Annotated in this window: 59 protein-coding genes and 3 tRNA genes (2 of these 62 running past the window's edge); 31 read left to right on the plus strand and 31 right to left on the minus strand. The window is 44.9% G+C overall.

The genetic code is table 11. The features are described 5' to 3' along the window. Positions 1-436, plus strand: partial view of a sensor histidine kinase gene (locus tag AC9UC2_RS00905; RefSeq protein ID WP_509524155.1) — the final stretch only. Its footprint begins 1,016 nt before the window's first position; the window shows 436 of its 1,452 coding nt (coding positions 1,017-1,452); its start codon lies off the left edge, out of view; the stop codon is at positions 434-436. A gap of 11 nt (positions 437-447) precedes the next feature. On the opposite strand, the gene AC9UC2_RS00910 is transcribed toward AC9UC2_RS00905, so the two are convergent. From AC9UC2_RS00910 to AC9UC2_RS00955, 10 genes are all read right to left on the minus strand, one after another. After that, complete coding sequence (locus tag AC9UC2_RS00910; protein WP_509524157.1) at positions 448-1,338, minus strand: M48 family metallopeptidase; 891 nt, start codon at positions 1,336-1,338, stop codon at positions 448-450. Positions 1,339-1,347: 9 nt separating this feature from the next. Next, entirely contained in the window at positions 1,348-1,902 is a 555-nt protein-coding gene (locus AC9UC2_RS00915) for a LemA family protein (protein WP_509524159.1), read from the minus strand. A gap of 42 nt (positions 1,903-1,944) precedes the next feature. After that, on the minus strand, positions 1,945-2,523 hold the full coding sequence (gene dcd / locus AC9UC2_RS00920) for a dCTP deaminase (RefSeq protein ID WP_509524161.1): 579 nt from the start codon (positions 2,521-2,523) through the stop codon (positions 1,945-1,947). A 26-nt stretch (positions 2,524-2,549) separates the two neighbouring features. Next, positions 2,550-4,133 carry a metallophosphoesterase gene (locus AC9UC2_RS00925; RefSeq protein ID WP_509524164.1) on the minus strand — a complete coding sequence of 528 codons (1,584 nt, stop codon included), beginning with the start codon at positions 4,131-4,133 and terminating at the stop codon, positions 2,550-2,552. Beyond that, entirely contained in the window at positions 4,126-5,166 is a 1,041-nt protein-coding gene (locus tag AC9UC2_RS00930) for an ABC transporter ATP-binding protein (RefSeq protein ID WP_509524166.1), read from the minus strand. The genes AC9UC2_RS00925 and AC9UC2_RS00930 overlap by 8 nt, the downstream gene beginning before the upstream one ends. Then, positions 5,166-5,933 carry an ABC transporter permease subunit gene (locus tag AC9UC2_RS00935; RefSeq protein WP_509524168.1) on the minus strand — a complete coding sequence of 256 codons (768 nt, stop codon included), beginning with the start codon at positions 5,931-5,933 and terminating at the stop codon, positions 5,166-5,168. The genes AC9UC2_RS00930 and AC9UC2_RS00935 overlap by 1 nt, the downstream gene beginning before the upstream one ends. Further along, the gene (locus tag AC9UC2_RS00940) at positions 5,930-6,676 is read right to left on the minus strand and encodes an ABC transporter permease (protein ID WP_509524170.1); all 747 of its coding nucleotides are present in this window, start codon (positions 6,674-6,676) and stop codon (positions 5,930-5,932) included. Before AC9UC2_RS00940 ends, AC9UC2_RS00935 begins: the two co-directional genes overlap by 4 nt. Before the next feature lie 162 nt (positions 6,677-6,838). Next, complete coding sequence (locus tag AC9UC2_RS00945) at positions 6,839-8,044, minus strand: ABC transporter substrate-binding protein (protein ID WP_509524172.1); 1,206 nt, start codon at positions 8,042-8,044, stop codon at positions 6,839-6,841. A 117-nt stretch (positions 8,045-8,161) separates the two neighbouring features. Further along, entirely contained in the window at positions 8,162-8,827 is a 666-nt protein-coding gene (locus tag AC9UC2_RS00950) for an HAD-IA family hydrolase (RefSeq protein WP_509524175.1), read from the minus strand. Next, positions 8,827-9,939, minus strand: a complete 1,113-nt coding sequence (locus AC9UC2_RS00955) for a TIGR03364 family FAD-dependent oxidoreductase (RefSeq protein ID WP_509524177.1) — start codon at positions 9,937-9,939, stop codon at positions 8,827-8,829. Before AC9UC2_RS00955 ends, AC9UC2_RS00950 begins: the two co-directional genes overlap by 1 nt. A gap of 111 nt (positions 9,940-10,050) precedes the next feature. Here AC9UC2_RS00955 and AC9UC2_RS00960 point away from each other — a divergent pair, with 111 nt between their 5' ends. Then, on the plus strand, positions 10,051-11,874 hold the full coding sequence (locus AC9UC2_RS00960) for an acyl-CoA dehydrogenase (protein ID WP_509524179.1): 1,824 nt from the start codon (positions 10,051-10,053) through the stop codon (positions 11,872-11,874). 41 nt (positions 11,875-11,915) lie between these two features. Then, positions 11,916-12,836 carry a DMT family transporter gene (locus AC9UC2_RS00965; RefSeq protein WP_509524182.1) on the plus strand — a complete coding sequence of 307 codons (921 nt, stop codon included), beginning with the start codon at positions 11,916-11,918 and terminating at the stop codon, positions 12,834-12,836. Here AC9UC2_RS00965 and dnaB read toward each other — a convergent pair. From dnaB to AC9UC2_RS01005, 8 genes are all read right to left on the minus strand, one after another. Continuing rightward, the gene (gene dnaB, locus AC9UC2_RS00970) at positions 12,833-14,281 is read right to left on the minus strand and encodes a replicative DNA helicase (protein ID WP_509524185.1); all 1,449 of its coding nucleotides are present in this window, start codon (positions 14,279-14,281) and stop codon (positions 12,833-12,835) included. The genes AC9UC2_RS00965 and dnaB overlap by 4 nt on opposite strands. A 336-nt stretch (positions 14,282-14,617) precedes the next feature. Next, positions 14,618-15,067, minus strand: a complete 450-nt coding sequence (gene rplI / locus AC9UC2_RS00975; RefSeq protein WP_509524187.1) for a 50S ribosomal protein L9 — start codon at positions 15,065-15,067, stop codon at positions 14,618-14,620. A gap of 13 nt (positions 15,068-15,080) precedes the next feature. After that, positions 15,081-15,368 (minus strand): 30S ribosomal protein S18, encoded by a 288-nt coding sequence (gene rpsR / locus AC9UC2_RS00980; protein ID WP_509524189.1) that lies wholly within the window; start codon positions 15,366-15,368, stop codon positions 15,081-15,083. A gap of 83 nt (positions 15,369-15,451) precedes the next feature. After that, a complete protein-coding gene (locus tag AC9UC2_RS00985) occupies positions 15,452-15,958 on the minus strand; it encodes a single-stranded DNA-binding protein (protein ID WP_509524192.1) in 507 nt (168 codons plus the stop codon). Positions 15,959-16,025: 67 nt separating this feature from the next. Then, a complete protein-coding gene (rpsF, locus tag AC9UC2_RS00990; protein ID WP_509524194.1) occupies positions 16,026-16,313 on the minus strand; it encodes a 30S ribosomal protein S6 in 288 nt (95 codons plus the stop codon). 101 nt (positions 16,314-16,414) lie between these two features. Further along, positions 16,415-17,602: a glycosyltransferase family 87 protein gene (locus AC9UC2_RS00995; RefSeq protein ID WP_509524196.1), complete on the minus strand. Its 1,188-nt coding sequence runs from the start codon at positions 17,600-17,602 to the stop codon at positions 16,415-16,417. Then, entirely contained in the window at positions 17,602-19,503 is a 1,902-nt protein-coding gene (locus tag AC9UC2_RS01000; protein WP_509524199.1) for a transglycosylase domain-containing protein, read from the minus strand. Before AC9UC2_RS01000 ends, AC9UC2_RS00995 begins: the two co-directional genes overlap by 1 nt. A 9-nt stretch (positions 19,504-19,512) precedes the next feature. Then, positions 19,513-19,926, minus strand: coding sequence for a DUF5318 family protein (locus AC9UC2_RS01005; RefSeq protein ID WP_509524202.1), 414 nt, complete (start codon positions 19,924-19,926; stop codon positions 19,513-19,515). Positions 19,927-19,969: 43 nt separating this feature from the next. Here AC9UC2_RS01005 and AC9UC2_RS01010 point away from each other — a divergent pair, with 43 nt between their 5' ends. Beyond that, positions 19,970-21,241, plus strand: coding sequence for an MFS transporter (locus tag AC9UC2_RS01010; RefSeq protein WP_509524204.1), 1,272 nt, complete (start codon positions 19,970-19,972; stop codon positions 21,239-21,241). Here the strand turns inward: AC9UC2_RS01010 and AC9UC2_RS01015 are convergent. Beyond that, complete coding sequence (locus tag AC9UC2_RS01015) at positions 21,231-22,661, minus strand: CCA tRNA nucleotidyltransferase (RefSeq protein WP_509524207.1); 1,431 nt, start codon at positions 22,659-22,661, stop codon at positions 21,231-21,233. The two genes, AC9UC2_RS01010 and AC9UC2_RS01015, sit on opposite strands and share 11 nt — an antisense overlap. Positions 22,662-22,693: 32 nt before the next feature. Here AC9UC2_RS01015 and AC9UC2_RS01020 point away from each other — a divergent pair, with 32 nt between their 5' ends. From AC9UC2_RS01020 to AC9UC2_RS01050, 7 genes are read left to right on the plus strand one after another with little or no spacing between them, the layout of a single operon-like run. Continuing rightward, the gene (locus tag AC9UC2_RS01020; protein ID WP_509524209.1) at positions 22,694-23,257 is read left to right on the plus strand and encodes an NUDIX hydrolase; all 564 of its coding nucleotides are present in this window, start codon (positions 22,694-22,696) and stop codon (positions 23,255-23,257) included. After that, complete coding sequence (locus AC9UC2_RS01025) at positions 23,254-24,360, plus strand: DUF6049 family protein (RefSeq protein WP_509524211.1); 1,107 nt, start codon at positions 23,254-23,256, stop codon at positions 24,358-24,360. The genes AC9UC2_RS01020 and AC9UC2_RS01025 overlap by 4 nt, the downstream gene beginning before the upstream one ends. Further along, a complete protein-coding gene (gene murJ, locus AC9UC2_RS01030; RefSeq protein ID WP_509524213.1) occupies positions 24,357-26,003 on the plus strand; it encodes a murein biosynthesis integral membrane protein MurJ in 1,647 nt (548 codons plus the stop codon). The genes AC9UC2_RS01025 and murJ overlap by 4 nt, the downstream gene beginning before the upstream one ends. A gap of 23 nt (positions 26,004-26,026) precedes the next feature. Beyond that, the gene (gene trxB / locus AC9UC2_RS01035; protein ID WP_509524216.1) at positions 26,027-26,953 is read left to right on the plus strand and encodes a thioredoxin-disulfide reductase; all 927 of its coding nucleotides are present in this window, start codon (positions 26,027-26,029) and stop codon (positions 26,951-26,953) included. 47 nt (positions 26,954-27,000) lie between these two features. Beyond that, positions 27,001-27,324, plus strand: a complete 324-nt coding sequence (trxA, locus tag AC9UC2_RS01040; RefSeq protein ID WP_509524218.1) for a thioredoxin — start codon at positions 27,001-27,003, stop codon at positions 27,322-27,324. Between the two features lie 4 nt (positions 27,325-27,328). After that, positions 27,329-28,321 (plus strand): N-acetylmuramoyl-L-alanine amidase, encoded by a 993-nt coding sequence (locus AC9UC2_RS01045; protein WP_509524220.1) that lies wholly within the window; start codon positions 27,329-27,331, stop codon positions 28,319-28,321. A gap of 41 nt (positions 28,322-28,362) precedes the next feature. Beyond that, on the plus strand, positions 28,363-29,628 hold the full coding sequence (locus AC9UC2_RS01050; protein ID WP_509524223.1) for an aminotransferase-like domain-containing protein: 1,266 nt from the start codon (positions 28,363-28,365) through the stop codon (positions 29,626-29,628). On the opposite strand, the gene AC9UC2_RS01055 is transcribed toward AC9UC2_RS01050, so the two are convergent. The 8 genes from AC9UC2_RS01055 to rpmH are packed head-to-tail and all read right to left on the minus strand — an operon-like array spanning position 29,625 to position 34,226. Beyond that, positions 29,625-30,488, minus strand: coding sequence for a ParB/RepB/Spo0J family partition protein (locus AC9UC2_RS01055; RefSeq protein ID WP_509524225.1), 864 nt, complete (start codon positions 30,486-30,488; stop codon positions 29,625-29,627). The genes AC9UC2_RS01050 and AC9UC2_RS01055 overlap by 4 nt on opposite strands. After that, positions 30,488-31,396, minus strand: coding sequence for a ParA family protein (locus AC9UC2_RS01060; RefSeq protein ID WP_509524227.1), 909 nt, complete (start codon positions 31,394-31,396; stop codon positions 30,488-30,490). Before AC9UC2_RS01060 ends, AC9UC2_RS01055 begins: the two co-directional genes overlap by 1 nt. A gap of 8 nt (positions 31,397-31,404) precedes the next feature. Then, on the minus strand, positions 31,405-31,983 hold the full coding sequence (gene rsmG, locus AC9UC2_RS01065) for a 16S rRNA (guanine(527)-N(7))-methyltransferase RsmG (protein WP_509524229.1): 579 nt from the start codon (positions 31,981-31,983) through the stop codon (positions 31,405-31,407). A gap of 4 nt (positions 31,984-31,987) precedes the next feature. Then, positions 31,988-32,530, minus strand: coding sequence for a Jag family protein (locus AC9UC2_RS01070; RefSeq protein WP_509524232.1), 543 nt, complete (start codon positions 32,528-32,530; stop codon positions 31,988-31,990). Positions 32,531-32,590: 60 nt separating this feature from the next. Continuing rightward, positions 32,591-33,493, minus strand: a complete 903-nt coding sequence (gene yidC / locus AC9UC2_RS01075; protein WP_509524235.1) for a membrane protein insertase YidC — start codon at positions 33,491-33,493, stop codon at positions 32,591-32,593. Continuing rightward, a complete protein-coding gene (gene yidD, locus AC9UC2_RS01080) occupies positions 33,486-33,719 on the minus strand; it encodes a membrane protein insertion efficiency factor YidD (RefSeq protein ID WP_509524237.1) in 234 nt (77 codons plus the stop codon). The genes yidC and yidD overlap by 8 nt, the downstream gene beginning before the upstream one ends. Then, positions 33,716-34,069 carry a ribonuclease P protein component gene (rnpA, locus tag AC9UC2_RS01085; RefSeq protein ID WP_509524240.1) on the minus strand — a complete coding sequence of 118 codons (354 nt, stop codon included), beginning with the start codon at positions 34,067-34,069 and terminating at the stop codon, positions 33,716-33,718. The genes yidD and rnpA overlap by 4 nt, the downstream gene beginning before the upstream one ends. 19 nt (positions 34,070-34,088) lie before the next feature. Further along, the gene (gene rpmH, locus AC9UC2_RS01090) at positions 34,089-34,226 is read right to left on the minus strand and encodes a 50S ribosomal protein L34 (protein ID WP_445821280.1); all 138 of its coding nucleotides are present in this window, start codon (positions 34,224-34,226) and stop codon (positions 34,089-34,091) included. Between the two features lie 296 nt (positions 34,227-34,522). Here rpmH and dnaA point away from each other — a divergent pair, with 296 nt between their 5' ends. The 8 genes from dnaA (at position 34,523) to AC9UC2_RS01130 (ending at position 43,901) form a co-directional block, all read left to right on the plus strand. Further along, positions 34,523-35,923, plus strand: coding sequence for a chromosomal replication initiator protein DnaA (dnaA, locus tag AC9UC2_RS01095; protein WP_509524716.1), 1,401 nt, complete (start codon positions 34,523-34,525; stop codon positions 35,921-35,923). 357 nt (positions 35,924-36,280) lie between these two features. Further along, positions 36,281-37,411 carry a DNA polymerase III subunit beta gene (gene dnaN, locus AC9UC2_RS01100; protein ID WP_509524243.1) on the plus strand — a complete coding sequence of 377 codons (1,131 nt, stop codon included), beginning with the start codon at positions 36,281-36,283 and terminating at the stop codon, positions 37,409-37,411. A gap of 31 nt (positions 37,412-37,442) precedes the next feature. After that, on the plus strand, positions 37,443-38,537 hold the full coding sequence (gene recF / locus AC9UC2_RS01105) for a DNA replication/repair protein RecF (protein ID WP_509524246.1): 1,095 nt from the start codon (positions 37,443-37,445) through the stop codon (positions 38,535-38,537). Beyond that, positions 38,537-38,995 (plus strand): DciA family protein, encoded by a 459-nt coding sequence (locus AC9UC2_RS01110; RefSeq protein ID WP_509524249.1) that lies wholly within the window; start codon positions 38,537-38,539, stop codon positions 38,993-38,995. Before recF ends, AC9UC2_RS01110 begins: the two co-directional genes overlap by 1 nt. A 177-nt stretch (positions 38,996-39,172) precedes the next feature. Further along, positions 39,173-41,128: a DNA topoisomerase (ATP-hydrolyzing) subunit B gene (gyrB, locus tag AC9UC2_RS01115; protein ID WP_509524252.1), complete on the plus strand. Its 1,956-nt coding sequence runs from the start codon at positions 39,173-39,175 to the stop codon at positions 41,126-41,128. Further along, positions 41,128-43,623, plus strand: a complete 2,496-nt coding sequence (gyrA, locus tag AC9UC2_RS01120; RefSeq protein WP_509524254.1) for a DNA gyrase subunit A — start codon at positions 41,128-41,130, stop codon at positions 43,621-43,623. Before gyrB ends, gyrA begins: the two co-directional genes overlap by 1 nt. 117 nt (positions 43,624-43,740) lie before the next feature. Further along, a tRNA-Ile gene (locus tag AC9UC2_RS01125) sits at positions 43,741-43,815 on the plus strand. Positions 43,816-43,828: 13 nt separating this feature from the next. Continuing rightward, a tRNA-Ala gene (locus AC9UC2_RS01130) sits at positions 43,829-43,901 on the plus strand. 24 nt (positions 43,902-43,925) lie between these two features. On the opposite strand, the gene AC9UC2_RS01135 is transcribed toward AC9UC2_RS01130, so the two are convergent. Next, on the minus strand, positions 43,926-44,894 hold the full coding sequence (locus tag AC9UC2_RS01135; protein WP_509524257.1) for a sodium-dependent bicarbonate transport family permease: 969 nt from the start codon (positions 44,892-44,894) through the stop codon (positions 43,926-43,928). 56 nt (positions 44,895-44,950) lie between these two features. Between AC9UC2_RS01135 and AC9UC2_RS01140 the strand changes: the two genes are divergently transcribed. The 4 genes from AC9UC2_RS01140 to AC9UC2_RS01155 are packed head-to-tail and all read left to right on the plus strand — an operon-like array spanning position 44,951 to position 47,166. Further along, positions 44,951-45,238, plus strand: coding sequence for a helix-turn-helix transcriptional regulator (locus AC9UC2_RS01140; RefSeq protein ID WP_509524260.1), 288 nt, complete (start codon positions 44,951-44,953; stop codon positions 45,236-45,238). Further along, entirely contained in the window at positions 45,235-46,080 is an 846-nt protein-coding gene (locus tag AC9UC2_RS01145) for a DUF6671 family protein (RefSeq protein WP_509524262.1), read from the plus strand. Before AC9UC2_RS01140 ends, AC9UC2_RS01145 begins: the two co-directional genes overlap by 4 nt. 32 nt (positions 46,081-46,112) lie before the next feature. Beyond that, positions 46,113-46,625: a peptidylprolyl isomerase gene (locus AC9UC2_RS01150; RefSeq protein ID WP_509524265.1), complete on the plus strand. Its 513-nt coding sequence runs from the start codon at positions 46,113-46,115 to the stop codon at positions 46,623-46,625. Beyond that, complete coding sequence (locus AC9UC2_RS01155) at positions 46,618-47,166, plus strand: rhomboid family intramembrane serine protease (protein ID WP_509524268.1); 549 nt, start codon at positions 46,618-46,620, stop codon at positions 47,164-47,166. The genes AC9UC2_RS01150 and AC9UC2_RS01155 overlap by 8 nt, the downstream gene beginning before the upstream one ends. A gap of 49 nt (positions 47,167-47,215) precedes the next feature. On the opposite strand, the gene AC9UC2_RS01160 is transcribed toward AC9UC2_RS01155, so the two are convergent. After that, the gene (locus AC9UC2_RS01160; protein WP_509524271.1) at positions 47,216-47,500 is read right to left on the minus strand and encodes a cell division protein CrgA; all 285 of its coding nucleotides are present in this window, start codon (positions 47,498-47,500) and stop codon (positions 47,216-47,218) included. Here AC9UC2_RS01160 and AC9UC2_RS01165 point away from each other — a divergent pair. After that, on the plus strand, positions 47,499-48,143 hold the full coding sequence (locus AC9UC2_RS01165) for an aminodeoxychorismate/anthranilate synthase component II (RefSeq protein WP_509524274.1): 645 nt from the start codon (positions 47,499-47,501) through the stop codon (positions 48,141-48,143). The two genes, AC9UC2_RS01160 and AC9UC2_RS01165, sit on opposite strands and share 2 nt — an antisense overlap. Before the next feature lies 1 nt (position 48,144). On the opposite strand, the gene AC9UC2_RS01170 is transcribed toward AC9UC2_RS01165, so the two are convergent. Continuing rightward, positions 48,145-49,695: a protein kinase domain-containing protein gene (locus AC9UC2_RS01170; RefSeq protein ID WP_509524277.1), complete on the minus strand. Its 1,551-nt coding sequence runs from the start codon at positions 49,693-49,695 to the stop codon at positions 48,145-48,147. After that, positions 49,688-50,464 (minus strand): PP2C family protein-serine/threonine phosphatase, encoded by a 777-nt coding sequence (locus tag AC9UC2_RS01175; protein ID WP_509524280.1) that lies wholly within the window; start codon positions 50,462-50,464, stop codon positions 49,688-49,690. The genes AC9UC2_RS01170 and AC9UC2_RS01175 overlap by 8 nt, the downstream gene beginning before the upstream one ends. A gap of 31 nt (positions 50,465-50,495) precedes the next feature. Between AC9UC2_RS01175 and AC9UC2_RS01180 the strand changes: the two genes are divergently transcribed. The 7 genes from AC9UC2_RS01180 to AC9UC2_RS01210 form a co-directional block, all read left to right on the plus strand. Then, a complete protein-coding gene (locus AC9UC2_RS01180) occupies positions 50,496-51,173 on the plus strand; it encodes a glycerophosphodiester phosphodiesterase (protein ID WP_509524283.1) in 678 nt (225 codons plus the stop codon). Between the two features lie 3 nt (positions 51,174-51,176). Further along, a complete protein-coding gene (gene pheA / locus AC9UC2_RS01185) occupies positions 51,177-52,007 on the plus strand; it encodes a prephenate dehydratase (protein ID WP_509524285.1) in 831 nt (276 codons plus the stop codon). Beyond that, positions 52,004-53,263, plus strand: a complete 1,260-nt coding sequence (gene serS / locus AC9UC2_RS01190) for a serine--tRNA ligase (RefSeq protein ID WP_509524288.1) — start codon at positions 52,004-52,006, stop codon at positions 53,261-53,263. Before pheA ends, serS begins: the two co-directional genes overlap by 4 nt. After that, positions 53,260-54,072, plus strand: coding sequence for an HAD-IIB family hydrolase (locus AC9UC2_RS01195; RefSeq protein ID WP_509524290.1), 813 nt, complete (start codon positions 53,260-53,262; stop codon positions 54,070-54,072). Before serS ends, AC9UC2_RS01195 begins: the two co-directional genes overlap by 4 nt. 49 nt (positions 54,073-54,121) lie before the next feature. Then, positions 54,122-54,207, plus strand: a tRNA-Ser gene (locus AC9UC2_RS01200). A 148-nt stretch (positions 54,208-54,355) separates the two neighbouring features. After that, entirely contained in the window at positions 54,356-55,162 is an 807-nt protein-coding gene (gene sdhC / locus AC9UC2_RS01205; RefSeq protein WP_509524292.1) for a succinate dehydrogenase subunit SdhC, read from the plus strand. 14 nt (positions 55,163-55,176) lie between these two features. Continuing rightward, positions 55,177-56,855: the 5' portion of a fumarate reductase/succinate dehydrogenase flavoprotein subunit gene (locus AC9UC2_RS01210; protein ID WP_509524295.1), read on the plus strand. The gene runs 202 nt beyond the window's last position; the window shows 1,679 of its 1,881 coding nt (coding positions 1-1,679); the start codon lies at positions 55,177-55,179; its stop codon lies off the right edge, out of view.

Genomic DNA, 56,855 nt, shown 5'->3' on the forward strand with positions numbered 1-56,855 from the left:
TTTGAGCGAATTAGTGCAAGAGGCGGTCACATCGGCGCAAGCTGCAGGACCTGACCACGTAATTACAACAAGTATTGCAAGTGGTGTTGTGACTAAGGGTGATGCCGACAAGATTTATCAGGTAGTTACAAACCTTTTAGCTAACGCACGTGCACATACACCTGCAGGTACAGCGATTAACGTTTCGGTTTCAAAAGCTGGTGTTGATTCACTTGTCACTATTGCTGATAACGGTCCTGGGTTATCTGCCCAAGATCAAGCTCGCATCTTTGAACGTTTTTACCGTGTTGATGCTTCACGCCAACGCAACAGTAAAGATGGAAGCGGTTTAGGGCTTTCGATTGTTGATGCAGTTATGCGGGCCCACGGCGGCGAAGTAACTGTGGCTTCAGAGCTTGGAAAAGGCGCAGCTTTTACGCTGCATTTCAAAAACTAACGCAGAACTAATCAGCCCAGCGATTCCATAGATTTTAGAACGGCGATACGTTCTTGAATTGGTGGGTGCGTAGAAAACATCTTGGATACTGATTTTGAATCCAGCGGTGATTCAATCCAAATGTGTGCAACTGCAGTAGATCGTTGTCGCACAACAGTTGAATCTGCCGCCAATACCTCTAGCGCAGAACGCAAGCCTGCAGGGTTTCTCGTAAAGGAAACCGCGGTTGCATCAGCTAGTGATTCACGCTTACGCGAGATTGCAGATTTGAGCAAAACTGCGGCAAGTGGCGCCATAATCAAAATAACCAGTGACAGGACCAAGGCAATTGGGTTGGCGTTGTTGTTATCTCGGCGGCCACCAAAAAACATCATTCGTGCCAACACATCAGAAACAATGGCAATGGCTCCGGCTGTTGTTGCAGCAACCGCGCTTACCAAGGTGTCGCGGTTAGCAACATGTGCAAGCTCGTGGGCGATAACGCCCTGCAATTGATCGCGATCCATGACATCTAAAATTCCGGTAGTAAATGCAATCAACGCATGGTCTGGGTCGCGTCCAGTGGCAAATGCATTGGGTGCATCATCAATAACGATGGCAACCTTTGGCATTGGTAAACCCGAAGCAATGATTACTTCATGGATTAAATCAAATAACTTTGGATTATCTGATTCTTGAATCAACTTAGCACCAGTCATTGTTAACACTAATTTGTCAGAGCCATAGTAAGAGCCCCACACTGAAATTAATGAAATACCCACTGCAATAGGAACAATGCCCGCACCTGTTCCGCCAAAGTATGAAAGCGCGGCGTAGACAACACACCACATCAATACGCCCATACCCATGAGCAGACCAATTGTTTTGCGGCGGTTAGCCGCTTGCATTGTTCTAAAGTTCATTTGGTTGGCTTAGTTGAAAGAAACGTTTGGAACGTTACGATCTTGTGGATCTTCAACTTCATAGAATTCGCGCTCTGAAACCTTGGCAAAGCCAGCAAAGAAGCTGCTCGGGATGGTTTTAACCGCAGTGTTAAGCGAGCGCACATTGTCATTGTAGAACTGACGAGAAAATGCAACTTTGTTTTCAGTTGTTGCAAGCTCTTCTTGTAATGACAAAAAGTTTGTTGATGCCTTTAGATCTGGGTATGCCTCGGCAACTGCCAACAAACCACGCAATGCTTGCGTCAACATTCCATCAGCGGCTGCAGTGTCTGCAACGGTGGTTGCAGTTGTTGCCTTTGCGCGCGCAGTTACGACTGCGTCAAAAGTTGATTGTTCATGTGCTGCATATCCCTTAACGGTTTCAACCAAGTTAGGGATTAAGTCAGCACGACGCTTTAGTTGGACTTCAATCTGTGCCCATGCCTCATCAACTGTGATGTTTAAAGTAATCAGGCGGTTGTATTGCGAGATAAAAAAGACAGCGATAAGAGCAATAACTGCTAAACCAATGATGAGTTCCATACCTAATTAAACCGCGCTTTCTGCGGGTTCATTCCCGCGGGATTAGTTTATTTTCGAACGGTGGAAGTTTAAGAATGAACGGCTTGGTGTTGGTCCGCGCTGTCCTTGGTAGCGTGAACCATATTTCTCGCTGCCGTAAGGATGCTCAGCGGGAGATGAGAGTTTGATGAGACACAACTGACCGATCTTCATGCCAGCAAACAATTTGACCGGCAAGTTTGCAACATTTGAAAGCTCAAGGGTGATGTGTCCGCTAAAGCCTGGGTCAATAAAACCGGCGGTGCTGTGTGTTAGCAAACCTAGGCGGCCCAAAGAAGACTTTCCTTCTAGGCGTCCTGCGATGTCATCGGGCAAAGTGATTACTTCGTAGGTGCTTGCTAAAACAAATTCACCTGGGTGCAAGATAAATGGTTCGTCTCCGTCAGCAACAACTTCGCGGGTTAGCTCTGGTTGTTCAATGGACGGATCGATCACGCTGTACTTGTGGTTTTCAAAAACACGGAAGTACTTGTCCAGGCGCACATCAACCGATGATGGCTGGATCATCGCCTCATGGAATGGCTCGCAGCCAACTCGGCCAGCTGCTATTTCTGCGCGGATATCGCGATCGCTAAGTAACACGCCCGTGAGCCTATAGGAATCTGCGCTTATTTCAGGGGATCGTTGGCCCAGAGCCAGATGTTTCGATCCTCTGGTTGACCCTCCATTAATTCAAGGGCATAAGGTCCACCGTTTTGCCGCTGCCAATCATTGGCCGCCAAAAGGCGAGAGAGCCCCGCAAGTGCCACAGGATCTGCCAACTCATCTGCGGTTCCATTAAACACAACTGGGCCCGCGTGATCAAAGACAACTGTTCCGATTGCAATTTTACCGTTGTTAGATTTAACGATTTCGATTGTTCGAGATTGTTGCGGCCAATCAATATGCGAACCAGTGCGGATCTCCCAAAATGCATGAGACCCGTCACTGTTTCGACTTTGTGTGATTTTGTGATCATGTACGTGTCCCGAGAACCACAAAACAACATTAGGGTGCTTGGCTAGAAGTCTGCGAACTTCTTCTTCTAGTGCTGGTGCACTTACTTCTTCTGGAACATATCCATTAAACAAATTCTCTAATGAATGGTGCGAAGTCAAAACTACATACTTATCCTTTGATTCATCCAATAAATGCGACAGCCATTCAAACTGTTCACGATGAATGCATCCCTGCCAACCACCGAAGCGATTAACTGTATCTAAGGCAATCAAGCGAAGTTGACTTCCAATATTTCGATACCAATAAGAAGTTTCTGGTTGCTCTGCATCTAAACCATGGTCATGTCCACAGTTTGTGTGAACGTCAACCCAATCCTGCATCTTCACTAAAGCACGTCGAGGATCTGCGGTTACTTCATTTGTGTCCATGTGATCTAACCCAGGATAGACAGCGGGTCCAACTTCACCAAAGCCTTGAAAGAGATCTGCAAGATCTGCCATGTTTTTTAAAGCTGCCAATTTTTCAGGACCTTGTGCCAGTGCATCTAGTTCAGGAGTTGGTACCGCAGTACCTTGCAAAAGGGCGTCATGATTTCCGTGTACTGCAAGCCAATTATGAGTTAAACCTTTTGCAATAAACTGATGTTCAGATGCTGCAAGTGCGCCTTTGAAGTGCGGAAAGTCGTGCAATACATGTGGGCGATCTGCCGGCATTCCGGTTGGCGGCCCATCTGGGTGGTAATAATGAGGATCGTAGAGATCGGCATTTGAGGAATGTGAGCCCTCGGAACGCTGTGAATCACCGCTCTTTGGGGTTACAACACCACCATCTAAAATTTTCTTGTACCAATCCAATTCATTGCTTTGAGCGTTATCCGTGACGTCACCCGTAATCACAACTGCATCTATTGGAGCACCTGTCAGTGGTGCGCGCTTAATGTCATTTGCTGCTGTGACCATAGCTTCAAGAACTTGTGTTGTTAAGAATTCTTGTGCTCGATAGGTGCCGATATATGGAACTAATTGCGACAAAGGATTATCAGGATCTGCAATGCGATCTAAGAATTCAAGTCGGGCCGGCGATGCTGCATCACAGATGTGAATATCACTTAGATGAATGAAGGTTGCTATAACTTGTGCATTAAGTGGTTCTTCGCCAATAACATTTTCACCCTTATCAAGCAGAAGTTCACGCCAATTTGATTCAGGAGAAACTTTCGACCGAACAATACGATTTCCGGTAGTGCTATGCATTAGTGACCAAAACTTCTTTGCTTAAGAGTTGCAATTGGACCTCTGAACCTGGATGCAGATCACCTGTTGATGTACTTGTCATTAATGATTGAACAATCGTGCCGTCCGAAGTCTGGCAAATAATATTTGATGATGCACCCATGAATGATCGCGTTAAAACCTTTGCATTCGACTGCCCAGATTGTGCAACAACTGCGATTGATTCTGGCCGGATTAATGCATGCACTTTTCCAGTTTCATTGCCACGCTTGAGCGCAACAACTTTGCTGCCAAAGATTTCCACCATTCCATCTGTGATGTGTGCTGGGATTCTGTTCATTGTGCCAACGAAGCTAGCAACAAAGGATGAGGCAGGTTTGTTATAAAGCGCATCAGGTGTATCGATCTGCTCTAGAACACCATTATTCATAACTCCAACACGGTCAGAAATTGCCATGGCTTCTTCTTGATCATGCGTAACAAACAAAGTTGTTGTGCCTAATGACAGTTGCAGGCGGCGAATTTCTTCACGCAGATTTACGCGCACTTGCGCATCAAGGGCTGATAAAGGTTCATCTAGCAAGAGAATTTCTGGCTCAAATGCCAAGGCTCTAGCCAATGCCACACGCTGCTGCTGGCCACCTGAAAGCTGGTGGGTGTATCGCTTACTTTGTGAATCCAGGCCCACTAAGTCCAAGAGTTCGTGCGCTTTCTTTAGACGTAGGTGCTTACTGACTTTTCTCATTTGCAAACCAAAAGCTACATTTTCTTCAACAGTTAGGTTTGGAAATAGTGAATAAGCCTGAAAAACCATTCCCATATTGCGCTTATGAGCTGGTGTTTGGGAAATATCTCGATCGCCAACTAACACCGATCCGGCGTCTTGATGTTCTAGACCAGCAACAACTCGAAGTGCGGTCGTCTTTCCGCATCCAGATGGTCCCAGTAGCGCAACGAGCTCGCCTACGCCGACTTCTAGGTCAAAGTTATCTAGTGCAACAACATTTCCAAATCGCTTGGAAACACTTCGTAGGATTAGATTTTTACTAGACATTACTTTCTCCCTTGCGTAGAACGTTCTGGCGAAACAAGTGTGACCGCGGTTAAAACTAAGAATGGGATAACTAGCGACATCATGGAAATCGCAATTGCTCCCAAAATATTTTCTTGAGCAACGAAGGTGACCCACGTTGGGAAGGTGTCCCAGTGCAATAAGACTGTCAATGTGTACTCACCTAGCGAAAGTGCAAATGTTATTGCTACGGTTCCTACAACTGCGCTCTTGATTACAGGAATGATCACCGTAATAATGGTGCGCCACCAATTTGCTCCGGCACTTCGTGCAGCCTCAGTTAATGTCTTTAATGGAATTGAATTCAAACCAATATCTAAAGTCCGATACGCGTATGGCAATGCTAAGACAAAATACAAGAACGGAAGTTCGAGCACAGTGTTTTGAACAAATTCAGGAAATGAAATTTGTGCACCAACTGCAAAAGCAACGACCGGGATAACAAGGGGCAAAAGCGAAATACCGTCAACAAAAGGTCTGATGCTGGATTTTGATAGATGAAGCCAAGTCATGGTCGGAACAAGCACAAACAAGGTGATTACAACGGTTAATGCAGCTAGCCAGCCGGACCGGATTATGTAATAGAAGAAATCTTCTTCTCGAATGGCCCAGAGATACTGGTCCCAACCATAGCCACCCTTTCCTGGGGTTCTAAGCGAAAACTCGAAAGCTGAAATCATCGGGATGAAAACAAATAGCGAAAGAAGTATTAGCGTAATTGTTAGTGGAAGATTTAGTTTTCTCTTCATCGCTTTTGCCACCTTGCGCTGCGTCGTTGAATCGCTAAGTACGGAATTACTGCAAATGCAGAGATCACAATCATGACAACGCCTAGTGCCTTACCAAGATTTATTTGCGAGGCTGAGACGTTGCCATCTAGCAACCCACCAATCTGCAGTGGGGTTAAAGCGATGTCTCCGATTGTTAGCGCGTTAGCGGTTGCATACGCTGAAAACCCGCTCGCAAATAGCAATAGAAATGAGGCAATAAAGCTTGGGAACAAAAGTGGGAAACCGATTTTGACCCAGTAGTTGAACTGGTTTGCACCTAGATTGCGAGCTGCCTCAGCCCATTCCCGCCTTAAGGCAACAATTGCGGGGGAAAAGACAATGATCATGAGTGGCAGCTGGAAATACAAGTAGACAATTAACAATCCTAAAAATGTTCCAAGTGAGAACCGGCCGGCATAAATGTCCCAGCCAAAAAATTTAAGTACCTTTGTAAGTTGACCCTGAATTCCAAGGGCTGCATAGAACATAAATGCCAGTGGTACACCACCAGTGTTAGCTAACACGCCACTCATTACAGAAATTGTTCTACGTAATTTTACTGGGCCTCTAGATTCAATGAAATATGCGGCAATTGCACCAGGTACAGCGGCTATCGCGGCAGAGTAGAGTCCGATTTTTATCGAATTAATGAAACCTGATCGATAAGGCTCTTGCATTGTGGTTCGGAAATTGTCCAAGGTAAATGTATTTTCATTGGACATGAAAGAAACGTAAATCAAGCGAGCAATTGGAAATAAAAAGAAGAAACCGATGATTGCCAAGAGTGGCAATGCAGGGGCAACATTTTTTAAAAAAGAAGTAAGGGAGGCGCGTCCCCTTGAAGGCGCGCCTCCCTCTATGACATTGGGTGTCATATTTCCTTATTACAAACTAGCCCATTGAGAAATGATTTGCTCACGAGCAGTTAGTACGTCTGCAATAGTTGCAGGTCCAATGATCTTTGCAGTTGAAGGAACCTTGAAATCAAGCAGTGATGGGACAAGAAGCTTCTTCTTAGCCATCGCGATTGACATGATTGGGTCAGCACCTGACTGCTGGAAGTAGTTCTGTCCACCTTGCATCAATGCGAACAACTTAGAACCAGGAAGCTTTAGATCTGCTGCAGTTAATTCTGCAGCTGTCTTTCCCTTGTTCTGTGAGTAAACAAACTCTTGCCACAAACGAGCGTTTGCACAGTTTGGTGACTTAACGTTGATTGCGTTGATGTATGGAGGTGCTTGTAGAACGAAGTCTGATGGGTATACAAACTTAAGATCTAGTCCAGCAGCCTTAGCTGCAGGAATAACTCCTAGTGCATTGAAGTCCCACATGAAACCAAGCTTTGCTGCGCCTGTAGCAAGGTTAGTTCCGTTAACGCTTACTAGTGGTGCTTGCGCCTTAACAGCCTTGTATAGCTCTAGTCCCTTAGACACATCTGAAAGGTTCTTTTGTCCACCGTTACCGATGCTTGCTGCCAAAACTGACATGAAAGCTTGGTTAGATGAAGTTGGGTTTCCTGTGATTCCTACAAAGCCCTTGTATGCAGGGTTTGAGAAATCTGAAGCCTTAGTTGGTGCTGGTGAAAGTGTTGTGTTGTAAACAATCGCAAGCTTTCCACCGTAGTTTCCGTACCAAAGACCTGATGGATCCTTAGCTGCGTTTGGAATGTCCTTCCAGTTGATAACTTGGTAAGGAGATGAAAGTGGCTTTGATCCTGGAGGAGTCAACTGTGCAACTACTAGAGGTCCAATATCAATTGAATCTGGTTGCTTTGACTTAGGAGCTGTCTTCATTGTGTCGATTTCGTACTGTGATGATCCTTCTGGATTATCAACAGTTACCTTGACACCAAAAGCCTTCTCGTATGCATCGTGAATCGCACCGTAGTTTGCCCAGTTACGTGGGGTTGTAATGAGAGCAAGCTTGCCCTCTTTCTTCGCTAGCTTGATTAGGTTATCTAATCCGCCTGCTTCTTTAACATTCTTTGCCTGGCAGATATTTACTGCTGCTTTAGCTGGAGTTGCGACTGCAACGATTCCAACTGCAAGCGCTGCAGCGGTTGCTGCAGCTAATAAACGCTTTGCGCGCATGAGTGTGATCCCTTCCTAAGGATTGTGAATGCACTCTTTACCCAGAAAGGAAACAGTCGGTGTTAGAAATATGTCGAGACCAAGTCATGAGGGTGAACTCTCATGAAAAATTCAGTGTTAAATAAGTGACTTTAAATCGGCTACAGAGTTAATAACAGATGTCGCGCCGGCATCACGCAAGGTGTGTTCATCATGGGCTCCAGATAAAACACCGATGGTTTGACTTGCACCAAAGGAAACTGCAGCTTGCATGTCCGCTGCAGTGTCTCCGCAAACAATCACATGTGACGGTTTAGTAATACCTAAGACTTCTACAGACATGTTTAACATATCTGGATGTGGGCGACCCCGGCCGGCTTCACTTGGAGTAACAGATAGATCAATGAGATCTTTCCAGCCCAGTTGATTTAACAAAGTATCTAAAGTTCTGCGACTAAACCCGGTGGTAAGTGTTACTGCAATCCCTTTAGCGCGAAGATACTTAAATAAATCTTCGGCACCTTCGATTGGTACTGCGCCAACTGCTGCAATTTCATTTAAGTAGGCTTCTTCGAATGCAACATTTGCCTTTTGTGCTTTTTCAGAATCACCTAGCAACTCGGTAAAAACATGAATCTTTGATTGGCCCATGGTGTCGATTGCGTATTGTGTCCATTGCTCACCGTGTGTGGGCCACAAGTCAGGCTGCGTTGCTTCGAAAGCTTTCTTAAACGCTGAAATAACAAGCCCATCATCATTTAGAACAGTTCCTGCAACATCAAAAGCAACCATCTCTACCTGCATTACAGCCCCTTAATAGTCTCTTCAGCAATTGCCGGAGCCAAAGTATTTCCTCGGCCTCCGGGTCCCGTAACAGAAATTATGTTGTGCGCAATCCGTCGACGATCGCAAACAGCGCCATCGGTGCGCTGGCTATAGACGCCATCCCAACGCTGTGCAATTGGCGGCAGTTTCTTGCCTAACAAATTGCTCGCAACTTCATGCAGGTATGTATATGGGTCTTCATCTAATTTAAATTGAAATGGTTCGGCGTATTCATGAGTATCACCAATAGTCAGGCTGCCATCTGCCCGCTGCACCATAAGTAGCTGCATGTGATTTGTTGATGCAATGTGGTGTTGTGGTGGCAGATTTTCACGTGTTGGGACTTCATATCCTGGGTAGTAGCGCATCGAATCACCATCAGCAATTGATGTTGTCAAGATTTCATCGAGTGGTTCTGTGCTCATCATCTGTAATCGCACACGTCGAATTGGTGCAGAATCAAACTGTTCTTTAAACAATGATGTGTGGTCTGCGCCAGGACACACAATTACAACATCTCCTTCGAATAATTCACCATTGCGGGCAACGACAGCGGCTGTGTTTGTGTTGCTACGAACATCAACAACATCTAGATTGTTGCGCCAAATGTAATTCTCGTTGCGCAACAAATACTCTCGCATTGAATGCAAAACAGATCCTGGTTCGACCGTTGCATCCAGTGGGCACCATAGCGATGCTAAGTAACTGCCACGAAGTGCGGGATTGATCTTTTGTGTTTCATCACGATCAAGTATTTGCCACTGGCGATCCGCCGCGTCCTCTTTCTTTAAGCACTCTTCCATGACAGCAATTTCTTCTTTATTTATTGCAAGAGTCAACGATCCATTTGCGCGAAAGAGCATTTCCGGAATTGCGTTGTGTACTTCATCCCACAACTGGCGAGCGCGAACTGCCGCTTGTAGCTCAACACCACTTTTTCTACCGCTCACCCAAACCAGGCCAAAGTTTCGAACCGATGCGCTGCGGGCGACCTCATCTCGTTCAAGCTGAATAACTTGGTGGCCGCACTTGATCGCCTCAAAGGCATGGGCGGTTCCGATGATCCCGCCGCCGATGATGACAATCTTCATGCGGAGCACTCTCCTCTAAATGGCTGAACGGGGGGTTTATCCAAGAAGAAGGTTGGGCAAACCTTAGGGATAAATCTTGCGTAAGTTACTGGCGGGTAGCACAATTATGGCATGAGCCACTACAAAGCAAATCTACGTGACATTGAATTCTGCCTCTTTGACCTACTTGGTCGCGACAAAATTATGGGCCAAAGCCTATATGCCGAAGTTGATCGCGATACCGCAATGGGAATGCTTGAAGAGGTAAAGCGTTTATGTGAAAACGATTTGGCTGCATCTTTTGTTGAAGGTGATCGTGTTGGCGCGACTTTGAACAAAGAAACTGGCAATGTCACACTGCCTGAAAGTTTTAAGAAGTCATACAAGGCATATGTTGATGGCGAATGGTGGCGCGTTGATGCACCAGTTGAATTAGGCGGAATGAAGATTCCTCCATCAGTTCGTTGGGCAATCGCTGAAATGGTTTTGGGTTCAAACCCTGCAATTCACATTTACGCATCAGGGTACGCGTTTGCACAAGTTGCTTATGTTCTAGGAACAGAAGAACAAAAGAAGATTGCAAAGTTAATGGTTGATAAGCACTGGGGTGCAACGATGCAACTAACTGAACCTGATGCAGGTTCAGATGTTGGTGCAGGTCGTACTAAGGCTGTGCAGCAAGCTGATGGAACTTGGCACATCACCGGAACAAAGCGTTACATCACATCAGGTGATGCTGATTTCTACGACAACGTTGTTCACTTTGTGCTTGCTCGCCGCGAAGGTGGCGGACCAGGAACTAAGGGTCTTTCACTGTTCTTAATTCCTAAGTTCATGTTTGATTTTGAAACTGGCGAAATGGGTAAGCGCAACGGAGTATTTGTAACTCAACTTGAAGACAAGATGGGTCTTAACGTCTCTGCAACCTGCGAAGTTAATTTGGGAGAAAAAGAGCCTGCGGTTGGTTACTTGCTAGGTGATGTGCACGAAGGTATTGCACAAATGTTTAAGGTCATCGAATTTGCTCGCATGATGGTTGGAACCAAAGCTATTGCAACACTTTCTGCTGGTTACATGCAGGCATTGGCTTATGCCAAAGAGCGTGTACAAGGCGGCGACATGAAGGTAATGAATGACAAGGCATCGCCTCGTGTAACCATTATCAAGCACCCAGATGTGCGTCGTTCGCTGATGGTTCAGAAGTCTTACAGCGAGGGTATGCGTGCACTTGTTCTCTACACCGCATCGATTCAAGATGAGATTGAACTTGCAATCAAGGCTGGCGATAAAGAGCGCGCCGAAGATATGGAAAAGCTCAATGATCTATTGCTTCCTGTAGTTAAGGGTTACGGATCAGAAAAGTCTTGGACACTTCTTGGCACTGAATCACTACAAACATTTGGTGGCGCAGGATTTACCCGTGACTGGCCAATCGAACAGTATGTACGCGATGCAAAGATTGATACTTTGTATGAAGGTACAACTGCGATTCAGGGTCTTGATTTCTTCTTCCGTAAGATTGTTAAAGATGGTGGACGCGCAATTGGTCTACTAGGAAAAGAAATTGCAGCATTTGCTGAAACCGGTGGCGTACACGCAGCTGAAAAGCAGGCGTTACTTAAGGCACTTGGTGACTTGAATGGAATCATCGCTGTTCTCGTTGGACATGCAATGGAATCACAAACCGATCCAGTAAAGATTTACACAGTGGGTTTGAACACATCACGCTGTTTGATGGCTGTTGGCGACATCATCACATCATGGTTGTTGCTACGCCAAGCTGATATCGCAGTTGAAAAACTGCCTAACGCTGGCAAAGACACAGATTTCTACACTGGCAAGATTGCAGCAGCTAAATTCTTCGTTCATAACTATCTGCCACATATCACTGCAGATCGTAAGATCGTAGAAGCAACTGACGGCGCAATTATGGAGCTCCCTGAATCAGCGTTTTAGGCCTGAATCTGCCTTCTAAATTTGTGAGGTAACCTTCTCGGATGCTTACAAAGCACCGCGGAGAGTTTTACCTTGTAATGGGAGGCCTTGTTTTCTCCTTTAACGGGGTTATTTCCACCGTTGTTTTAGACCACATCACGCCATTTCGTTTGGCGCAGGTGCGTTCTATTGGTGCCTTCTTTATTCTCTTAGCTATTGCATTGTTTATTGATCGCGAATCTTTGCGGGCTCCCAAGAAGCTAATTCCAAAGCTGGCTGCCTACGGAATCATTGGTTTTGCTGCGGTTCAGGCGGGTTATTTCCTAGGTATCCAGCGCGGAGTTCCGCTCAGTCTGGTTTTAATCATTGAATTCACCGCACCTATTTGGATCGCGTTGTGGATTAAATATGTTCGCAAAATATATGTCCCTGCATCGATGTGGGGCGCGATCGCTTTGTCATTGCTTGGATTAATTCTGCTTGCACAGGTCTGGAATGGTTTGAGTTTTGATTTACTTGGATTGTTAGGCGCGCTAGTGAGCGCTTTTGCATTAACGGCATACTTTTTAATTGGTAAGAGCTTTGGAACAAGTCGATCAGCGATGTCGCTGACGGTGTGGGGACTTGGAATGGCATCCCTTGCGTGGAGCTCGTCGATGCCGCTGTGGAATTTTCCTTTTGAAGTTTTCACAATCGACATGGACCTTCAAGGTGTATTTGCCGGAAACACCTTGCCAGGGTGGCTGTTGATTCTTTGGGTTATTGTGATGGGAACAATTGTTCCTTACCTGTTTGTTATCAGTGGTCTGCGTTTGCTGTCAGCATCAACAGCTAGCGTGATTGGAATGATGGAACCGGTTTTTGCTGGCATCTTTGCATGGATGTGGTTACAACAAAGTTGGAATGGAATTCAGTTAATTGGTGCTGCCATTGTGCTTATTGGAATTTATATTGCAGACCGCGCGAAATCGGTAGCGGCTTAACCTCCGAAGTTATCTTCTGGGGCGGAATTATTTGTTTCGCGTTGTTGCGTCCAGTCCTGTCCGCCACCTGGGTTTTGCGGCATATCAACAAAGCGTGCGTAGTGAAGTTGCGCTGACACCGTAATTTTTGCAGTTGGTCCGTTACGGTGCTTAGCAACAATTAGATCTGCTTCACCAGTACGGTTTTGTGAATCGTACATATCGTCGCGGTGCAACATGATTACAACGTCAGCATCTTGTTCGATAGAACCTGATTCACGAAGATCTGACAACATAGGACGCTTATCGGTACGTTGTTCTGGTCCACGGTTTAGCTGTGAAATCGCGATAACCGGAATATTAAGCTCTTTAGCCATCAATTTGAGTTGGCGTGAAAATTCGGAAACTTCCTGCTGGCGATTCTCAACTTTTTTGCCGCTAGACATCAACTGCAAGTAGTCAATAACAATAAGTTTTAGATCATGACGTTGCTTAAGGCGACGTGCCTTTGCGCGGATTTCCATCATGGAAAGGTTAGGGGAGTCATCGATAAACAATGGCGCTTCTGAAATTTCACCCATACGACGAGCAAGACGTGACCATTCGTCATCAGATAATGAACCAGAGCGAATATTGTTCAAACCAACTCGTGCTTCAGCAGACAACATACGCATTGTGATTTCACTCTTTGACATTTCAAGAGAAAAGATGACTGATGTTTGTCCGTTGTGAATTGATGCGTTGCGCGCTATATCCAAACCAAGTGTTGACTTACCCATCGCAGGTCGCGCAGCTAGAATAATCATGTTTCCTGGATGTAAGCCATGTGTTAATTGATCAAGATCTTTAAATCCTGTCATTACACCTTCGACACCAATTCCCTTAGAGATTGCTTCAATCTCATCAAGTGCTTGTGGCAACAGGGTTGATAGTTGAACATAATCTTCAGATGAACGACGTTCAGTAACTGCATACACTTCGGCTTGCGCCAAGTCGACCATTTCATCGACTTCGCCTTCGGTTGTGTAACCGTATTGAACAATCTTTGTTCCAGCTTCAACTAAACGGCGCATGATTGCGTGTTCGCGAACAATCTTTGCGTAGTAACCCGCATTCGCTGCAGTTGGTACTGATGAAATCAATGTGTGCAAATATGGTGCACCACCTGCGCGTGCAATATCTCCGCGCTTTGAAAGTTCGGCAGAAACAGTTACGGCATCAGCTGGTTCTCCGCGTCCATACAAATCAATGATTGCGTCATAAATTAATTCGTGTGCCGGACGATAGAAATCGCGATCGCGAATAATTTCAATGACATCTGCAATTGCATCTTTTGATAACAACATTCCACCGAGAACAGATTGTTCTGCGATTAAATCCTGTGGTGGTGTGCGCTCGAATTCGGCGCCAACAGAGTTGATGTTGGGGTCACGAGGGCGTTGATTGGGAAGTTCTGCGATGCTCACGCGATAAACCTCCCATAGGACACTGACAAGCCTGTGCTTGTAGATGCGTAACTTAGGCGCAAACCCCTACCGCAGGCGAAGAAGGTGTCGGCTACCTGTGCATGAAGCTGTGTATAAGTAGGTGGATAACCGCTTTTTCCTGTGTACAGCACGGTGGATGCAATGTGTATAACTGTGGGTGCTCACTCTCGAAGCCCCTATAGGTGCAGGTCAGAGGCGATATCTATGCACACAGGGGTGTGGACCAAAGTAATTTCTCAAATTTCACATAATGAGATTTCAGTTATGGCAATAAGAAAGCCCGCCACACAAGTGACGGGCTTTCTTAATTATGAATTACTTGTCAGCAACAACGCTTACTGAAACCTTTGCAACAACGTTATGACCTAGAGAGATCTTTACATCGTGGCTACCAAGCTTCTTGATGTGGCCCTTAGTTGCGATCGTGTGACGATCGATATCTAGACCAGTTGCTACCTTGATTGCTGCTGCAACATCTTTGTCAGTTACTGAACCAAAGAGTGCGCCCTTAGCGCCAACCTTTGCCTTAGCAACAACTGATGCGCCTTCAAGCTTTGCCTTGATCTCCTTGGCGTGATCGATATCGCGAACTTCACGAGCTGAACGCGCGCGACGAATGCTTTCGATCTGCTTTTCTCCACCTTGTGACCAAGCAATTGCGTTTCCGCGTGGCAACAAGTAGTTGCGAGCGAATCCATCTTTAACAGTTACAACATCTCCTGCAGTGCCTAGGCCTGCAACTTCGCGAGTAAGGATTAGTTTCATATCTCTATTCCCCTTATCGCGCTGAAGATGTGTAAGGAAGTAGTGCTACTTCACGGCTGTTCTTTACCGCAGTTGCGATTGAACGCTGGTGCTGTGTGCATGCACCTGTAACGCGGCGAGCGCGGATTTTGCCGCGATCAGAAATGTACTTGCGAAGGGTTGCAATATCTTTGTAATCGATATATGTGACCTTCTGCTGGCAGAAGCTGCAAGGCTTCTTCTTAAACTTCTTGTTTAAGGCTGCAGCTTTTGCATTCTTATTCTTCGGCTCGCGTAGAGCCTTGTTATTTCTTGCTCCCATTATGGTGCTCCTTTTCGGGCCCTAGTCCTTGCGAACTAGGAATGGATTGTCGGTTGGCCTGTGTTTATTTAATTTGTGTGTGTTTAGAACGGTGGTTCGTCGGTAGTAGATGTTCCCCATCCACCACCAGCTGGAGTTGACGATGATGCTGCTGCCCATGGATCTTCGTTAAATGAATCCGCTGCAGCTGGTGCAGAGTATCCGCCGCTCGCACCTGCAGAACGCTGGGCCTTTGTGACCTTCGCTGTTGCATTGCGTAGTGATGGACCGACTTCATCTACTTCTACCTCAAAGACGGTGCGCTTTTCGCCCTCTTTAGTTTCATATGAACGTTGCTTAAGACGACCAGAAAGGATGACGCGCATTCCTTTTGTCAGTGACTCTGCAACATTTTCAGCTGCTTGACGCCAAATCTGACACTGAAGGAAAAGGCTCTCGCCATCTTTCCATTCATTAGTTTGCTTATCTAAATAGCGTGGTGTTGATGCAACGCGAAACTTTGCAACGGCCGCACCTGATGGTGTGAAACGTAGCTCTGGATCGTCAACTAAGTTGCCGATCATTGTGATTGTTGTATCTCCTGCTGCCATTTTATTTCCTCATCTCTCTAGCTCTCTATAACTACTGGTGGAGTCCTAGCATCATGTATGCAAAAGATTATGCGTCTAGACGCATTGCCTTTGTGCGTAACACTGATTCGTTCAAATTAAGCTGGCGATCTAATTCCTTAATCGCTGCTGGTTCGCAGTTCATATCAATTACTGCGTAGATACCTTCGCCTTTTTTCGCAATCTCAAAAGACATACGGCGACGGCCCCACAAGTCGAGCTTGTTGACTGTTCCACCTGAGTCTTTGATGATCTTCAAGTATGTTTCTAGGCTTGGTGTGACTGTGCGTTCTTCTAGTTCTGGATCAAGAATGACCATAAGTTCATAATGACGCATGTGTTAACCCGACCTCCTCTGGACTAAGACGGCCACGGTATTTCCGTGACAGGAGGGTTAAATTCCTTACTACCGTAGGAAAACCTAAGGGAATAAGAGGCCTAAGGGTAGGCCTTGGAGCCCTCAAACAGTAAATCGAGCAGCCTGCTGTGCGTATTTCGAGCCTGAAGGGCCCGGCGGGCCAGGACCGCCATCAGGTAGATGGTGCCCCCGATTCGGACCAGGGTCAGGATGGCAAATGGGGTTGGTCCAAGTCCAAACTTGGCATCGGTGACTTGTGCCAGGTGTTGCCAAATGGCGATGTGATAAATCAATTCAGTTGCTTGCCAAACCCAAAATGCGTGCAGATCTTTTTTATTAGTTAACGCGATAACAGCTAGCGGAGTTAGCCACAGAACATATTGCGGTGAATACACCTTACTTGCAAGCATTACAGATGCCAGCACAAAGAAGGAAACTGATGCAAGTGAAGGTGTGTACTTGATTTCAAATAATAGGATCGCAATTGTTGTTAGTGCGATCAGCAATAACAAAATTGAAAGGTAGTTCAGATTGGTTAGGTTAATCCCTAGTTGTTGAAGGGCTAACCAGAATGATCCCCAGTCTGGTCCACGTTCCAGATTGAGTTTGTAAAAGCGCCACCAACCTGTCGGGGTTGTTACTGCAAATGGAAGATTGATTGCTAACCAAGTTCCAAAAGCAATTGCAATGTATTTAATTGCTTCTTTGATTTTATTCTCACGCCAGAAAATGAAAACAATTGGGATCAGTAAGAAGATTGGCAAAAACTTCGTAGAGATAGATAAGCCCATTAATAAAGCGCTGAAGATAAATTGTTTACGATCAAACCAATAGATCGCAAGCATCATTGTCGCAATAGCCCACAAATCCCAATTGATAAACAGTGAAGCGATCATCGCTGGTGCAACTGGCACAAGGTATGCAAACTCTGGTCGTATCTTTCTGACAATTAAGACGGTTGCGATAAACAAAAGAATCAAAAAGAAAATATTGATATTAAAGTATGAAACCGGCGAATTAGCCGCAAAGGAGGTTACATACATAACCATTGCTGTGATTACTGGGTATTCAACGCTGTTGTCATCACTTGCAAATGGCCATTGATTTGTACTTAATCCCCGTGCTTCGAACAACGCCGGGAGATCGCTATAACAGGCGTGAACATATTGATCTGGCGTTGCCCAGCCAGTGTTTGCGCAATGGCTAAATTTCGCTACAGAAAGCAGTGATGCCAGTATTGCTAAGGCAACAAAGGTGCGGACTTTCATTAATCTTTAGGCTTCTGTACTCCACCCGATGTCATAACAACAGGTTCTAATCCACCAATATTTGCTGGCGCAGGGAAATCCATAATTGGTTCGCCCTTGAGTGCGCCCTTCATAAATTGTGTCCAGATACGTGCGGGGAAAGATCCACCTGTCAGTGATGTCATTCCACCAATTCCGTTAAGGGATTGAGTTGCGTTGTCGCGGAAGAAAGAAACTGATGCTGCAATCTGCGGCGTGTAAGCGCTAAACCAGGCAGATGCATTTGATTGTGAAGTTCCAGTCTTACCAGCTACAGGTCGACCTAAAGCAAGTGCTGCCGCACCGGTTCCACCTAAAATTGTTCCTTTAAGCGCGTACGTTAAATCTGCCATGACCTCTCTGCTAAATGCTTCTTGAGTTTGAGGTGTACCTTCATACAAAACACCTTTGTTGGAACCTAATACCTGAGACACGAGGAAAGGTTTTGACTTAATACCTTGCGCTGCAAAAGTCGCATATGCGTTGGCAACATCAATAACATGCGGGCTTGATGTACCTAGAACAACAGATGGTGTTGGCATCATCGCAACACTTTCAGGAATTCCAGCACGGCGTGCAACATCTACGACCTTGTCTGGGCCAACCTTTATTCCAAGTGGAACAAAGATGGTGTTAATCGAACGCTTTGTTGCTTCCATTAAGCTAACTTGACCGAAACCATTGTTTCCATAATTTGAAACAATGTATGGCTTACCTAAATCATCAAATGTTTGTGGTGAGTCACCGTTCCACATTGAAGTAAGCGGAATTCCTTGTTCAAGCCCGGCAACTAAAGCAAAGGCTTTAAATGTTGAACCTGCTTGCGTAATTGATTGAGTTGCATCATTTAATTGACGCTCTAGATAGTCACGGCCACCGTAAAGAGCTAATACTTCGCCGGTTCCAGGGCGGATTGCAACTAGGCCAATACGCAGATCTGCTGGCGCATTTGTTGGATAAAACTTATTAACCGCATCAACGGCAGATTGTTGAGCCTTTTGATCCAAGGTGGTTTTAATTACAAGTCCACCGACTAGTAGTTGATCTTGGCTAAATCCAAGTTTTGCTAACTCTTTTTGAACAGCTTCGATGACGTGACCTTTTGGACCACTGAGCTGACCTGAAGTAGCACGCGGTGCAACCTTTGGAAGCTTCATCTTGGCGGCAGCTTTTTCATCTAGCCAGCCAGCTTCAATCATGTTGTTGATTGTGTATTCAAATCGATTAGCTAGGCGTTCGGCGTTGCCTTCTCTAAATACTGGGTCGTATAAGCCCGGCGAGCGCAAGATTGATGCGATCACTACTGCTTGTGAATCAGTTAGTTGATCAACATTGCGATTGAAGTATTGCTGTGACGCGGTCATAACACCGTATGAACCGCGACCAAAGTAAATTGTGTTTAAGTAACTTTCAAAGATTTGATCTTTTGACAGTTGGTTTTCTAATTTGATTGCAATTACTAATTCTCGGACCTTGCGCTGAATCGTTCGGCTAGGGGTAAGAAAAGCGGTCTTGGCGTATTGCTGCGTGATTGTTGATCCACCTTGCAATGAGCCACCGCGCAAATTGTTTATTACCGCGCGGGCAATTCCGGTAATTGAGAAAGCCTTGTTTGAATAAAAATTACGATCTTCTGCAGCTAGAACTGCGTAACGTACATTCAGTGGAATTTTTGCCAGTGGAACGATTTGTCGGTTCTGAGTTCCAACGCGACCAATTTCTTCACCGTTTGAGTACTGAATAATTGTGGATTGGCTATTTACATAGGCGTTGGGATCTGGAATATCAACGGTGAAATAGGCAAGTGCAAATAAAACTGAGCCGGCAACAAAACCAAAGCCGCCAAGGAATACGGCAGCTCTAATCAGTAATTTACGGGCCATTTGGCAATGCTATCCCTTGACGTAATCCTCATCCTCCAAGGTCCGCACTTTGCGCGGGGCTTTTCGCTCAACTCCATCGCCCAAAATGTACGAGGCGCACAGGTGATTCCATGAACAGTTCTTACAGACCTCGACGATGTAGACGGTGAACTCACCGAATTCGCATTCCATCTCAACTAATTCGCGGGGAGTCTTAATGCGCCCTGAGTATTGGCCTAGTTGTTCTCCAAAGGTGTAGCGAAGTTCGACCAGCTCTTCTTTTTTGCAGACTGGGCAGTTGCGATTAACGGTGTCGCCATGCCATTTGGCTGCGCGCATTAAATAAGGATCAGCATCGCAGGCATCAACGGTTCCACGAAACAGGGCTATCAAGGTAGCTCGCTTGTCGAGTGAATAATCGATGAATGATCGTTGCGATTTCATTAGGGTGAAGAATAATCCTAAATTCAGGGATACGCTCTTTCTTATGAGTTTCGCTGGGTTGCTTCGACATCCGCGGCTTTCCAGGCTCTTGGCTGTTCGTTGGACAGGGCAGATGACCGATGGCGTCTTTCAGAGCGCACTTGCATCCTTTGTTTTGTTTTCTCCAGAACGCCAAGCAAATGCCTTAAGTGCAGCAATTGGTTTTGCAGTTGTTCTATTGCCGTATTCGATAGTTGGACCTTTTGTTGGAACAATTTTAGATCGTGTTTCGCGTCAACGTGCTTTGTTTTTTGCAAACCTTGCCCGCAGTGCCAATTTATTGGTAGTTGCAGTATTTGTTTTTAGCGGCGCTACTGGTGTTGCGCTAACTGCAGTTGTACTTATTGCTTTCGGAATCAACCGTTTAATTCTTGCAGCTCTATCAGCCGGCCTACCTTTGTTAATTGATGCAAAGTCATTGATTACAGCAAATGCAATTGCAGTAACCGGTGGTTCTGTTTTAGTAGTTATTGGTGGCGGAATCGGCGTTGGTGTTCGCGCACTAGTTGATGGCGCAGCCCTTGCAGATCAAGCGGATTCTTTGCTCATCCTGATTGCCGCTGGTGGTTATCTAACCGCTGCGCTGCTTGCTGGCCGTTTAGATAAGTATGAAATCGGCCCGCTGGCACATGAAAAAGCTGCAGCTTCATTTCGGCAAGGGTTTACCGATATGCGCGAGGGAATTGAATTCCTTCGCAAAAATATTGATACCGCGCGCGGAATCTCTGCAACTGCGGTGCATCGTGGCGGGCTAACTGCTTTAACTTTGACTGCGTTGTTGCTCGAGCGCAATACCTTCAACGATCCATCACGACCAGAAGATGGCTTACAGGGTTTTGGAATCGCGTTAACTATTGCCGGAATCGGTGTTTTCTTAGGCGCCTTCTTGGCCCCTTACGGAGTTGCACGATTTGGTCGACATCGTTGGATTAAATTTGCCATGTATGCAAGTGCATTTTCACCTATCTTTTTAGCGATCTGGCAGACCGAAGTTGCGTTAGCAGTTACCGCATTCTTGACCGCATTTTGTGGCCAGAACATAAAGGTCACCAATGATGCATTGGTGCAATCCAAGATCGATGATTATTACCGTGGACGCGTTTTTGCTGTTTACGATGTTGTAGTAAATAGTGCAATTGTTAGTGGCGGTTTAATTGCAGCTTTATTGCTGCCAACTTCGGGAGTAACTGCAAAGGTTCCATTGTTTGTGATGGGTGCTTATTTGTTAGTTGCTGTCGTGGTTCTGCGACCAAGTAAGTTTAAAGCTACCTACTAGCCCACCAATTAAGCAGCGCTTTTGTGGCGGCTTCCTCACCAATTGGTCCCTGTTCAAGACGTAGCTCCATTAAGAAATCCATCGCTTGTCCAACTTCACGTGAAGGTTTTAACTTTAAGATCTGCATGACTTGCTCGCCATCTAAATCTGGGCGGATTTTTGATAACTCTTCTTGCTCCATTAAAACTTCAATTCGCGCTTCCAATGAATCATAAGTAGCAGACAAGCGAGCAGCCTTTGTCTTATTTCTTGTAGTGCAATCTGCGCGAGTTAAAACATGTAAATGTGCAATGAAATCGCCTGCATCGCGCACGTAGCGGCGGACAGCAGAATCAGTCCATTCTCCTTCTCCATAGCCGTGAAAACGAAGGTGGAGCATTGTTAATAGCTCAACGGCGTCAATGGTGTCATTATCAAAGCGCAGCGCCTGTAAACGCTTTTTTGCAAGGCGCGCACCAACTACTTCGTGGTGGTGAAAGGAAACGCCGCCGCCTTCGATAAATGCGCGAGTTTTTGGTTTTCCAATGTCATGCAAAAGCGCGGCAATGCGAATCACAAGGTTTGGCCCACCAAGTCGTTCTTCCAGTGCAATCGCTTGTTCCAGCACTGTAATTGAGTGTTCGTAAACATCTTTGTGATGGTGGTGTTCATCAACTTCTAGGCGCAGCTTTGGAATTTCAGGCAAGACAATATCTGCAAGACCGGTATCGACAAGAATTGTTATTCCGATACGAGGATTTGCCGACATCATTATTTTTGTAAATTCATCGCGCACACGTTCTGCTGAAATAATCGATATGCGATGAGCTAAATCCTTCATAGAAGCCAATACATCTGGTGCGATTTCAAACTCTAATTGACTAGCAAATCGAGCAGCGCGCATCATTCGTAAAGGATCATCATTAAATGAATCTCCTGGGCGCACCGGAGTACGCAAAACTTTTGCAGCTAAATCTTGTAAGCCGTTAAATGGATCAATGAACTCTGGTTTGTCGCCGGTTAATTCAAGTGCCATGGAATTAACAGTGAAATCGCGCCTTGATAAATCACCATGGATTGAATCGCCGTATTCAACTTCAGGTTTGCGAGATTCTGGATCGTATTGTTCGGTTCGATAGGTTGTTACTTCTACAGTTGTGTCACCGCGTTTTCCTGCAACGGTTCCAAAAGCAATTCCGGTATCCCAGATATTGTCAGCCCATGATTGCAAAATCTTTTTTGTTTCTAATGGGTGCGCATTTGTTGTGAAATCTAAATCATTTCCTAATCGACCTAAGATCGCATCACGTACAGGCCCACCAACTAATGCCAAGGTGAAACCTTGCGCCTTGAAGGCCAAGGCAAGGGAGCTGGCCAGCGGTGCCCGTTCAATCAATGAACGGATCGATAACTCTCCTGCTGCGCCTAATGCATTACTCACAATAAGTAAGGTTAAAGCACTATCCTTACTTCATGATCCCTGCACCTGGTGCGGGCAGCGAAGGCACGAAGAAAAAACGGAAACGTAAGCGTTCCGGTAACCGCGGCCCACAACCACAGACTCAAACGGCTCCCAATAAGAGTCCTCAAGCAAAGCGCCCGTATGCAAAGCGTGTTGATGAGGTCAGTGCTGGCGGTTTAGTTGTTGATACGACAGGCACTAAAGGTTTATTGATCGGTCGCTACGACACTAAGGATGCAACCGGAAAACGCATATTGTGGTCGCTACCTAAGGGCCATATTGAAGAAGGTGAGACCCCAGAGCAAGCTGCAATTCGTGAGGTAGCTGAAGAAACCGGTATTACATCCAGCATTACAAAATCTTTAGGTGTCATTGATTTCTGGTTTATGGCCGGCGGAAAAAGAATTCACAAGACTGTGCATCACTTTATGTTTGCAGAAGTTGGCGGCGTTTTAGCAGCTCAGGAAAGTGAAGTTGATGAAGTTTCTTGGTTTCCGTTAGAGGAAATTGTTGACCGACTTGCATACCCTGATGAAAAGAAATTAATCGCGCGAAGTGCCGAGATAACACAATGAAGAAAATAGTTTTGCTTATTGTCACAACTTTTCTTTTATTGATGATGCCCCAATCGGCCGCCACAAATACAGTTATTCGAATTATTGCTCCAGTAAGCCAAACATTTACCGGTGAGTTTCGTAATGATGATTTAGTGCAATCCTTGACACCATCGGGTGATTTGGGTTTGAAGGTATATCAACCCATCGCCAAGAATCGAACATGGGTTATTGACGCGGCCTTAGTTGATGAAGTTATTCTGATGAGTAATGAATACACATTGGCAAACGAGGCAGAGCCTGCAGGAAAAGAAATTGCTACGGCTTGGTTGACTCAGTTAAAACGAGTAACCGCCGGAAATGAAGTTGTTGCACTTGCATACGGGAACCCAGATATTGCACTGGCTAAAGTTTTAGCACCAAGTGAGTTGCGGTCTTACTTTATTTATGGGCAGGATCGTTTGCAGTTGGCCCTTGGCCGGATCGTTCGAAGCGAACCTGATGTTGCGTGGAGTGTAGGAAAGTCAGGGCTAAGCAATCCTCTACGCAAGAGCTATAGCGATAATCGCAAGGCATTAACTCGTTTATCACGTGTTGTCGACACCCCTGAATTGATTCAACTTCGAGCGCGCTTAGGTCAATTGTTATCACCAACTTTAGATAAAAATTCACGAGAATATTTTTCACGAAGTGCGACCAATGCAGTAAAGCAAACGGTTAATAAATTACGTATTAATAGCGGTAAGTACCAAATAACAACTTTGTCGGTAAAGCTTCCGGTCACTGTAATTAATGATTTTGATGTTGACGTCACCGTTGATATCGCGATGTTGGCAGCTAACTCACGAATAATTGTTGAAAGTTTTGATAACGTCTTAATCCCTGCTCAATCAAAAAGGCAGCTGGAAATGCAGGTGGATGTCATTGCGCCTGGTCAAACAACTGTTTCTGCACTTATTACAGGTCCCGAAGATGACGCCGAAGTTGTGCCCGCAGCGATCTTGACTTTAAATTCAACGGTTGTTGATTCAAGAGTAATTTGGTTTACTACAGGGGCAGCCATACTTCTCTTATTAGCAGCTGTTGCACAAAGTGTTCGCCGGGTCCGAAGGAGAAGCAAATGAAATCTAATGAGCTATTCCGTGCTTCTGGAATCATGGCACTTGGAACAATTATTTCTCGAATCACCGGATTTATCCGTGGAATTTTAATTGTTGCAGTTTTAGGTACCGCATTACTTGCAGATACTTACAACGTAGCAAACACAATGCCAAATATTTTGTATAACTTATTGGTTGGTGGAGCCTTAACTGCCATTTTCATTCCACAACTTGTTCGCTCCTTTGAACATGATGACGGAGGAGATGGTTTTGCTTCGCGTTTGATTACAACAATTTCGCTGATACTTCTTGCATTAGTTACCCTTGGAATGGTTTTTGCACCTGCATTAGTTCGTTTATATGCCCCGGAATTTTTCACACCGGGTTTTGAAACTGAGCAAGAGATTGCTGTTGCTTTTACTCGTTATTGTCTGCCACAAATCTTTTTCTTAGGATTGTTCACGATGTTGGGCCAGGTCGCTAATGCTCGCGGTTCTTTTGGCCCGCTTATGTGGGCCCCGATTGCAAATAACCTAGTTGGCATAGCCCTCTTTGGTGGATTTTTAATCTTTTCTCCAGGCGTGAACATTTCAAATATCACATCCTCACAGGTTCAAATTTTGGGTTGGGGAACCACTTTTAGCGTTGTTGTTCAAGCTCTAGTTCTGGTGCCGGTAATTAAGCGTTTAGGAATCACAATCAAGCCAAAGCTTGGCGTCGAGGGATTAGGTAAATCCTTTAATTTGGCGGGTTGGACCTTGGTTTATGTCCTAATTTCACAACTTGGTTACTTGGTAACTGTAAATGTTGCTACATCTGCCGCGGTTCGCAGCGCACAAGAGGGTATTACAGCTGGTGTTGGTTTTACGCCATACACATTTGCCTACTATGTAATGTTGTTACCGTATTCAATTGTCACTATTTCAATTATCACGGCGATTTTGCCACATATCTCTAAGTTAGCAGTTGATGGCAAGCGCGAAGAAGTAAAAGCGCAACTTGTGCGTGCAATTCGATTAGTTGGAGTAATTACAATTCCAAGTGCTGTTGCATTCTTACTCTTTGGCTCCTTAATTACTGAAGTAATTATTATTGGTGTTCCAATTGAAGATGCTCGCTATATTGGATATGTCTTGTCGGCGTTGAGTTTTGGTTTGGTGGCCTTTTCTATTAATTTAATTTTGATCCGTGGTTTTAACGCTTTCGAAGACACCCGAACACAAGTTATTTCCATTTTGATTATCAATATCATTTCAGTGGCGCTGTCTTACTTCTTCTTGTATTTCTTGCCAAATCAATGGGTTACGGTCGGTTTAGGTGCGGCTTTTTCTTTCAGTTACTTAGTTGGATTGCTAGTAACACTTAAGTTGTTGAAAAAACATACTGGAAAATTAGCTATTAAAGAATTTATTGCACAACATTTACGATTGTTAACCGCAGCTTTACTTGTAATGCTCCCGTTGTTTGCAATGGTCGAATACATTAATTGGGTTGGGGTTGAGTTAACACCGCCAGCTCGTGCTGGACAGTTACTGCTTGTGATGGTTGTCGCATTCTTCGGGTACATCTTTGCCGCTAAAGCGCTGCGGGTTGAGGAGATCTCGATGATTCGCCACCTGGGCAGTTCAATCTCGCGCCGTTCAACAAAACCTGAAGAAAACCATTAGATTTCGGGGTCTAGGGAGCACACATGAGTGAAGTAAGAAATGTCGTAATTGTTGGATCAGGTCCGGCTGGATACACAGCTGCGATCTATGCCGCCCGCGCGCAGTTAGATCCAATTATTTATGAGGGTTCTGTTACTGCAGGTGGTGCGCTTATGAACACAACTGAAGTTGAAAACTTTCCAGGTTTCACAGATGGAGTAATGGGTCCAGATTTAATGGACAGTATGCGCAAGCAAGCAAAGCGCTTTGGTGCTGAACTAATTACTGATGACATTGTTGAAATGGATTTAACTGGCGATATCAAAGTACTAAAGGACGGCTCTGGAAATACTGTTAAGGCAAAATCAGTGATCCTTGCAACTGGAAGCGCTTACCGTGAAATTGGTTTAGTTAATGAAAAGCGTTTGTCTGGCCATGGAGTTTCCTGGTGTGCAACATGTGATGGTTTCTTCTTCCGTGGACAAACAATTGCAGTTGTCGGTGGCGGAGATAGCGCAGTTGAAGAGGCAACCTTCCTAACTCGTTTTGCAGATAAAGTTGTGTTGATTCACCGTCGCGATTCATTGCGCGCATCAAAAATTATGGCTGATCGCGCAAAAGCTAATCCGAAGATTGAATTTATGTGGAACACCGAAGTAATTGATGTTTTGGGTGAAAGCAAGGTTGAAGCACTTAAGTTACGCAGCACTGTCGATGGTTCTGAATCAGAGCGCGCCTTTACTGGTTTGTTTGTTGCTATCGGACATATTCCACGTAGCGAGTTAATTACTGGCCAAATTGATTTAGATAATGAAGGTTATGTAATTTGCGAAGGTCGATCTACCCGCACAAACCAAAAGGGTGTTTTTGCGTGTGGCGACTTAGTTGATCACACATACCGTCAAGCAATCACCGCAGCTGGTTCTGGTTGTGCGGCTGCCCTGGATGCTGAAAAGTTTTTAGCTCACTAAGTTTTTCCCTTTACTGATTTAATACCGACAAAAAGAGGAGTACGACGATGGCAACTAGCAAAGTAACGACAGCAACCTTTGATGCAGAGGTTCTAAAGAGCAGCACCCCTGTTTTGGTTGATTTTTGGGCTGAATGGTGTGGCCCATGCCGCGCGGTTGGCCCAATCTTGGAAGAAATTTCTGATGAATACGGCTCAAAGATCAAGATCGTAAAGCTCAATACAGATGAAGAGTCTGCGATTGCAATCAAGTACGGCATTACATCGATTCCTTCAATGTATGTTTTTGTAAATGGGGAAGTTGTCACACAAATTGTTGGTGCAAAGCCAAAGCCAGCGCTACTAAAAGATCTAGAAAGCTTTCTCGCATAAAACCATGTCAGATTTAACTGAGTCGGAGATCCGCTCATTTCAACAAGCCCGTGGCCTTGATGTCACGGGTTTTGTTGATGCGGTCACTGCACGCGCGTTAGAAGAGTCGCAATGGAAACTTGGTGATCGCTCTTTATATCTTCACAATGTGGATTTAATGCGCGGGGATGACATCGCGGCCTTGCAGACTCGATTAACTGAGATGGGTTTTGATTGTGGGCGTGTAGATGGAATTTACGGTCCACGTACCGAATCAGCTGTGAAAGAGTTTCAAAAATCTGTAGGGGCAACCATTGATGGAAAGTGTGGCCCAGCAACAATCATTGCTTTGCTTCGCTTAACTAAGATTGTTTCAGGTGGAGTCCCATCTACTTTGCGACAAAATGCAACACAACAAAGTCGTGGCCCAGCATTAGCAAACAAGGTAATTGTTTTAAATCCTGATTCAGATAATCAGATTGCTTACGATGTTGCGGTTCGAACTGAAGGTCGTTTACTTGCTTTAGGTGCTTCAGTTTTCCTTACACGTGGTATTTCAAACAATCCTTCCGAACAGGATCGAATTCAATTTAGTAACAAAAGTAATGCAGATTTAATGATCTCGCTAAACCTTGATTCATATGAGAATGAAAAAGCCCATGGCGCTGCTACTTATTTTTATGGAAGCGATACACATGGTGTTCATTCAATTGTTGGTGAACGATTTGCTTCATTGGTACAACGTGAAATTTGCGCGCGAACAGATTTAGCTAATTGCAGAATTCATGCAAAAACATGGGATTTACTGCGTCTTACAACTGCGCCAACGGTAAGAATTGATTTGGGGTACACCAGTAATCCGGGGGATATGTCGCGTCTAACTCGACCAGACTTTCGTGATGTAATTGCAGAAGCCTTGGTGATTGCAATCCAACGCCTGTATTTGGCTGCAGAAGATGATGCAAAAACGGGAACATTACGAATTTCAGATCTTCGTAAAGCTGGCATTCGCCGCTAAATAGCGCTCAAGCCAACGCTTGGGTATGGCAGACTTACTACATGTCCGATATCACGCAACGCTACTCAACAGGTGCTCCGCAAAATCTAGAACAAAGATTTGCATCTCGAGCCGCGCACATGAAGCCAAGTGAGATTCGCTCACTGTTTGCGGTGGCATCTAGACCAGAGATTGTTTCACTAGCTGGTGGAATGCCAAATCTTTCCGCTCTTCCAATGGGAATGATGGCTGATGTTGTAAATAATTTAGTTCGAAATAACGGGCAAGAAGCGTTGCAGTATGGAAATGGTCAAGGCCATCCAAAGCTGCGTGAACAAATTTGTGAAGTAATGGCCCTTGAAGGAATTCGCGCAAACCCAGATGATGTTTTAATTACAACAGGGTCACAACAAGCACTTGACCTTATTTCACGCATCTTTTTAGATCCGCAAGATGTTGTTTTGTGTGAAGCGCCTTCATATGTTGGAGCGTTGGGTACTTTCCATCAATATGAAGCTTCGGTTGTGCATGTTGAAACCGACGACAATGGTTTAGTTCCTACAGCTTTGGCAGAGGCAATCAAGAGTGTGCGGGCAGCGGGGCGAAAGATCAAGTTCCTGTACACAATTCCGAATTACCAAAACCCAAGTGGTGTTTTGTTGCCAGCTAACCGACGTACGGAAATTCTGAAAATTTGTCGCGAAGCCGGCATTTTTGTTGTTGAAGACAATCCATATGGTTTGTTGGGCTTTGATAAGCCATCACCAAATGCGATGCGTGCAGAAGATTCTGAAAATGTGATCTATTTGGGGTCGTTTTCAAAGACAATCGCACCTGGATTGCGTGTGGGTTGGGCGCTAGTTCCGCCATCTTTGAAAGAGAAGTTAGTTATTGCTAGCGAATCATCAATTTTGTGCCCATCTAACTTCACGCAGTTAACTATCTCTAGTTACTTGGCAGATCAGCCATGGCGCGACCAAATCGCATCTTTTTGCGAGCTATACAAGGTGCGTCGTGATGCGATGTTGGAATCACTTGATGAGTATTTTCCTGCAACTGCGCAATGGACAAAGCCTGGTGGTGGTTTTTATGTGTGGGTTACTTTGCCGCCAGAAATTGATACCACCGCTTTAATGCCAAAGGCGATTGTTGCAAAGGTTGCCTACGTTCCTGGAACCGCTTTTTATGCCGATGGTTTTGGATCGTGGTCGTTGCGTTTGTCATATTGCTACCCGACACCAGAGCGTATCCGTGAAGGTGTTAAGGCATTAGGTGGAGTAATTAAACAAGAGATGGCTAGCCGAAAAGGTTTTGAACTTAAAGGTTAGTTTTGAATTGCCTTGGTAATTCGCTGTAAATCTTGTGCTCCAGCAAATTCGATAACAATCGTTCCTTTTTTCGCACTGCCTTGAATAGTCACGCGAGTATCTAGGACATCACCAATTTGCTCAGCGATCTCTTGTAATTCAGGACTGGCAGATTTTGCACCTTTTGGCTTCTTGGTTGATTGACCCTTTGGCGCACCTGAAGAAATAATTTCCTCTGTTGCGCGGACCGATAATCCTTCGCTAATAATTCGTGCCGCTAATTTTTCAATTGAACCAGCATCACTTAAACCAAGCAGGGCGCGTGCATGACCGGCTGATAGAACACCAGAAGCCAATTTTTGTTGAACCGATGGTGGCAAATTCATTAAACGAATTGTGTTAGAAATCAATGGACGTGAACGTCCCAGCTTTAAAGCTAACTCATCATGTGTGCAGTTAAAGTCTGTTAGCAGTTGTGAATACGCAGCAGCTTCTTCTAGTGCGTTTAGTTGACTGCGGTGAATGTTTTCGATCAACGCTTCGCGAAGTAATTCATTATCTGCAGTTTGGCGAATAATGACAGGAATACTTGTTAAGCCAGCAGCTTTTGCCGCGCGAAAACGGCGCTCTCCCATGATTAATTCATACATACCAGGCTTTGTTTGTCGAACTACTGGTGGTTGCAAAATACCAATCTCTTTGATTGATGCAATTAATTCCTCTAGTGCAACTGGGTCAAAATATGTGCGTGGTTGACGTGGGTTAGGAGAAATTGATGAGATAGGGACTTCATTTTGTTGACCAACCTCTTTGTCTCCAACTGTTAATGATGTTGGAATCAAAGCGTCAAGGTTTGTACCTAAACCGCCGCGACGTGCCATTAAGCGATCTCACCTTCACGTTTGTAATTAATTGAAACAACATTTGAATCAAATGGTTTTCCGCGTTCTGCTAGTTCGCGTGCAACAGACATGTATGCAACTGCTCCAGGAGAAACTGGGTCGTATGTCATCACTGTTTGTTTAAATCCAGGAGCTTCTGAAACACGTACTGTGCGGGGGATAGGTATATCAATTAATTCATTGGGATAATGTTTTCTAATTTCATTAGCGACATCATTTGCAAGATTTGTATTGTTAAACATTGTTAAAACAAGTGTTGATAATTTCAATGTTGGATTCAAACGCTTCTTTACTAATTCAAAAGTTTTTAACAATTGTGATAAACCTTCAAGTGAGTAGTACTCGCATTGAATTGGAATCAAAACTTCTTTTGCCGCAGTAAATGCGTTGATTGTTAACAGACCAAGTGATGGTGGGCAGTCAATAAAAATGTAATCAATTGTTTCACCGGTTGCAGCGCGTTCTGTAACTAACTCTTCAATCGCTTCTTTCAAACGCATTTCGCGCGCAACCATCGGAACTAATTCAATTTCTGCTTGCGCTAATGATGTGTTTGATGAAACGCATTCAAGTGACGGAAAGCCTGCAACTTTTTGAATTACTTGCGACATTGTTGATTCACCCATCAACACTTCGTAAATTCCTGCATTATCAAGATGTTCAACACCGAGTGCGGTTGATGCGTTTCCCTGTGGATCAAGATCAATGACAACAACCTTCAAGCCACCCATAGATAGGGCTGCTGCCAGGTTAACTGTGGTGGTCGTTTTGCCGACCCCGCCTTTTTGGTTGGCCACGGTCAGGATTCGAAGGGAGGCTGGTTTTGGCATCGCCTCTTTCAGGCGACGGGTGCCTACGACCTTCTTTGTTTCACGTGAATCATCCACGTGGGTAGTTAAGCACCTTTTTTGACCTCGACTATGCGGCCGAGCTCGATTCCCTCCAGATTTACTTCATGAAGTATCGCTTTTGGCACAGAAAGCATCTCTTCTTGGGCTTTCTCGCCCTTCATGGCCAACAAAGAGCCATTGGTCTTCAAAAGGTGCCAGCTAATCTTCTTCAACTTCTCCAAAGGAGCCACTGCTCGAGCGGTTACATAATGAGCAGTTTGCTTTACATCCTGGGATCGGCCGCGGATAACCTGGATATCAAGACCTTCGACCGCTTCCTGCAAAAACTCCACGCGACGTTCAAGGGGTTCAATCAGGGTAACCTTCAGATCGGGGCGAGCTAGAGCGATCACTATTCCTGGCAGTCCTGCCCCTGAGCCAATATCAAAGACGGTTGCCCCTTCTGTAAACAGGGTTGTAACGGGTAGGCAGTTGAGGATATGACGCTCCCAAATGCGGTCAGCCTCCCGTGGGCCGATTAATCCACGCTCAATTCCAGCTGTTTCTAGGAATTTGGCGTAGGCGTGAACCCGCTCAACATCTGGAAAATGCCTCGCGATGAGGGTTTCACGTGAAACCTGCATGCTTTTACGCTGGATAGATAACTACGAAACGGTTTGGATCTTCTCCATCGGATTCTGAGCTCAAACCAAGATCTTGGATTGTGTCGTGGATGATCTTGCGCTCAAAAGCGTTCATTGGCTTCAAATTGATTGAGTTGCCAGTGGTTTTTGCCTCTTCAGCCATATCCTCAGCAAGCTTCTTGAGCTCCTTTTTACGGCCTGCGCGGAAGTTATCAATGTCCAGCATTAGTCGGCTGCGGTCACCTGTAGAGGTTTGAACCGCTAGGCGGGTTAGCTCCTGGATTGCGTCCAGAACTTCACCATCGCGGCCAACTAGGTGGCTCAACTTGCCCCCCACAATCGCTAGGGATGCGCGGTCATTTTCTACATCAATATCAATATCGCCATCTAGGTCAGCGATATCTAGTAGCGCCTCTAGGTAGTCAGCGGCGATGTCGCCCTCTTCTTCCAGCTTGGCTACGCCTTTTGGAGCCTTTGTAGCTTTTGTGCTGGTTTCCTCTGTTGCCTCAACAACTGCTTCTACCGTCTCTGCTTTAGCCTTTGCCATGATGCCCCCTTTGTCGGGATTGTAGTGAATTAAACATTTTTGGGTAGATATGTCCGTTTATTACTTCTTCTTTTTCTTCTTTTTTGGCTGTTGGCGCTGACCTTTTTCCATGGTCGTACCTTCAGAACTATTTGTCTCTTCTGTTTCAACTACGCCGTTTTTCTTATTGCGTTTACGTTGAAGCTCTTCATATGCCGGTGATCCTGGTGTTGGGTTTCGCTTAATCACGTAGTACTGCTGACCCCATGTCCACAAGTTTGTTGTTGACCAGTAAATCAAAACACCAACTGGAAAGTTAACACCTGTAATTGCAAAAATAATTGGGAATGCGTACAACATAATTTTTTGTTGTTGCAACATCATGTTGTTGGAAGAATCCATCTTTGGCATTCCCTTTGTCATTAATTGACGTTGGGTTGTAAATGTCGTTAGTGACATAAATGCAATAAGGAAAATTGTTACAAGTTTTACAGTTCCAATATCTGAACCTAAAAATGTTTGCGAAATTGGTGCGCCAAAGAACTCTGCTTGTGCTGCGCTAATTCCATCCTCTTTTGTAAGAACTCCCTTTGCATCAATTGGGACCTTTCCAATTCCGTTTAGCACTGTAAACAATGCAAAGAAGATTGGTGCTTGAGCCAAGATTGGGAAACATGATGCAAGCGGGTTTGTCTTGTGTTCCTTGTAAAGCTTCATCATCTCTTCTGATTGCTTTTGGCGATCATCTTTGTACTTCTTTTGAATTTCCTTCATGTGTGGTTGAAGGGCGGTTAATGCACGCTGGCTTTTGATTTGCTTTACAAAAAGTGGGATCAAAATAATACGGATGATGATTACTAGGCCGATGATTGCAAGTGACCAAGAAACACCGCTGTCAGTTCCAAAGATTGGTGTTAGTGCTTTGTGAATCGTCACAATTACCCAAGAAACCGCTATATATAAGGGGTTTAGGATGCTATCCATTAATCACTACCTTCTCTTTCGGAACTGCATAGTCCACACCACCGTGTGACCATGGATTACAACGCAACAAACGCCAGGTGCTCATTGCAACTCCTTTTACTCCGTAGGCTTCGATTGCAGAGACTGCATATGAAGAACATGACGGGTAGTACTTACAGCGTGGTCCAAACATCGGAGAGATCCATTTTTGATACACCTTGATTGGTGCGATCAATAAAGCTCTCACTTTTGTTCAACCTTCTCGGAAAACTTTTTTAAAAGTTGCCCGACAATCTTTGTTACCTCTTGTGATGCATCGGCATCGTTAGCGCTGTTGAGCGCTCGGATTACCAACAAACCTCCCATTGGAAGTTGTGGGTAAATTTCACGAAGGGTGTGACGAACTTGGCGTGCAATTCGGTGACGTGTTACAGATCCACCAACATTTTTACTGATGATCAATCCAGCGCGAGCAGGTTGATCAAGTTGGGTTGGGTATAGGTATCCAACAAAGTTTGGAGTTGAGAATCTCAAACCACTCTTTGTAGCACGCGCGAAATCCGCGCTCTCTGTAAGACGTGCGCTCTTTGCAAGCACGGGTATCGGTTATAAACCCTTATGCAGAAAGCTTGGCGCGACCCTTGCCGCGACGAGCAGAGAGAACTGCACGGCCAGCACGTGTAGCCATGCGAGCACGGAAGCCATGCTTCTTGGCACGACGACGTGTGTTTGGTTGGAAGGTGCGCTTTGTCATGAAAAACTCCTAATTATGAAAATCTACTGCGGGCCAGAAATACGGGGGAAGCAAGGGTGTAACGGTAGAGGTCTGGGGATAAGCGGGTCAAACTGGCTGCTACAGGGGGTGAGGACCGGTCCTAGTTGTGGATAACCAGTTGCTTTTTCTGCCAAACCCCTCTACTTTTCACTCCCGTCCACAGGTATAGCGCCTTTGGTGGGATTTAGCAGGGCTCAACCTGGGGTTTAGACCACAGGGTGTGGATAACCCTGTGGATGAACATTATGGGGTGAGCCCCGAGAATTGAGGCAGTGGTGAGTGTTAAAGAGGTTGAGCTAACCACGCTCTGGGGCAGGGTTATTGAAGAGGTTGCGATTAACGCCCCTCAACACCGAGCGTTCTTGCAACTAACTAAACCACTTGGACTTCTTCATAATGATGATCAAACAACTTTATTGGTGGCAGCGCCCAATCTTTTCGCAAAAGATGTTTTAGAAAGTCGCCTGCGCACAGTTGTCAGCGAAGTTTTAACCCGCGAACTTGGTTCAACCACAAATATTGCTGTCACTGTGGATGAGACGCTTGAAGTTGTCTCAACTTCAACACCTGATGTTGAAATTGAATTTGTCGCACCGAAATCTGGAACTGGTCGCGATGATGCGCCTGTATTAAAGGCAGCCGACACATCTACCTTAAATCCACGGTATGTTTTTGAAACTTTTGTTATCGGCGCATCTAATCGTTTTGCCCACGCTGCTGCAGTGGCGGTTGCTGAAGCACCAGCTAAGGCATACAACCCACTGTTTATTTATGGTGAATCTGGTTTAGGTAAGACGCACTTATTGCACGCGATTGGTGCTTACGCCCAAGAGTTGTATGGAAATGTTCGTGTTAAGTATGTTTCATCGGAAGAATTTACGAATGACTTTATTAACTCAATTCGTGATGATAAAGCATCTGCTTTCCAGCGCCGTTATCGTGATCTAGATATTTTGTTGGTTGATGATATTCAGTTCTTAGAAAACAAAGAACGTACACAGGAAGAGTTCTTCCACACCTTCAACACTTTGTATAACGCCAACAAACAGATCGTTATTTCTAGTGACCGCCCGCCAAAACAATTAACAACTCTTGAAGATCGTTTACGTTCTCGTTTTGAATGGGGTTTGATTACAGATATTCAACCGCCAGAACTTGAAACTCGTATCGCGATTCTTCGCAAAAAAGCTGCCCAAGATAAATTAAATGCACCGGATGACGTGCTTGAATTTATCGCAAGTAAGATTTCAACAAATATTCGCGAGCTTGAAGGTGCTTTGATTCGCGTAACTGCTTTTGCATCCTTAAATCGTCAAAGTGTTGATATGTCACTTGCTGAAATTGTTTTAAAGGATTTGATTCCTAATGAAACTAATCCTGAAATCACCGGCGCAACGATCATGGCCCAAACCGCGGCCTACTTCAGTCTGACAATTGATGATTTATGTGGAACTTCACGGTCTCGAGTTTTGGTGAACGCGCGCCAGATCGCGATGTACTTGTGCCGAGAGCTCACCGAGCTTTCATTGCCGAAGATCGGCCAAACATTTGGTGGGCGTGACCACACAACGGTTATGCACGCCGATAGAAAGATCCGTCAATTAATGGCTGAGCGCCGTTCGATCTATAACCAGGTCAACGAGCTCACCACCCGTATCAAACAGCAGGCTAGATAAACCAAGGTTGATTTGGGCTATATGTCCGAATTGCCACTCTTTACCCCCAGTTGGGGATAACTTGGGGATAACTTGGGTAGTTTAAGGAAAATCCGTGGATAACCATGGTGGAGAAGAAGTGGAAAGGGTGTGGTTGGTAATGAGCGGTCCTACTACCCATCTTTATCCACATCTTTTCCCTGTTGTTACCCACACCTTATACAAGGCCAATCCCCGCGTTGAACAGGGGTTTTACGGTTTATCAACAAATAAAAGCTCTAGTTACTACGACTACCTTTATATACATACATCCAGTTACGCGAATAACCTTTCCGTGAACACTTACACAAACAAAGATCTGAAGAGCCGGGGATAGAAATGAAATTTACAGTCGAGCAATCTGCGTTAACCGATGGAGTTAATTGGGTTTCACGTTCACTATCAACCCGACCAATAAAAACAGAGCTACTCGGAATTGTCATCGATGCGACAAACAATGAAGTCTTCTTGTCCGCATCCGATTTAGAAACAGCAAGTAAGGCACATTTTGCCGCCGGGGTAAAAGAACCTGGCAAGGTTTTAGTTCCAGGAAAACTACTAGCTGAAATTTCACGCTCGCTACCAAACAAACCAATCACTTTTACTTTAGATGGAACACGCGTTTTGGTAACTAGCGGCAGTGCAAAATTCACCCTGCCAACATTATCTGTTGATGAGTATCCAAACTTGCCAGAACTTCCAGATTCAACCGGAACAGTTCCAAGTGACACATTTGCAACAGCGGTTGCACAAGTTGCTATCGCTGCAGGGCGAGATGATTCACTTCCAACACTTACAGGTGTTCATGTAGAAATTAATGAAGACACAATTACTTTTGCAGCAACTGATCGTTACCGTTTAGCGGTTCGCGAAATCCAATGGGCTCCAACTGCGCCTAACACAACAACTACTGCATTACTGCGCGCTCGCACAATTGCCGACGCCGCTAAATCACTCACCGGCTCAAAAGATGTTTCACTTTCATTCGCACCTAACACAAGTAATGATCGTTTAGCTGGTTTTGCAGGCGATGGAAAAACTATGACATCCCGCATGTTAGATGGAACATTTCCCCCATACCGTCACTTACTTCCACAAGAGGTAACAACAACCGCCCTTATTGAAGTCGCAACACTTTTGGATTCTGTCCGCCGAGTCGCACTTGTTACCGATAAAACAGTTCCACTTCGTTTAGATTTTGCAAATAACACACTTTCACTTGAAGCTGGTGCTGGCGAAGAGGCACAAGCAACTGAAGCGATTGAAATCCTTTTAACTGGAGAACCAATCTCTATTGCTTTCAACCCAACATTCTTAGCAGATGGTTTAAATGCGGTTCAAACAAAGTTTGTGCAAATCTCATTTACAGGATCAAACAAACCCGCGATTTTGATGGGTAAAAGCGACAAAGATGGAAAACTGGAAGAAAACTACCGTTACCTCTTAATGCCAATGCGTTACGCCTCATAAAAATATTTCACAGTAAATAAAGGGGTGTCTAGTGCGTATCAACAAGTTAGCACTCACCAATTTTCGCTCCTATAACTCTCTGGAATTAGACCTGGAACCAGGTGTTATAACTTTTATCGGGGATAACGGTTCCGGAAAAACAAACATCGCCGAATCGCTAATCTATTTAGCTTTTCTTACTTCACACCGTGTTTCCAACAATGTCCCACTTATTTCACTAGGAAATCAACAAGCAATTATTCGCGCCGAGGTGCAACGAGAAGATCGCACCCTTCAAATCGATCTAGAGATAAACGCTAGTAAAGCTAACCGCGCGCGTATTAATGGAAACCCAACTCGCAGCCAACGCGAAATCCTGGGCGCAATTCAAATAGTTTATTTTTCCCCTGAAGATTTAGATTTGGTTCGCGGAGAACCAGGTACCCGCCGCGATTTTCTAGATCGCTTATTAATCACCAGAACCCCCCGTTTAGCTGGGGTTATCGCTGATTATGAACGTGTTGTAAAGCAACGCAATGCGCTTTTAAAAACTAGGACATCGGCAGCAGCCCTGGCACCATGGAATGAACAACTTATAAAACTAGGGGCCGAACTAACCGCAGAACGCATATCTTTAATTGATGCGCTAAACCCACATGTGGCCCAAAACTATGCAAACTTGAATGAAGTAAAACCGGCGTCAATTTCCTACAAATGCAGCACCGAAGGTGTTACTCGAGATATTAATGAAAATATTGCAGCCTTTACCGCACGTTTGGATGAAGTTGCCTACCAAGAGATCGAACGTGGTGTTTCATTAATTGGCCCACACCGCGATGATTTACATTTACAACTGGGCGATTTTCCAGCAAAAGGTTATGCCAGCCACGGTGAGTCGTGGTCTATGGCAATCTCGCTTCGAACTGGATCTTTCAACTTATTGAAATCAGAAGGTGCTTCACCAATTTTAATCCTGGATGATGTTTTTGCCGAACTTGATACTTCTCGCCGAATCCAACTAATGTCTGCCACAAAACTTGCCGAACAAACTTTTATCACCGCTGCGGTTGAAAGTGATTTACCCGCTGAATTATTAACCCAAAAGTTTTATGTAACACCTGGTGTAGTTAAGAAAGGGAAGAGTTAATGAGTAAACGCGACTTAGCTTTAGATCTTTTTAAAACATTTAAAACCGGTGTAATCCGCAAACCAAATAAACCCGCACCAACACCACGTGTTGGTCAACCAGGTGACCCAGAATTAATTGGTGGCGTATTAAATAATTTAATTTCAGATCGTGATTGGGATTCAGGACTTGCTGAAGGAAATCTTTTTGTTAATTGGCAAAAAATTGTTGGAGATGAAATTGCACAACATGCACAACCTATTTCGATTTTAGATAATGTTTTAACAATTCAAAGCTCATCGACTGCCTGGGCAACACAATTGAATCTAATCAGCGCCGACTTGCTGTTGACGATCCAAAAAGATGCCACTGGGGTCCTTATTGAAAGGTTGGCGATCATTGGCCCACAAACCCCAACCTGGAAAAAGGGCATCCGCACCATCCGCAACGCTCGCGGCCCGCGAGACACCTACAACTAGTAGTGGCCCACTAGTCACCCTCAACTCCACGCTCAAAGTTCGTCTATACCCGTCCACAGGGCTTTTTTCGGCTATGTAATCCCGCTATTTACGACTAGGATAATCCCATTCCGAGAGGTAAACCCTCTCCAAAAGCCTTTACAGGCGATTTGAAGGATCTAAAGGGAAGGAATAGTGATGGCCGAGAACTCGTATAACGCCTCCAACATCACCGTCCTAGAAGGCTTGGATGCGGTCCGCAAACGCCCAGGCATGTACATCGGATCAACCGGTGAACGCGGGCTACACCACCTGGTCTATGAAGTTGTCGATAACTCAGTCGATGAAGCCCTTGCTGGCCATTGCACCGAAATTAACGTCACCTTGTTAGCTGATGGCGGTCTTGAAGTAATTGATAACGGCCGCGGAATTCCAGTAGATATTCACCCAGTTGAGAAAAAACCAGCACTCGAAGTTGTTCTAACCGTTTTACACGCCGGCGGAAAGTTTGGCGATGGTGGTTATTCAGTGTCCGGTGGTCTACACGGTGTGGGTATCTCAGTTGTAAATGCACTTAGTACAGATCTTTCAGTGATTGTTCAACGCGACGGAAGTTTTTGGTACCAAGATTACAAATTAGGTGTACCAACAACACCAGTACGAAAAGGCGATGCTTCACAATCTAACGGAACAACCGTTAGATTTTGGCCATCCAAGGAAATTTTTGAAACCACTGATTTTTCATTTGAAGTTTTATCAACACGTTTTCGCGAAATGGCTTTTCTTAATAAAGGTTTGATTTTAACTTTGACCGATATGCGCCAAGGCCATGTTGATGAAAAAGGTGAGCAGTTAACGGTTCGCTATCAATACCAAGGCGGAATCTCTGATTTTGTAAAACATCTTAATTCAACCCGTGGTGAAACTCACAAATCAATTATCAACTTTGCATCCGAAGATAAAAAGAACAAAATTGCACTAGAAGTTTCCATGCAATGGAATGCAGGTTTTTCTGAATCTGTTTATACCTTTGCAAACACTATTCACACCCACGAAGGTGGAGCACATGAAGAAGGCTTCCGCACCGCATTAACTTCTATTGTTAACAAGTTCGGCGAAGAACAAGGTTTTATTCGCAAGAAAGAAGATCGCCTAACTGGTGATGATGTACGCGAAGGTCTAACCGCGATTGTTTCAATTAAATTAGCTGAACCTCAATTTGAAGGACAAACAAAAACAAAACTTGGTAACTCCGAAGCAAAAACTTTTACCCAAAAGATTGTTAATGAAGAGTTAACTACTTGGTTTGAGCAAAACCCCGCAGAAGGCAAAGAAATCGTGCGTAAAAGCATTGATGCTGCTGCCGCGCGCGTTGCCGCCCGTAAAGCACGCGATTTAAGCCGCAACCGCAAAGGTTTACTAGAAGGCCGTGGAATGCCCGGCAAACTAGCTGATTGCCAATGGACCGATCCAGTTAAGTGCGAGTTGTATATCGTCGAAGGTGATTCAGCAGGGGGTTCAACAAAGGGTGGACGCGATTCACGTAACCAAGCAGTTCTTCCGATTCGCGGAAAGATTTTAAATGTTGAGAAAGCTCGCATTGACCGCGTACTTCAAAACAATGAAGTTCAAGCGCTAATTACTGCACTCGGTACAGGTGTGCATGATGATTTTGATATCAACAAACTGCGCTATCACAAGATTATTTTGATGGCCGATGCTGATGTTGATGGACAACATATTCGCACATTACTTTTAACTTTGTTATTCCGTTTTATGCGCCCATTGATTGAACAAGGTTTTGTGTACTTCGCTCAACCTCCTTTGTATAAGTTAAAATGGGCCGGAAAAGATCCAATCGAATACGCATTTAGTGATCGCGAACGTGATGGAATGATCGAACTAGGTGTTGCTGCAGGAAAGCGTTTACCTAAAGATGATGGAATCCAACGCTTCAAAGGTCTTGGTGAAATGCCAGCTAAAGAGCTATGGGACACAACAATGGATCCAGAGCACCGCGTCCTTGTGCGCGTAACACTTGATGACGCTGCAGCAGCTGATGATCTGTTTTCTGTATTAATGGGTGAAGATGTAGAAAAGCGCCGCGCATTTATTCAGCGCAACGCTAAGGATGTTAGGTTCTTGGATATCTAATGGATGAACTAAACCCAAACAATCTGGAAAACTTCGACAAGATTGAAACCGTTGATCTACAAGTCGAAATGGCGCGTTCATATCTTGATTACGCGATGTCAGTTATCGTCGGTCGCGCTTTGCCAGATGTTCGAGATGGTTTAAAACCTGTTCATCGCCGTGTTCTTTATGCAATGTATGACGCGGGTTATCGCCCAGATAAGGGTTATTACAAATCTTCACGCATTGTTGGTGACGTTATGGGTAATTACCACCCACACGGTGACACCGCGATTTACGACTCCGTTGTCCGTTTAGCCCAACACTGGTCGCTTCGCTATTTATTAATTGATGGAAACGGAAACTTCGGTTCTCCCGGCAACGATCCAGCTGCAGCAATGCGTTACACAGAGGCGCGTTTATCTCCTATTGCTATGGAGATGATGCGCGACATCGACGAAGACACCGTTAACTTCATCCCTAATTACGATGGTCGATCACAAGAACCAACAGTTTTACCGAGCCGCCTACCAAACCTGCTTGTTAATGGTTCTGCCGGTATTGCAGTTGGAATGGCAACAAATATTCCCCCACATAATCTGCGCGAAATCGGTGAAGCGGTAATTTTCTCACTGGAACACCCAGAGATGAAGCAGGATGAGTTGCTAAATAGCCTGATCAAGATTGTTAAAGGTCCAGATTTTCCAACCAAGGCTTTAATTGTTGGCCGCATGGGAATCGAAGAGGCATATCGAACTGGCCGTGGATCGATCACAATGCGCGCAGTTGTTCAGGTTGAAGAAATCAACAAGCGCACATGTTTAGTTATTAGTGAACTTCCATATCAAGTTAACCCAGACAATCTTGCATTAAAGATTGCAGAGTTGGTTAAAGATGGAAAAATTAAAGGAATCGCAGATGTTCGCGATGAAGGAAATGAACGTCTTGGTCAACGTTTAGTAATTGTCTTACAACAATCGGCTATTCCAAAAGTAATTCTTAATAACCTTTACAAGCAGACACAATTGCAGGACACATTTGGTGCGAACATGTTGGCACTAGTTGATGGTGTCCCTCGTACCTTGCGCCTTGATGAATTCATTCGCTACTACATCGAACACCAAGTCGAAGTAATTGTTCGCCGCACCAAGTACCGTTTAGCGGAAAAAGAAAAACGCGCACATATTTTGCAAGGCTATCTAAAAGCACTTGATGCACTAGATGCGGTTATCGCATTAATCCGTGCATCAACCACCCCCGAAGAAGCCCGTACTGGTTTGATGAAGTTGTTATCTGTTGATGAAATTCAAGCAAACGCTATTTTGGATATGCAATTGCGTCGTATTGCAGCTTTGGAACGCCAGAAGATCAATGATGAATACGACGGTTTAATGGCTGACATCGTTGAACTGAACAAGATTCTGGTCAGCCCTGAAAAACAACGCGAAATTGTTAAGACAGAGCTTGCAGATTTGGTTGCAAAGTACGGGGATGAACGCCGCACACAAATCATTGCAAGCGAAGGTGATTTCAGCGCCGAAGATTTAATTCCTGATCAAGATGTTGTTGTAACTATTACCCGCGGCGGGTATTCAAAGCGCACCATGGCTGATCTTTACCGATCACAACGCCGTGGTGGCCGTGGTGTTAAGGGCGCAGCACTTAAAGAAGATGATGTTGTAGATCATTTCTTTGTTGCCTCTACCCACGACTGGTTGTTGTTCTTTACTAACCAAGGTCGTGTCTATCGCGCAAAGGTTCATGAGTTACCAGATGCAGGTCGCGATGCGCGCGGACAACACGTTGCTAACTTGATGGCATTTAAACCAGATGAGAAAATTGCCGAAGTTTTGTCATTAAAGGATTACACAATTTCTCCGTATCTTGTTCTTGCAACTCGCAACGGATTAGTCAAGAAGACACCTTTAAGTGAATATGACTCACCACGCACAGGCGGATTAATTGCAATTACATTAAAACCAGGCGATGAAGTTGTTTCTGCATCATTAATCAATTCAGATGATGAATTACTTCTTGTGTCAACAAAAGGAATGTCATTGCGGTTTACTGCAGATGATGAATCACTTCGTTCAATGGGCCGTTCCACAAGTGGTGTTATCGGAATGAAATTCCGCGCAGGAGATGATTTGTTAACAATGGCACGCGTTAATGCCGATCTTGCAAAGGATTCATTTGTATTTACAGCTACCGATGGTGGTTATGGAAAGAAGACTCCAATTGATGAGTATCGATTGCAGGGTCGTGGCGGAATTGGAATTAAAGCCGCCAAAATTGATGAGAATTCACGTGGATCCCTTGTTAGCGCATTGGTTCTTCGTGATGAGGATGAGATCCTTGCGATCACTTCCGCGGGAACTGTCATGAGAACCCCTGCAGCCGAGGTCCGTCAGACTGGCCGCGACAGTATGGGTGTGCGCTTGGTAAACCTTGATGAAGGTGTGAGCCTGTTATCAGTGACCAAGAATGGCGAAGATGAGATTTCCGCGAAAAGTTAGTATGGTTCGCATCCTGAGTTAAACGCTCTAATTTCCAACGGGTTACGCTCGTTTTGGGAGTTAGTGAAGTTCAAGGTAATCTTGGCACTTCGCGCAATAAAGAGAAATCTTTGCTGCGGGCCCATAGCTCAGCCTGGTTAGAGCGCTTCCCTGATAAGGAAGAGGTCGGTGGTTCAAGTCCACCTGGGCCCACCCGTTCTAATACGGGGACCTAGCTCAATTGGTAGAGCACCGCCTTTGCAAGGCGGGGGTTAGGGGTTCGATTCCCCTGGTCTCCACAATAGTTCCATTTAGTAAATGATCTAGAAAGTACTTAAAAATTCCGCAACTTTGAAATATACCGGAATTCCAATTATCAAGTTAAATGGAAAAGTAACTCCAATACTCGACATCAACGCAACTGTCGCATTGGCTTTTGGAAGGGCAACATGGACCGCTGCAGGTGCGGCGATATACGAAGCGCTCGCACACAAAACTCCAAGAATTGTAGATCCGCCAATTGACATTCCAATTGCAGTTCCAGCAAAGACGCCAAGTACGCCAATAATTAAAGGGAACAAAAGACCAAAAACAATTAAAGGTTTTCCAACCTTTCGAACCTCTGAAAAATTAAACCCTGCCAAGTAACCAAGATGCAGAAGAAATAACACTAAGAAGCCACTGAGTAGACCACCAAAAAAAGGATTAACTTTGTCATACCCTTCATTAGTTGAGACAGCGCCAATAAACAAACCGCCGCACAACAACAAAACAGTTTTTCCCAGCAAAACCTCTTTCAGGGTTTCACTCCATTTAACTTCTGAACCAGGTGTTCTAGAACCAAGATAGATACCAACTATCAAACCAGGAATCTCCATCAGGGTTAGTAAAGCTGGTGCAAAACCTTCGACAAAAATCGAATTACTTTCTAGAAACAAAAGCGCAGCTGAAAAAGTAACCAAAGAGGTAGAACCGTAATGCGCAGCAATAGATCCTCTATCAACCACCGATAAAGTTTTAATTAACTTAAGTGAAAGGTAGGCAAGCACGGGTATCAATGCACCGGCAATTACAGTTGTTACCGCAGGAGCAAAAACTTCTTCCAGAGTCACACTCTTTAATGAATGACCACCCTTAAGTCCAATTCCAAGCAAAAGGTAAATTGAAAGAAACTGGTAGATCTGCTCAGGAACCCGTACATCACTCTTTACACGCGCAGCCAGAAAACCGAAGGCAAAAGCAAGCACGCCCACAGATACAAGGTTGGAAAAAGCTAAATCCCATGAACTCATAACCCAAACATACATGAAGTTTAATTCATGAGTCAAATCTCATGTATAATCGGGCCATGGCAACAACCCAAGCATCATGGACATTTCTCTCAAATCACGGGCACATTCTGGTGCACATTAACCGCAACCCTGATTCGAAAATAAAAGAAATAGCAGAAGCTGTAGGAATCACCGAACGCAGCGCACTTTCAATTTTGTCTGATTTAGAAACCGGTGGCTATATCTCAATCGAAAGAATTGGCCGACGAAACAGTTATCGCGTGAATACAAATAAAAGTTTTAGGCACCCCATGGAAGCGCAACAACCAATCAGCGCGCTGTTGAGGATATTTTCAAAAAAGTGAGCCCAGTTAAGAGCCGATACAACTCGCGGCTAGTTGTTATGCCGACAAAGCATGACAAAGCTAAGTTGGTTACCAAACACTTCAATGATGTTTTGGCCATGCAAGTACAAGAGGTTGTAGTTGATACCGACATTTTCGGAACATTCACTGGAGAAATCGAAAGAGTTGGAACACCGCTTGAAACCGCGATTAAGAAAGCAAGACTAGGGATTGAGACCACAGGTAATCCCTATGCAATCGCATCTGAAGGAAGTGTTGGTCCAGACCCATTGTTTGGGTTTATAAATGCAAACATCGAAACAATGGTTTTCATCGATGATGAGTTAGAGATCCAAGTTCAAGAAACAATCAAATCTAACGAAATTGTTGCTTTCACAACCAACACTTTAAAGATGGATCTAGGTGCCTTTTTAAAGAAAGCAGATTTTCCAAACCATGCATTAATTGTTAAACCACAGCACGGAACGGGTGCGGTAAAAGGTGTACGCACAATACAAGAGCTAGAAGATGCAATTTTAAAAGCGCGAGATGCATCATCAGATGGCGAAGCGATCATTGAAAGTGATTTGCGTGCAATGTCTTCGCCATCTAGACAGAAAAACATTTCAAATGTTGCACTTAAATTAGTTCAGCGGTTGTCCCACGTCTGCCCGCAATGCCTAACACCAGGTTGGGGGTTAACAAGTTTTGTCCGGGGTGTTGAGTGTTCGCAGTGTGGCGACGTATCAGAAGAGGCCATCAAGCAAGAGATTTTGGGTTGTGTTAAGTGTGAATACACCGCATTTGGCGCTGTGATCAATGTGACTTTAGATCCAGCTCGTTGCATGAGTTGCAACCCGTAAAAAATTCTGGATCTTTAGCGTAATCTACCGCCATGACTTCAACAGCGACCCTTCACACATCACTCGGTGACATTGTTATCGAACTATTCCCAAACCATGCACCAAAGACAGTTGCAAACTTTGTCGAACTAGCAACTGGCGCAAAAGAGTGGACAGATCCACGCACAGGTGACAAGACAACTGCGAAGTTGTACGACGGAACAATTTTTCACCGCGTCATTGACGGTTTTATGATTCAAGGTGGAGACCCACTAGGTCGCGGCACAGGTGGACCTGGCTACCGTTTCGCAGATGAATTCCATGGCGAACTGACTTTTGATCGTCCATACATTCTTGCAATGGCAAATTCAGGACCTGGAACCAATGGTTCACAGTTCTTTATTACTGTTGCCCCAACAACATGGTTAAACCGCAAGCACAGCATTTTTGGTGAAGTTAAAGATGCAGCTAGCCAAGCGGTTGTAGATGCAATTGCAACAGCAAAGACTGGCGCACAGGACAAGCCAGCAACTGACATCACAATCAACAGCGTTACAGTTGCTTAAACGTTCTGCTACTTATTCGTTAATCGCAGTTATCTGCGGTGCTTATCTGTTGCAAATGGTTGTTCCATCTTTACAACAACAATTGTGGCTACCAAGTTTCCAGTATTTGCAATTAACTAATGAGTGGTATCGACTTTTCACGGTTGCACTTACACATGGTGGAATCTTGCACCTGGGATTCAACATGTATTCCTTGATGGTTTTAGGTAATCCACTTGAAGCTGCATATGGAAAACAAAAGTTTTTGATTGTTTTCTTTTTCTCATTGTTAACCGGTTCATTGACTTCGGCTTACTTCGCATCCTTATATAGCGCTTCAGTTGGCGCATCAGGTGCGATCTTTGGTTTGTTCGGCGCGTTAGCCATCGTTGGGCTCAACTCTAAAAATTTGGAAATCGGGGTGGATTTTCGCTCCATTGTTGTGATTATCGGAATCAACTTTGCATTTGGTTTTGCCATGGGTGGAGTTGATTGGCGTGCACACTTAGGTGGATTAATCGGTGGGGTAGTAGCTGCCCAGTTAGTTATGGTCCGTCGGTAAGTTATCCACAGGTTTTACCCACATTGTGGATCGAATTACAACGGTGTAATTAACGCCATCTAGTAGCTAGCGAGAAGCCCACACCAATAAAGCTAAAACCAACGATCATGTTCCATGCACCGATACCCGGGATTGGGTACTGGGTCTGGGTCACATAGAAGGTCACAATCCAGAATAAGCCGATCAAAAAGGCTGCAACCATGGTTGGAGCTAGCCAGCGTGGGCTCTCCAAAGGAACATGGGGGGTCTGGACATCAACCTCTTGGTCGTGAGCGCGCTGCTCGGTGACCTTTTTACGTAGCTTTGATTTAGGCATACGCGAAAGATACACCATGAGACAGAATGCTCCTATGGCCACCAAGATTCTTGTCGTCGATAACTATGACTCTTTCGTCTTTAACTTGGTGCAGTATTTGCAGCAATTGGGTGCTGAATGCACCGTGGTTCGAAACGACGCGGTGGCCGCGGCCGAAGCATCCAAGTACGACGGGGTGCTTATCTCTCCAGGACCCGGGACCCCAGAAAAAGCAGGCATCTCCGTTGAGATGATCAAGTACTGCGCCCAGCACTCGATTCCACTGTTTGGTGTTTGTCTCGGACATCAAGCGATCGGTGTTGCATTTGGTGCAACGGTTTTACGCGCACCAGAACTTTTGCATGGAAAAACTTCACTTGTGTATCATAAACAAGAAGGTGTTTTGGCTGATATTCCATCACCATTTACCGCAACCCGTTATCACTCATTGTGTGTTGAAAAAGATTCAGTTCCAAATACGTTACACATCACTGGATCAACTGATTCTGGTTTAGTGATGTCAATGCAACACACAACACTTCCGATTCAAGGTGTGCAGTTCCATCCAGAATCAGTGTTAACTGAACACGGACACCAAATGCTAGCTAACTGGTTAGTGATGTGTGGAGATAAAGGCGCTCGCGAAAAAGCAGTTGGATTATCTCCAGTAGTTCACCGTTAAATTATGGCGCTTTATTAATAGTAATTGTTACTGATTTACCAATGGTTTGCGTTGTTCCACCATCTGGAGCTTGACGAATAACAACACCTATTGGCTGATTAGCATCGTAACCTTCTACTTCGCGAACCAAGAAACCTGCTTGCACTAAAATTGTTTTTGCTTGCAAAGCTTCAATGCCAATTAATGATGGAACACTTACTTCTCCGCTAGCAATTTGCAAAACAACTCCACTACCAGCGGTAATTGTTGAACCTGGTTCTGGAGTTACCTTTAGAACCGTTCCTTGTAATTCATCCGATGGGACCGCCTCTGTTGCTGCAACAACTAATCCAACTGATGCCAGCGCATTACGTGCATCCAAAAGCGACATGCCCACTAAATCGATTGGTACTGCAGAAGTACCAGGACCATCTGAAATAACTAATACAACACCTGAACCCTTTTGAACTCTGGTAGTTGCTAATGGAGATTGACTTGCAACACGATCTTTAGGGATTCTTCCATCGTATGCTCGAGTAATTGTCACAACATAATCACCCAATAATGCTTTTGCTTCGACTTCGGTTAAACCAACAACATTTGGAAGCTGTGGCAGGTTGGATGTAGCAACGTCGGGGCGCGTAAGAAACACACCTGCCACAAGCAATGCGGCAGCAGCAACACCACTAATTGCCCCAATTAATACTTTGCGTCTAGAGACAGGCTGCTTTGCAATCTTTGTGGTGACAACCTCGCCGGTTTTAATCTTGTAAAGGTCATCCAACATTAATCCCGCAGATTGATATCGATCATCTGGATTCTTAGCCAATGCAACAGTTAATAATGTGTCGATACCTGCAGGAAGTTCGGGAACAATTGAACTTGGAGCAACTAAAACCCCAGAGACGTGTTGATATGCAATAGACACAGGTGTCTCGCCAGTAAATGGTGGTTTACCCGTTAACACTTCATATAACAAACAACCAGTTGAATAAATATCACTTCGCAGGTCTGCAACTTCGCCCAATGCTTGTTCTGGAGATAAATACTGCGCAGTTCCAACAACATTCCACGTGCTGGTAAGGGTTGCACCTAAATCGGCTAAAGCTCGAGCGATACCAAAATCCATCACCTTTACATCACCATTGTCGGTGATCATGATGTTTGCAGGTTTGATATCTCGGTGAACAATCCCGCTGTGGTGCGAATACTCAAGTGCAGCAAGAATTCCTTCACCAATTTCAAGTGCGCGCTTTAAAGGGACTCGCTCACCTTTATGAATTAATTCGCGAAGGGTGTGACCTGAAATCAACTCCATAACTATGTATGGCGCAGGCTCTTCTCCTGAATCGTAAACGGCAACAATTCCTGGGTGATTAAGCGCAGCTGCAGCAAGCGCTTCTTTGCGAAAGCGCGCAACAAAAGATGGATCTCGGGCTAAATCACTACGCAAAACTTTAACCGCAACTTGTCGTGCTAACCGCGTATCTTCGGCGACATAAACATCAGCCATTCCGCCGGTGCCAATCATTTCGCCTAATTTGTAACGACCACCAAGCAGCGAATTAATCATGAGCTGCTCCTATCAATGATGGTGTTGTTTTGGCCTCATCTGAAATATCAGCGATAAGTACAGTGACATTATCAGGTGCTCCGTTGACATATGTTGCGTCAACTAAAAACTTAACAGCTTCATCTTTATTAGATTTCTTTAAACCTATTTTGATCTCTTTTTCCGTCAAAACCCCCGATAAACCATCTGAACACAGTAGGTATCGGTCGCCTTTCTTGATTTCATACATCTGAAGGACTGGTGTTACATCTCCGTCACCGCGCAGTGCCTGAGTCAGCATTGAACGCTGTGGATGTTCAACCGCTTCGGCCTGTGAAATAGCTCCTTGATCAAGCAACTCCTGGATAACAGTATGGTCGTTACTCAATTGTTCTAAGGTGTTTCCACGTAAGCGATAACAGCGTGAATCACCAACATGTAGCAAAGAGATGTACTTGTCACGAATAAGTAACGCGGTCAGCGTTGTCCCCATTCCACGCTTATCAGTATCTTCATCAGTAACTACAGAAATTTCTGAATCAATACTGTGCAAGGAATGCATTAAAAGATCTTCAACAGAGTCTTCATCTATCTCAGTTGAGATCAAAGAAGGAACAAGAGACTGCAAGACCTGAACCGCAATTCGAGATGCAACCTCACCAGCGGCGTGACCACCCATTCCATCTGCAACGGCAATCAATTGCGGGGAAACAAAACCAGAGTCTTCATTTCCTTGTCGCACTAACCCAATAGCCGAACGCGCCGATGTTTCAAAAAAGTGTGCGCTCATAGTTCTAAGAGTATCGGTGTAACCTTCAAAGGTGAAGATTTACGCCCACCGCGGATCCTCAAAACAACACCCAGAATTAACTGTGGCTGCCTATAAAGCCGCCATTGATGACGGGGCAGATGGTTTTGAATGTGATGTTCGATTAACCAAAGACAACCAATTATTGCTCTGGCATGACGCAGATATGCAACGTATTGCAGGAAACCCAGCACGCATCGCCGACATAAGCTTTTCAGAAATCAAAAGGCTGTACCCGCAAGCTATGAGTTTAGAAGAGTTATTGATTCTGGCGCGAGATAACAAAAGAGAGTTAGCAATTGAAACTAAACATCCAGTACCAACTGGAAGCGCGGTGGAAAAGAAAGTCATGGAGTTACTACAACAAGAAAAACAAGTTGCCCAGATTTCTCTGATGTCATTTTCATGGCTAGCTCTAGAAAATATTCGAAAGATAAATCCGGATCAACAAACCGTAGCTTTGCTTCACGATAAGTTTTCATTTGCGATGCGTAGATTTACTTCTGCGCAAGTTATTGGCCCTGGAATTTCTGCCTTCAGAAAAAAACCACATTTGAATCAGGATCCACGCAAACTCTTTGTTTGGACCGTTGATGATGCCGACGATATGCGCTTTTGCGCTGATAACGGTGTGGATGTCTTGATCACCAATACCCCGTCATATGCGAGGTCTGTACTCGGGTACCATTAGCAAGTGAGTACATACGCCTATCTCGGTCCTAAGGGAACATTTACGGAGGCGGCTCTTAAAAAGATCACTTCTTCTAATGATCGCCTGATGCCTTATGCAAACGTCACCGCAGCACTGGATGCAGTTCGTTTAGGTAAAGCCCATTTTGCTTTAGTCCCTATTGAAAATTCAGTCGAAGGTGTTGTTGCCCGCACACTTGATGAACTTGCAACCGGTGAGCCACTTACAATCGTTGGAGAAGTAACTTTGCCAGTCTCTTTCGCTTTAATGATTAAAGGCGATGACAAAGAGATTTTGCGGATTGCAACCCATCCTCACGCAGAAGCACAATGCCGCAACTATGTTGCACAGCATTACCCAGATGCAGAACTGATTTCTACCGCATCAACTGCTGCTGCAGCCGAAGCGATTTCACGTGGCGAATTTGATGCAGCGATTGCCGCGCCAGTAGCTGCGGCTCATTACGGACTTCGCGTCATTGCAGACAACATCGGTGACAACATCGGCGCAATCACACGCTTTATTTTGGTTTCAAAGCCAGGCACCATCCCAAAGAACACAGGGTGGGATCGCACCTCTCTTGCAGTCTTTATTGCAATGGATCACGCGGGAGCATTGCTGGATATTTTGACTGAGTTCGCTAAGCGCGACGTCAACCTTACTTTTATTCAATCACGTCCAACTGGATTAGAACTTGGCCATTACCATTTTATTATTGATGCTGAGGGCCACATCGCAGATGCACCAGTGAAGGAGGCAGTAGAAAGCCTTCGAGCAATCTGCGAAGACATCCGATTCCTTGGCTCATACCCACGAGAAAAGGCAAGTAAATGATCGACATCAAGTACTTACGCGAAAACCCAGACGCAGTTCGTGCGTCCCAGACTGGTCGCGGCGAAGATGCATCGATTGTTGACAAGGTAATTGCAATTGATGAAGTTCGCCGTGCAGCGATTGAAAAGTTTGAAACTTTACGTGCAGAACAAAACCTTTTATCTAAATCAGTAGGTGCGGCAAAAGGTGATGAGAAAGCTGCGTTGCTAGAGAACGCAAAAGAGCTTGCTACAAAGGTAAAAGAAGCCGATTCAAAGCGCGCAGAGGTTGAAGAACAAAGCAAGCAATTAATCATGCAGCTTTCAAATATTTTAGATCCAGCTGCACCAATTGGTGGCGAAGCAGATTTTGTAGTTATCGAACATATTGGCACTCCTCGCACATTTGATTTCCAACCAAAAGATCACGTCGAACTTGGTAAGTTGTTAGGTGCCATTGATACCGAGCGCGGAGCAAAGGTTGCAGGTTCTCGTTCATATTATTTAACGGGTGTTGGTGCGATGCTGGAATTTGCTTTAGTTAACTACGCAATTTCATCGGCGCTTAAAGCAGGATTTACTCCGGTGATTCCACCAGTACTTGTTAATCCAGCAGCAATGGAAGGAACTGGTTTCCTTGGTCAAGCGGCAGAAAATGTTTATCACCTTGAAAAAGATGATGTGTACTTAGTTGGAACTTCAGAGGTTCCATTAGCTGCAATGCATATGGATGAAGTTTTGCCAGCTGACAAACTTCCGATTCGTTATGCAGGGTATTCATCATGTTTTCGTCGCGAAGCCGGAACATATGGAAAAGACACTCGTGGAATCATTCGAGTTCACCAATTCGACAAAGTTGAAATGTTTTCATTTTGCCATCCAGATCAGGCAAAGGAAGAGCACAAGCGTTTATTGCAATGGGAAAAGGATTTTCTCGATGCGATGGAGATTCCATACCGAGTTATTGATGTGGCATCAGGTGATCTTGGTTCTAGCGCTAATCGCAAGTTTGATATTGAAGCCTGGATACCTACACAAGAGGCCTATCGCGAAGTCACTAGCACCTCTAACTGCACCGAATTTCAGGCACGCCGCTTAAACATTCGATTTAAAGATGCCGATGGAACTAAAGCGGTTGCCACTCTAAATGGCACATTAGTTGCAATCCCGCGCATGATTGTTGCCATTTTAGAAAATCACCAAAATGCAGATGGTTCAGTCAATGTTCCTGCCGCGCTGCAACCATTCCTAGGAACACAACGATTTGAGTTGGTGTGAGTAAGCGCCCTAAATTAATTGCAACAGATCTAGATGGCACGATTGTTTCGCACAAAGGTGTTATTTCCCAAAGAACAATTGATGTCTTTACTCGCGCCAAGGATATGGGCGTTCATGTTTTCTTTGTTACCGGACGTCCGCCACGTTGGATGGGCGAAATTCGCGAAGCTTTTGGTTTCGGCGAAGCGATCTGTTGCAACGGTGCAATGTTGTATGACTTAATGAACGACAAAGTTTTAGAAGAGTGGATGATCTCGATAGAAGATCAATTAGAAGTAGTAAGGCGCATGCGAATTGCAATGCCTGAAATGTCATTTGCTGTCGAATCTAATGATCACTATCACCGCGAAATTGCCTATGTTCCTAAGTGGGATGTTGGTTTAGATAATGTTGGTACAAACAAAATTGAAGATGTCATTAATCGCCCAGCTTTAAAGATTTTGGGAAGATGCAGCAATCATGAATTCACATCAGATGAGATGGTCGAAGTTGCACATCGCGAATTACATGATCTTGTAACTGTCACACATTCAACGTCACGAGATTCACTTATTGAAATCTCTGCACTTAATGTTTCAAAGGGTGCGACCTTAGCGATGATGGCAGGACGTCTTGGATTAACTGCTGATGATTGCGTTTCATTTGGAGACAACCCGAACGACTTTTCAATGCTGCAATGGGCATCTCGTTCCTATGCGATGTCAGATGGACACCCAGCAGCGCCAACTTTTGCCAAAGCGATCGCAGAACCATGTGAAGTCGATGGAGTCGCAAAGATCATCGAACAACTCTTGGAGCTACCCGCCTAAGGTCTGCCTTTTTTTTGCACCTGAGCCATATTCAGGTAATCTCTCCCACGGAGGGCTCGCATAGCGGCCGAGTGCACCGGTCTTGAAAACCGGCAAACGAAAGTTTCGTGGGTTCAAATCCCACGCCCTCCGCCATTTTTCTTAGCCAGGCAGATACCTATCTTTTGTGGCTGAGTTCATACCTTTCAGGCGCGACTACGCCTAGCCACTTTTCGGCCTAAAGAGGACACTTATCCCAGTTGTTTCGCAGTTCCTTTTGAACTAGCTATTAGGGGAGTCGTCAATGTCAGGTGTTTTTTCACCAACACGCGCCAAGATTAAAGAGCGCACACTTCGCACAGATAAGTGGTGGTTAGAACCACTTTTAACTTTTAGCGTACTGATCTCATTCGTTATCTATGCGACCTTCCGCGCTTTCGAGAATAAGTACTACTTTGTTAAAGAGAGCCACCTAATCTCTCCTTTCTATTCTCCGTGTCTTTCAGATAGCTGCGATCCAGGCGCAACAATTGCGAACTTCACACCAGTAAGTTCCCAGATCTTTAACTTTGCTTTATCGCCAGCGCTCATCATTTTGATCTTCCCACTTGGTTTCCGTATGACTTGTTACTACTACCGCAAGTCTTACTACCGTTCATTTTGGATGTCACCGCCAGCATGCGCAGTTGCAGAACCACATAAGACATACACAGGTGAAACTCGTTTCCCATTAATTATTCAAAACTCACACCGCTACTTTTTCTATGCGGGTTTAGTTCTAAACATCATTCTTACTTATGACGCCGTGATCTCTTACCGAAATGCTGCCGGAGAATGGGGCCATATGAGTGTTGGTTCGCTTGTGTTGACCTTAAGTGCTGCGATGTTGTGGCTGTATTCGATGTCATGTCACACATGCCGCCACACAATTGGTGGACGCTTAAAGAATTTTTCAAAGCACCCAATTCGTTACAAGATGTGGTCTTGGGTTTCAGTTCTTAACCACTCACACCAACGTTTTGCGTGGTTCTCACTTGCTGCCGTTGCATTCGCCGATATCTATGTTCGCCAAGTTGCATCTGGCGCATGGACTAACTTCTACTTCTTCTAAAAGGAAAATCGACTATGACACTAGAACGCCATAAATACGATGTCCTGGTAATTGGTGCCGGTGGCGCTGGATTACGTGCAGCTGTAGAAGCTCGCGAAGCAGGCCTACGTGTAGCAATCATTTGTAAATCCCTATTTGGCAAGGCCCACACCGTTATGGCTGAAGGTGGCGCCGCAGCATCAATGGGTAACGTCAATGACAAAGATAATTGGATGGTTCACTTCCGCGACACAATGCGTGGTGGAAAATTCCTTAACCACTTTCGTATGGCAGAACTTCACGCCAAGGAATCACCAGATCGTATTTGGGAACTTGAAGTATGGGGCGCGCTATTTGATCGCACCAAAGAAGGAACAATTTCACAACGTAACTTTGGTGGGCACGAATATCCACGCCTTGCACACGTTGGTGACCGCACAGGACTAGAGCTTATTCGCACAATGCAACAGAAGATTGTTGCTTTGCAACAAAAAGATGGGCGCGATACTGGCGATATGGAAAGCGGAATTAAAGTTTTCGCAGAGCTAACAATCACTGACATCCTAAAAGAGGGTGGCAAGGTTGCTGGTGCATATGGTTACTGGCGCGAAAGCGGCGAAGAAGTTTTGTTTGAAGCACCTGCAGTTGTTATTGCAACTGGTGGAGTTGGAAAAACTTTCAAGATTACTTCTAATTCATGGGAAGGTACTGGTGACGGACATGCACTTGCATTGAAGGCTGGTGCAAACCTTGTTGACATGGAGTTCTTGCAGTTCCACCCAACAGGAATGGTGTGGCCACCATCTGTTCGTGGAATTTTGGTAACTGAATCTGTTCGCGGTGAAGGTGGAGTTTTAACTAACAACCTGGGCGAGCGTTTCATGTTCAAGTACATTCCAGATGTTTTCAAAGATAAGTACGCAGACAACGAAGCAGAAGCAGATCGTTGGTATGAAGATCAGGACAACAACCGTCGTCCACCAGAGCTACTTCCACGCGATGAGGTTGCACGCGCAATCAACAGCGAAGTTAAAGCAGGACGTGGCACCGAACATGGCGGCGTATTCCTTGATGTTTCAAAGCGTCTACCGGCTGAATTAATTAAGAAGCGTCTTCCATCTATGTGGCACCAGTTCTATGAACTAGCCGGCGTAGACATCACCAAGGAGCCAATGGAAGTTGGCCCAACATGTCACTACGTAATGGGTGGCGTTGAAGTAGAGCCAGATACTGCAGCTGCAGTAGGCGTTCCAGGTTTGTTTGCCGCAGGTGAAGTTGCTGGCGGAATGCATGGTTCAAACCGACTTGGCGGAAACTCATTGTCAGATCTTTTGGTGTTTGGTCGTCGCGCAGGAATGGGCGCAGTTGAATACTTAAAGAACAACAAAGCTAATCCAGTCAGTGATGAAACTATTCACGCGGCAGCGGCAAAGATTCAAGCACCATTTGATCGCCAAGGTGGAGAAAATTCTTATTCACTACACGCAGAGCTGCAAGAAGTTACACACAACCTGGTTGGAATTATTCGTACTGGCACCGAACTAAAGGAAGCAATTGCAAAGATTGCAGAGATTAGAAAGCGCAGCGCAAATGTTGCAGTTGCTGGTGGACGTAAGTTCAACCCAGGGTTCCACTTAGCTTTTGATCTAGACAACATGTTGTTAGTTGCAGAATCAACTGCAAAGTCGGCAGACTCTCGTGAGGAATCACGCGG

The organism is Candidatus Planktophila sp., assembly GCF_036734405.1.
In the GTDB taxonomy this organism is placed as follows: Bacteria; Actinomycetota; Actinomycetes; order Nanopelagicales; family Nanopelagicaceae; genus Planktophila.

What these genes read in the sequence shown, in the direction of transcription:
- AC9UC2_RS00910 (WP_509524157.1), bottom strand. Translation starts at nt 1,338, where the DNA reads ATGAACTTTAGAACAATGCAAGCGGCTAACCGCCGCAAAACAATTGGT.
- AC9UC2_RS00915 (WP_509524159.1), bottom strand. Translation starts at nt 1,902, where the DNA reads ATGGAACTCATCATTGGTTTAGCAGTTATTGCTCTTATCGCTGTCTTT.
- AC9UC2_RS00925 (WP_509524164.1), bottom strand. Translation starts at nt 4,133, where the DNA reads ATGCATAGCACTACCGGAAATCGTATTGTTCGGTCGAAAGTTTCTCCT.
- AC9UC2_RS00930 (WP_509524166.1), bottom strand. Translation starts at nt 5,166, where the DNA reads ATGTCTAGTAAAAATCTAATCCTACGAAGTGTTTCCAAGCGATTTGGA.
- AC9UC2_RS00935 (WP_509524168.1), bottom strand. Translation starts at nt 5,933, where the DNA reads ATGAAGAGAAAACTAAATCTTCCACTAACAATTACGCTAATACTTCTT.
- AC9UC2_RS00940 (WP_509524170.1), bottom strand. Translation starts at nt 6,676, where the DNA reads ATGTCCAATGAAAATACATTTACCTTGGACAATTTCCGAACCACAATG.
- AC9UC2_RS00945 (WP_509524172.1), bottom strand. Translation starts at nt 8,044, where the DNA reads ATGCGCGCAAAGCGTTTATTAGCTGCAGCAACCGCTGCAGCGCTTGCA.
- AC9UC2_RS00950 (WP_509524175.1), bottom strand. Translation starts at nt 8,827, where the DNA reads ATGCAGGTAGAGATGGTTGCTTTTGATGTTGCAGGAACTGTTCTAAAT.
- AC9UC2_RS00955 (WP_509524177.1), bottom strand. Translation starts at nt 9,939, where the DNA reads ATGAAGATTGTCATCATCGGCGGCGGGATCATCGGAACCGCCCATGCC.
- AC9UC2_RS00960 (WP_509524179.1), top strand. Translation starts at nt 10,051, where the DNA reads ATGAGCCACTACAAAGCAAATCTACGTGACATTGAATTCTGCCTCTTT.
- AC9UC2_RS00965 (WP_509524182.1), top strand. Translation starts at nt 11,916, where the DNA reads ATGCTTACAAAGCACCGCGGAGAGTTTTACCTTGTAATGGGAGGCCTT.
- rplI (WP_509524187.1), bottom strand. Translation starts at nt 15,067, where the DNA reads ATGAAACTAATCCTTACTCGCGAAGTTGCAGGCCTAGGCACTGCAGGA.
- rpsR (WP_509524189.1), bottom strand. Translation starts at nt 15,368, where the DNA reads ATGGGAGCAAGAAATAACAAGGCTCTACGCGAGCCGAAGAATAAGAAT.
- AC9UC2_RS00985 (WP_509524192.1), bottom strand. Translation starts at nt 15,958, where the DNA reads ATGGCAGCAGGAGATACAACAATCACAATGATCGGCAACTTAGTTGAC.
- rpsF (WP_509524194.1), bottom strand. Translation starts at nt 16,313, where the DNA reads ATGCGTCATTATGAACTTATGGTCATTCTTGATCCAGAACTAGAAGAA.
- AC9UC2_RS00995 (WP_509524196.1), bottom strand. Translation starts at nt 17,602, where the DNA reads ATGAAAGTCCGCACCTTTGTTGCCTTAGCAATACTGGCATCACTGCTT.
- AC9UC2_RS01000 (WP_509524199.1), bottom strand. Translation starts at nt 19,503, where the DNA reads ATGGCCCGTAAATTACTGATTAGAGCTGCCGTATTCCTTGGCGGCTTT.
- AC9UC2_RS01005 (WP_509524202.1), bottom strand. Translation starts at nt 19,926, where the DNA reads ATGAAATCGCAACGATCATTCATCGATTATTCACTCGACAAGCGAGCT.
- AC9UC2_RS01010 (WP_509524204.1), top strand. Translation starts at nt 19,970, where the DNA reads ATGAGTTTCGCTGGGTTGCTTCGACATCCGCGGCTTTCCAGGCTCTTG.
- AC9UC2_RS01020 (WP_509524209.1), top strand. Translation starts at nt 22,694, where the DNA reads ATGATCCCTGCACCTGGTGCGGGCAGCGAAGGCACGAAGAAAAAACGG.
- AC9UC2_RS01025 (WP_509524211.1), top strand. Translation starts at nt 23,254, where the DNA reads ATGAAGAAAATAGTTTTGCTTATTGTCACAACTTTTCTTTTATTGATG.
- murJ (WP_509524213.1), top strand. Translation starts at nt 24,357, where the DNA reads ATGAAATCTAATGAGCTATTCCGTGCTTCTGGAATCATGGCACTTGGA.
- trxB (WP_509524216.1), top strand. Translation starts at nt 26,027, where the DNA reads ATGAGTGAAGTAAGAAATGTCGTAATTGTTGGATCAGGTCCGGCTGGA.
- trxA (WP_509524218.1), top strand. Translation starts at nt 27,001, where the DNA reads ATGGCAACTAGCAAAGTAACGACAGCAACCTTTGATGCAGAGGTTCTA.
- AC9UC2_RS01045 (WP_509524220.1), top strand. Translation starts at nt 27,329, where the DNA reads ATGTCAGATTTAACTGAGTCGGAGATCCGCTCATTTCAACAAGCCCGT.
- AC9UC2_RS01050 (WP_509524223.1), top strand. Translation starts at nt 28,363, where the DNA reads ATGTCCGATATCACGCAACGCTACTCAACAGGTGCTCCGCAAAATCTA.
- AC9UC2_RS01055 (WP_509524225.1), bottom strand. Translation starts at nt 30,488, where the DNA reads ATGGCACGTCGCGGCGGTTTAGGTACAAACCTTGACGCTTTGATTCCA.
- rsmG (WP_509524229.1), bottom strand. Translation starts at nt 31,983, where the DNA reads ATGCAGGTTTCACGTGAAACCCTCATCGCGAGGCATTTTCCAGATGTT.
- AC9UC2_RS01070 (WP_509524232.1), bottom strand. Translation starts at nt 32,530, where the DNA reads ATGGCAAAGGCTAAAGCAGAGACGGTAGAAGCAGTTGTTGAGGCAACA.
- yidC (WP_509524235.1), bottom strand. Translation starts at nt 33,493, where the DNA reads ATGGATAGCATCCTAAACCCCTTATATATAGCGGTTTCTTGGGTAATT.
- rpmH (WP_445821280.1), bottom strand. Translation starts at nt 34,226, where the DNA reads ATGACAAAGCGCACCTTCCAACCAAACACACGTCGTCGTGCCAAGAAG.
- dnaN (WP_509524243.1), top strand. Translation starts at nt 36,281, where the DNA reads ATGAAATTTACAGTCGAGCAATCTGCGTTAACCGATGGAGTTAATTGG.
- AC9UC2_RS01110 (WP_509524249.1), top strand. Translation starts at nt 38,537, where the DNA reads ATGAGTAAACGCGACTTAGCTTTAGATCTTTTTAAAACATTTAAAACC.
- gyrB (WP_509524252.1), top strand. Translation starts at nt 39,173, where the DNA reads ATGGCCGAGAACTCGTATAACGCCTCCAACATCACCGTCCTAGAAGGC.
- gyrA (WP_509524254.1), top strand. Translation starts at nt 41,128, where the DNA reads ATGGATGAACTAAACCCAAACAATCTGGAAAACTTCGACAAGATTGAA.
- AC9UC2_RS01135 (WP_509524257.1), bottom strand. Translation starts at nt 44,894, where the DNA reads ATGAGTTCATGGGATTTAGCTTTTTCCAACCTTGTATCTGTGGGCGTG.
- AC9UC2_RS01140 (WP_509524260.1), top strand. Translation starts at nt 44,951, where the DNA reads ATGGCAACAACCCAAGCATCATGGACATTTCTCTCAAATCACGGGCAC.
- AC9UC2_RS01150 (WP_509524265.1), top strand. Translation starts at nt 46,113, where the DNA reads ATGACTTCAACAGCGACCCTTCACACATCACTCGGTGACATTGTTATC.
- AC9UC2_RS01165 (WP_509524274.1), top strand. Translation starts at nt 47,499, where the DNA reads ATGAGACAGAATGCTCCTATGGCCACCAAGATTCTTGTCGTCGATAAC.
- AC9UC2_RS01160 (WP_509524271.1), bottom strand. Translation starts at nt 47,500, where the DNA reads ATGGTGTATCTTTCGCGTATGCCTAAATCAAAGCTACGTAAAAAGGTC.
- AC9UC2_RS01170 (WP_509524277.1), bottom strand. Translation starts at nt 49,695, where the DNA reads ATGATTAATTCGCTGCTTGGTGGTCGTTACAAATTAGGCGAAATGATT.
- AC9UC2_RS01175 (WP_509524280.1), bottom strand. Translation starts at nt 50,464, where the DNA reads ATGAGCGCACACTTTTTTGAAACATCGGCGCGTTCGGCTATTGGGTTA.
- serS (WP_509524288.1), top strand. Translation starts at nt 52,004, where the DNA reads ATGATCGACATCAAGTACTTACGCGAAAACCCAGACGCAGTTCGTGCG.
- sdhC (WP_509524292.1), top strand. Translation starts at nt 54,356, where the DNA reads ATGTCAGGTGTTTTTTCACCAACACGCGCCAAGATTAAAGAGCGCACA.